This is a genomic window from Prescottella defluvii (assembly GCF_000738775.1).
GTDB lineage: Bacteria > Actinomycetota > Actinomycetes > Mycobacteriales > Mycobacteriaceae > Prescottella > Prescottella defluvii.
Window position 1 is genome coordinate 1 of the sequence record NZ_JPOC01000020.1, and the last position, 54,139, is coordinate 54,139.

Consider the following 54,139-nt stretch of genomic DNA (forward strand, 5'->3'; position numbering starts at 1 on the left):
CCGCGTTGCCCGAACTCGCCGTCACCGTCGTGATGACGGATCTCGACCATCCGTGGGATGTCGTCGCCGCGCCGGACGGTGCCGTCCTCACCGGTGAGCGTGCCGGCCGCTTCGTCGTGGCCCGGTCCGACGGCAGCGTCGGCGAGGTGGCCGCGGATCTGTCGGATCTGTACGCCGAAGGCGAGACCGGTCTGATGGGAATGGCACTCGACCGGGACTTCACCGATACCCGCACGATCTACACGTGCCAGGGGCATCGCGGCGGTGAGGGCAACGATATCCGCGTCGTGTCGTGGACGGTCGATCCGGAGTGGACCACGATGGTCCGCACCGGGGACGTCGTCACCGGGATGCCGGTGGGAGCGAAGGGGCGCCACGGCGGCTGTCGCATCCTCGCGCACCCCGACGGCACGCTGTACGTCGGGACCGGTGACTCGGCGCAGCCGACGGTGCCGCAGGACCGGAACTCGTTGGGCGGAAAGGTATTGCACGTCAATCGTGACGGATCGCCCGCTGCCGGGAATCCGGATCCGAACAGTCCGGTGTTCACGCTCGGTCACCGCAACGTGCAGGGTCTGGCGCTGGAGCCGACCACCGGACGAATCTACGACATCGAACAGGGCACGAGTCGCGACGACGAGGTGAATCTCCTGGTCGCCGGAAACAACTACGGCTACCGCCCCGATCGGCGACCGGGGGTCTACGACGAGAGTGTGCCGATGACCGATCCCGAGCGCGTGCCGGGGGCGGTGGAGGCCGTGTGGAGTTCGGGTGCTCCGACGATCGCGACACCGGGCGGCGCCTTCGTGTCGGGTGCCCGGTGGCGCGAATGGGACGGGGCTCTGGTCGTCACCAGCCAGCAGGGGGAGGAGTTGGTGGTGCTGAAGATGTCTGACGACGGCACCACCGTCACCGACATGTCCTCGGCGTTGAGCGGTTCGCACGGGCGCCTGCGGACGGCGACGGCGATGCCGGACGGCAGCCTGCTGATCACCACCGACAACGGCTCTCGCGACCAGGTTCTCCGCGTCGCGCCGTCCGCAGACTGACGTCCGAGGGCTCCGCCGCCGTCGCACCGGTGACATTCACTCGGGAGGCGCTCATACTGCTGGAATGGCATACCTGAAACCGCCGCTGCTGGTCCGCGAGGTGTTCAACCGTATCGCCCTCGCGACCGGCGTCAGCGGCACCGAGAAGATCACCGTCACCGGCCGCAGCAGTCACGAACCCCGATCCGTACCGGTCGTCCCCGTCGACGTCGACGGGGTGCGCTACCTCGTCTCCACCCGCGGCGAATCGGAGTGGGTGCGTAACCTGCGCGCCAACCCCGCGGTGGATGTGAGCCGTCGCGGTCACACCGCGCACTACACCGCCGCCGAGGTCCCCGTCGGCGACCGGGCACCCATCATCGCGGCGTACCGGACGAAGGCGGGTAGGACGGTGCAGGGGTACTGGGACAAACTGCCCGAGCCCGTCGATCACCCGGTGTTCGCGCTCAGGTCCGGCGGCTGACCGGAGCGCGCCCGATGTGCTCCGCGGTCTCGTCCACGGTGCGGCGCAGGCCGGCGGTGATCGCCGGCGCACCGAGACGCAGCGGAACTCGCAGCGCGGGGCCCGGTTCGATCGCGAACGTCCAGGTCAACTGCGACCCGGACGAGTTCTGCTCGACGAGGGTGTCCTCCGCGAACCGGCGGAGCCCCGGCGCGGTGAACCCGCTGACGTAGAAGGTGTTCCGATACCGGAGGCCCGGGTCTTCCTCCCAGCGGAAGTACTTCTCGGAGGCCTTCAGTGCGGACGGACGCATCGACAGTTCACGCCGGGTGTCCGCTCCGAACGGGCGTGGTGTGAGGTATCGCGAACCGGCGATGAACGTGCACCAGGAGAGCGTGTCGTCGCGGGTCAGTTCGGCCCACGCCGATTCCGCGGACACCGACAGCGCGACCGAGAACCGCCGCACGAACGGCGCCGTCTCCAGAAAAGTGGGGTCGCACGGGGACAGCTCGAACCACTTCGGCATCGTCCGATCCTAGGGACTGCCGCGCCGATCCGCGGTAGTGTCTCGGTGTTCGTGACCGGATGGGAATGCAGACCGAAGGGGGTGGGACCCATGATCGCTCGTGCAGACAGGGTGCTCCCCACCCGGGGTCGCGCGGACTAGTCCGCCCGGTCGACCGTGAGAGCCCCTCGGCGTCCCGAAAGGCTCTTCGTGCGAACTCCCGACAGTTCCGGCCCGCCCATCGCTCTTCCGACGATCGTCACCGCTCTGCGTGCAGCCGGCTGCGTGTTCGCAGAGGCCGAGGCGCACGTGCTGACGGCCGCCGCGCCCACCCCCGACGCGCTGTCGGCGATGATCGCGCGCCGGGTCGCGGGCCTTCCCCTCGAACATGTCCTCGGCTGGGCCGAGTTCTGCGGTGTGCGAATACAAGTCGGCGCCGGTGTCTTCGTGCCGCGCCGCCGCAGCGAATTGCTCGTCCGGCGGGCGGTCGCCCTCGTGCGGCCGGGTGACGTCGTGGTCGATCTGTGCTGCGGGTCCGGAGCCCTGGGTGTCGGCGTGGCCGGTGAGGTCCCCGGTGTCGAACTCCATGCCGCCGACGTCGATCCCGCCGCGGTGCGGTGCGCGCGGCGCAACGTCGAGCCGATCGGTGGGCACGTGTACGAGGGCGACCTGTTCGAGGCCCTGCCCGGCAGCCTGCGGGGACGCGTCGCCGTCGTCGTCGCGAACGTCCCGTACGTGCCCAGCGATGCCATCGCGCTGATGCCGCCCGAGGCACGCGACCACGAACCTCGTACGGCACTCGACGGCGGACCCGACGGGCTCGACGTCCAGCGGGCGGTCGCCGCCGAGGCCCCGCGATGGCTGCGTCCCGGCGGTCACCTGCTGATCGAGACCAGCGGGCGCCAGGCTTCGATGTCGGCCGACATCCTCACGTGCGCAGGGTTACTCGCGCAGACAGTGCACTCCGGCGATCTCGGCGCGACGGTGGTCGTGGGACGCCGGCCCGCTCACTGCTGACCGTCGAGCATCGCCGCCCCGGCGAGAGCGTCCGGCACGCCCAGCCCGTCGACGAGGGCGGCGACGTGCGGGCGCAGCGTGCGGCAGCGCTCGTTGATGCCACGCCGCACGGCCTTGGCCCGTTCGACGGACAGGTGGCGGTGCTCCATGAACCAGGCCTTGTCCTCGTCGATCACGGTGAGTGCGTACAGGTCGCAGAGATCGCCCAGCAGATCCCGGGCGGTCTCGTCCTCGCACGCGTCGATGCCCGCGATGAACGCCTCGAGCACCACCCGATCGATGTGGGCGCGGGCGGCGTGCAGGACGTGGTCCTGCACGAAATTGAAGGCGTCGAACGGGTCGTCCTCGCGCTTGCGGGCGCCCTGCAGGCGGCGGGCGGCGGTGGACAGGAGGTACTCCTCGCGGTCCTCGAACATCGTTAGCTGGGTGCCGCGGTTGAAGAGGCTGCCGTCCTCCTCGTTGTCCTGCCGGGTGTCGAGGATGGTCTGGATGATCTGCTGCGCCGCGGTGCGGGTCCGGACGGCGTCGCCGAACGCGTTGGCGGCGAACGCCATCCACTCGACAGGGCTCATCCCGCGGACCTCGTCGGCGTACTTGGTGAGCAGTTCCTTCGCGACCAGCTGGGTCAGCACGGTGTTGTCGCCCTCGAACGTGGTGAACACGTCGGTGTCGGCCTTCAGGACCGTGAGCCGGTTCTCGGCGAGATAACCGGCGCCGCCGCACGCCTCCCGGCACTCCTGGATCGCGCGGGTCGCGTGCCAGGTGTTGGCGGCCTTCAAACCCGCTGCGCGGGACTCGAGTTCGCGCTGACCCTCGGGATCGACGTCGTCGGAGGTCTGGATGTCGTGCATCGCGGTGACGAGCTCGTTCTGTGCGAAGCCGAGCGCGTACGCGCGGGCGATGTGCGGCAGCAGGCGCTGCTGGTGCGCCAGGTAGTCCATGATCAGCACCTCCGGATCCGGGGTGCTGCCGTCCCCGCTGGGTGCGCTGAACTGCTTGCGCTGCAGTGCGTATCGGGTCGCGATCGTCAGCGCGACGCGGGCGGCCGCGGCTGCGGACCCGCCGACCGTGACGCGTCCGCGCACCAGGGTGCCGAGCATCGTGAAGAAGCGGCGGTTCTTGTTCTCGATCGGCGACGAGTACACGCCGTCGGCATCCACCGATCCGTACCGGTTCAACAGGTTCGTTCGTGGCACCCGCACGTGGTCGAACACGATGCGTCCGTTGTCGACTCCGGGCAGACCGCCCTTGTGGCCGCAATCCGAGGTGGTCACTCCGGGCAGGTCGCTGCCGTCGGCGTCGCGGATCGGCACCAGCAGGCAGTGCACGCCGTGCGAGGTGTCATCGACGATCAGCTGCGCGAACACCGCGGCCGTCCGGGCATGCTCCGCGGCACCGCCGATGTAGTCCTTGCGCGCCGACGGGGTGGGGGAGTGGACGACGAATTCGTCGGTCACCGGGTCGTACGTCGCGGTGGTCTCGAGTTCCTGGACGTCGCTGCCGTGGCCGGTCTCGGTCATCGCGAAGCAGCCGAGGAGGTCGAGGTCGATCATCGGCCGCAGGTACTCCGCGTGATGATGCTCGGTGCCGAGGTTCTCGATCGCGCCGCCGAACAGTCCCCACTGCACGCCCGCCTTCACCATCAGCGACAGATCCGACATCGCGAGCATCTCGATCGCCGTCACCGCCGCGCCGGGATCGGAGCCGGCACCGACCTCGACGCCGAACCCGCGGTCGACGAAGCCGCCCGACGCCAGCACCCGCAACTGCTCGAGCGTCTTCGCGCGGGCACGGTCCAGGTCGGGGGTGTAGTGCGGCCGGAACTCGTCGGAGGAGAGGTCGACGCGGGCCTTCTCGCGCACCTCCGCCCACCGGCCGTCGAGGGTCGTCCGTAGAAACTCCGCCGTGGTCGCCATGACCCGACGGTAGTGCGGTCCGCGGAGTCCTGCCGGGGAACTCGGACGCGCCGGACCTGCGCGAACCGACACGCCGAAGGGGTGTGATTCCGGCCACCTCCTACACCCTGTCGTTGGCAAATTCGCCAGAACTGGGACACTGGAATCCGTGACTGCTGCCTCCACCGGACCCGACCTTCGCGATACCCGTTCCGCTCAGCTCTTCGAGCGGGCGAGCCAGGTCATCCCAGGCGGGGTCAACTCCCCGGTCCGCGCCTTCGGTTCCGTGGGCGGCGCGCCCCGCTTCATCGCCGAGGCGAAGGGCTGCACCCTCACCGACGTCGACGGCAACGACTACGTCGACCTGGTGTGCTCGTGGGGCCCGATGATCCTGGGGCACGCGCACCCCGCGGTCGTCGAGGCCGTGCAGAAGGCCGCCACCACCGGGCTGTCGTTCGGTGCGCCCACCGAGGGCGAGATCGCCCTGGCCGAGGAGATCGTCTCCCGGGTGGCGCCCGTCGAGCAGGTGCGCCTGGTCAACTCCGGCACCGAGGCCACGATGAGCGCGGTCCGCCTGGCCCGCGGCTTCACCGGCCGCTCCAAGATCGTCAAGTTCTCCGGCTGCTACCACGGCCACGTCGACGCGCTCCTCGCCGACGCCGGATCCGGCCTGGCCACGTTCGGCCTGCCGACCTCGCCCGGTGTAACCGGCGCCCAGGCCGAGGACACCATCGTCGTGCCCTACAACGACCTCGAGGCCGTCCGCGCCGCGTTCGCCGCGAACCCCGGCGAGATCGCGTGCGTCATCACCGAGGCCGCCGCCGGCAACATGGGTGCCGTCGCGCCGCTGCCCGGCTTCAACGAGGGCCTGCGCGCCCTCACCACCGAGCACGGCGCACTGCTGATCATGGACGAGGTCATGACCGGGTTCCGCGTCAGCAGCTCCGGCTGGTTCGGCCGCGACGGCGTCGCCGGCGACCTCTACACCTTCGGCAAGGTCATGAGCGGCGGCCTGCCCGCCGCCGCGTTTGGCGGCCGCGCCGACGTCATGGCGAAGCTGGCCCCCGCCGGTCCGGTCTACCAGGCGGGCACGCTGTCCGGTAACCCCGTCGCGGTCGCGGCGGGCCTGGCGAATCTGCGCGCCGCCGACGCCGCCGTGTACGCGGCGCTCGAGCGCAACGCGCAGACCCTCGGCACGCTGCTCGGTGACGCGCTCACCGCCGAGGGCGTCACGCACCGCGTCCAGTACGCGGGCACGCTCGTCAGCGTCTTCTTCACCGAGAACCAGGTCACCAACTACGCCGAGGCCAAGGCGGCCGACACGTGGCGGTTCCCGGACTTCTTCCACGCCCTGCTCTCCCGCGGCATCTACGCGCCGCCGAGCGCGTTCGAGGCGTGGTTCGTGTCGTCCGCGCTCGACGACGACGCCTTCTCGAAGATCGCCGACGCCGCACCGCACGCGGCGAGGGCCGCTGCCGCTGCTCGGCACTGACCCTCTCGAGCTCGAAGCCCCAGACCCACCGCCTCACCAACGAACGCAGGGACCATCACCGTGACCGACGCCCCGACCGGCGCTGACAACTCCACCGCCGCCGACCACTCCGAGACCCGGACCATCGTCCACGTGCTGCGCCACGGTGAGGTGCACAACCCCAGCGGCATCCTCTACGGACGCCTCCCCAACTTCCGGCTGTCGGAGAACGGTGAGTCCCAGGCCCGTGCCGTCGCGTCGGCGCTCGCCGATCACGACATCACGCACGTCGTCGCGTCGCCGCTGCAGCGCGCGCAGGAGACGGCCGGTCCGATCGCGGAGAAGCACGGCCTGCAGATCGCGACCGACGCCAACCTCATCGAGGCGGCCAACGACTTCGAGGGACTGAAGGTGGCCGTCGGTGACGGCGCGCTGCGTCGCCCCCGGCACTGGTGGAAGCTGCGCGACCCGTTCACGCCGTCGTGGGGTGAGCCGTACCTGCAGATCGCGCACCGCATGCTCGCCGCCGTCAACACCGCCCGGGTCGCTGCGGTCGGGCACGAGGCCGTGTGCGTCAGCCACCAGCTGCCGGTGTGGACGCTGCGCCGCTTCCTGCAGGGCGAGCGGCTGTGGCACGACCCGCGCCACCGGCAGTGCGGTCTGGCGTCGCTGACCTCGCTGGTCTACGAGGGCGACACCCTCGTCGACATCGTGTACTCCGAGCCGGCCGGTGCGTCGGACCCGAGGGTGACCGGCGCATGAGGTTCCCGTCCCTGCGGTTGGCGGCCGCGGCATGTTCGCTGGTCGTCGCCGCCGCACTGTCCGGCTGCGCGACCGGTGACGACGCCGTCGCACAGGGCGGCACATTCGTGTTCGTCTCGCCCGGCGGCAAGACCGAGCTGTTCTACGACGTCCCGTCCGAACGCGGCAAGGCCGGCAACGTCTCCGGTCCGGACCTCATGGTCGACGGCAAGACCACCTCGCTGTCCGACTTCGAGGGGCAGGTCGTGGTTCTCAACGTGTGGGGCCAGTGGTGCGGTCCGTGCCGTGGTGAGGCCGACGACCTCGAGAAGGTCTACGAGAACACCAAGGACCAGGGCGTCCAGTTCCTCGGCATCAACGTGCGCGACTACACCAAGAACAAGGCGCAGGACTTCGTCGTCAACAACAACGTGGGCTACCCGTCCATCTACGACCCCGAGATGCGCACGCTGCTGACCCTGGGGAAGAACTACCCGACCAGTGTCGTGCCGACGACCATCGTGCTGGACCGTCAGCACCGGGTCGCCGCTGTCTTCCTGAAGGAACTGCTGGTCGAGGATCTGCAGCCGGTGGTCGAACGGGTTGCGCAGGAACCACAGGACCAGGGATGACGGCCGACGCAGTCCTCCTCGCGAACGTCGGCGAAAGCTTCCAGGCGGCGACCACGTCCGGTCCGCTGCTCCTCGCGCTCGGTGCCTGTCTGCTCGCAGGTCTCGTGTCCTTCGCGTCACCGTGCGTCATCCCGCTCGTCCCCGGCTACCTGTCGTACCTGGCCGGTGTCGTCGGCGCCGACGCCCCCGCGGTATCGGCCGCCGAGGCGAGCGCCCGGACGACGACGCTGCGGGACGGGCGACTACGCGTCGCCGGTGCCGCCGGACTGTTCGTCGCCGGGTTCACGGTGGTGTTCGTGCTGGCCACGGTGTCGGTGTTCGGTGCGATCGAGGCGCTCGCCCTCAACCGTCAGGTGCTCCAGCGGGTCGGCGGTGTCGTCACCATCGCGATGGGCCTGGTGTTCATCGGCCTGGTCCCGGCGCTGCAGAAGGACACCCGGATGGCTCCGCGCCGCATCACGGGACTGTGGGGGGCGCCGCTGCTCGGCGGCGTCTTCGCGCTCGGGTGGACGCCGTGCCTGGGGCCGACGCTCGCCGGAGTCATCTCGGTGGCCTCGGGCACCGAGGGTGCGACCGCGGCCCGTGGTGTCGCGCTGATCGTCGCGTACTGCCTGGGTCTGGGGCTTCCGTTCGTGCTCGTGGCACTCGGCTCGGCCCGAGCGTTGCGTGGTGTGGGCTGGCTGCGCCGGCACACCCGCACTATTCAGGTCATCGGCGGCATCATGTTGGTGGCCGTCGGCATCGCGCTGGTAACCGGCGCGTGGGACGTGTTCGTCGGCTGGGTCCGCGACGCATTTATCTCGGAGGTGATCCTGCCGATATGACGGTTCGAGACGCAGTGAACGGCGGCGATTCGCCGGCCGACGCTCCTGCTCCCCGCCCGCCGCGGCAATCCCTGCCCGGCCGCATCGCCGCAGTGGGCCGCAACGCGTGGCGCGCACTGACGTCGATGCGGACCGCGCTGGTCCTGCTGTTCCTGCTCGCGTTGGCCGCGATCCCGGGCGCCCTGTTGCCGCAGCGCAGCCTCAACGAGGGCAAGGTCAACGAGTACATCGCGTCCCGTTCCACTCTGGGTCCGATCATGGACAAGCTCGAACTGTTCGACGTGTTCGGCAGCTTCTGGTTCACCGCGATCTACGTTCTGCTGTTCGTCTCGCTGGTCGGTTGCATCCTGCCGAGATGCGTCGAGTACGCGAAGGCGCTGCGTTCGCAGCCCGTCGCGGCGCCGCGCAACCTGGCGCGACTGCCGCACCACCACATCGAGACCGTCGACGAGGATCCCGAGGCCGTCGCCGAGCGGGTGCGCAAGCAGCTGCGCGGCTGGCGTGTGGCGAAGCGGGTCGGTGGCCCGCGCGCCAAGCATCCCGACGAGATCACCTTGTCCGCCGAGAAGGGCTTCCTCCGCGAGGCCGGCAACCTGGTGTTCCATCTGGCACTCGTGGCGCTCCTGGTCTCGATCGCGGTCGGCAAGCTGTTCTACTACGAGGGGAACCGGATCGTCATCGCCAGCGGCGAGGAGAGCTTCTGCAGTACCTCTCCGGCCGCGTTCGACTCGTTCCGCTGGGGCCTCGACGGCGACGGCACCGGTATCACGCCGCTGTGCGTGAAGGTCAACGACTTCACCGCCGACTATCTCGAGAACGGTCAGGCCGAGATGTTCACGTCGAACATCTCGTACCAGGCGGGCGACGACCTGACGAACAACGTCTGGCGCGACACCCAGATCAAGGTCAACCACCCGTTGCGAGTCGCCGGTGACCGCGTCTACCTGCAGGGCCACGGCTACGCGCCGACGTTCACCGTCACGTTCCCGAACGGCGAGTCCCGCACCGAGACTCTGCAGTGGCAGCCCGACGACGCGACGACGTTCCTGTCCAGCGGTGCAATGCGATTCGACCCGCCGGGCGGCCTGTACCCGGACTACGAGGAACGCCGGAAGAACCAGATCGCGATCGAGGGCCTGTTCGCGCCGACCGCGGCGTTCCACGGAAACCTGCTCTCGTCGAGCTACCCGGCGATGAACGACCCGGCCGTCGCGATCGACATCTACAAGGGCGACACCGGCCTCGACACCGGTCTCCCGCAGAGCCTGTTCTCGCTGAACAAGGAACTGATCAATCAGGGCCGGCTCGTCAAGCAGGAGCGCGTCAACCTGTTCCCCGGCGAGAGCGTGACCCTGGCCGACGGCACGCAGGTGCGCTTCGACGGTGCCGTCGATTTCGTGAACCTGCAGGTCTCGCACGATCCGGCGCAGCAGTGGGTGCTGGTGTCGTCGATCGTGATGATGGCGGGTCTTCTGGTCTCGCTGGTGATCAAGCGACGGCGTGTCTGGGTCCGGATCTACCCCGCGACCGGCCCGGGAGCGGTCCCCGGCAAGGATGCCGACACCATGTCGGTTACATTGGCTGACGGTGAACGACGTACCGTAGTAGAGCTCGGCGGACTCGCCCGGACAGATCAGGCCGGATGGGGCGACGAGTTCGATCGGCTCACCACCCGGCTACTGGGTGACGACACGTCATCGCGGACAACACGAGCGCACGACGCGCAGGAGATGAATTCATGACGATCAACGAGACACTGGCTCGCTACAGCGACTGGTCGTTCGAGTCGGCGTTTGCGGTCTACGTCCTCGCCACCGTGCTGCTGATTGCGCGGTACGCCTCGATGCGGGCCCGCGTGGTCCAGGAACGCGAGCTCGTGGCGTCCGGCAGTGGCCCCGTCGCGACGGACGAACAGGTGCCCGGACGCGTCGTCGAACAGGCGGGCAAGACCTGGTCGGAGAAGCTCGGCGGCATGGGCTACGCCCTGCTCGTCGTCGGCGTCGTGCTGCACGTCGCATCGATCGTGATCCGCGGCTTCGCCACCGAGCGGTTCCCGCTCGGCAACATGTACGAGTTCGTCTCGATGGCGTGTGCCGCCGCGGTCGTCGCCGGCATCGTGGCGCTGCGCAAGACCGCGGACCTGTGGGTGTTCCTGCTGGTGCCGGTCCTGGTCCTGATGTTCCTCGCGGCGACGGTGCTGTACGCCGACGCGGCGCCGGTCGTGCCCGCCCTGCGGTCGTTCTGGCTGCCGATCCACGTGACGATCATCAGCGTCGGCAGCGGCATCTTCATGGTTTCCGGCATCGCCAGCATCCTGTTCCTGTTCCGGATGAAGTTCCCGCGCGACGAGGAGGGAACCGGCTTCTTCGGCAAGGTCGCCCAGCGCCTCCCCGACGCCGAGACCCTCGACCGTCTCGCGTACAAGACGACGATCGTCGCGTTCCCGCTGTTCGGTGCGGGCATCATCCTCGGAGCGATCTGGGCCGAGGCGGCCTGGGGCCGGTTCTGGGGCTGGGATCCGAAGGAGACGGTCTCGTTCATCGCGTGGGTGATCTACGCGGCCTACCTGCACGCGCGTGCGACTTCGGGCTGGCGGGACACCAAGGCGGCGTGGATCAACATCGTCGGCTTCGTGGCCATGCTGTTCAATCTCTTCATCATCAACATGGTGGTCTCCGGCCTGCACTCGTACGCCGGCCTGAACTGACCCACCGACAACGCGAAACGGTCGCCGTGCAGTGTGCACGGCGACCGTTTTCGGTTCTGCGCTACCGACGCGAACCGGGGACCGGGTGTTCCGGTCAGTTGTCCGGGTCGGTGGGCGAGTCGGTTCCTGGACGATGATCCGACTGCCGACGGTGGTTCTCACGATCCACCCGCCACAGGAACTCGGGATCGTCGTCAGGTCCCACGGCTCTGCCCGTCCTGCCAGCCGGCCGGCCACCGCCTCGGTCGGCGGTGGTGGCGGTCGGACCGAACGCCTTCCAGAACAGGACTGCGAGCGTTATCAGGCCGATGAACGCCAATAGGTAGATCACGGTGCACCTCCTGCTACGAGGGTAACCGTGCCCGGGACGTCCGGGTATCCACCTGTCGGACGACGCGTCTACGGGTGATGGGCCTCGGTCGTCAGCGACGTCAGGAGCGCCAGCACCTCGGCCTCTCGGAACCTCCGGTGTCCGCCGGGGGTGCGCAGAGATCCGAGTCGGCCGGCGTGCGCCCAACGCGTGACGGTCTTGGGGTCGACATGGAACAGTGCGGCGACCTGGCCCGGGGTCAGCAGGGCTTCCTTGGCGCCGTTGTAGGTGGGTGCGCTCATCGATCCTCCAACTGTCGGGGCCTACCCGTCGGGGGTCGGCCGGGGGATTCGGGACCGGTTCGTTTGTCGACCGGCCTCGACATCGTGGCACTAGACCCCCCAGGTACTCGAACGATCTAAAGTTGGTAAAGGGGAGGTAATGGACAAATCGGGCGACTCGGGCCGGGACATTGTGGAGTGGTCACAGGAATCGGCAATCCCGGTACGAAGTGGGCGGACGACCCCTAGGGTGGCCCTGTCTGCCCAGCGCACCGACGCCGACAGAAGCCGAATGCGGGGGCGGAAGGTCGAAGTGCCGGGCGGGTGACCGTCGAACCAGTCCAACGCCCGTGAGTCGTGAACGGGTGTCGGGCGTACGGGTCAGGAGGGGAGTGCATGCTCGCCGAGGCCATCGGTCCCAACATCGGCACGAACATCATCGACAGCGTCTATTGGGCGTTCCAGCAGGGTGCAACCTTCGGCAACGCGCTCATGACGGGTCTGACCAGTGGATTGATCAACATCGTCACCACGATCGGAACGGTCGATCTCGGGTCGACCTTCAGCAACACCGTGCCCGTGGCGCCGCCGCCGCCGTGATGCGTCGGGCCCGTGTGACCAGCGCTCGTCCAGGAGAACTCATCTGGAGCAGAGGAGGAACCCATGATCACCGGATTCATCGGACCCAACGCCGGCGCGACCGTGATCCAGGCCATCTACACGGCGTTCCAGCAGGGCGCGACCATCGGCAATGCGGTGGTGACGGGCAACTGGGGCAACCTGATGGCCACGTTCGGTGTCTGGGAGTGGGGGTCGACCTTCAACAACCTCGGTCCCGGTGTATTGCCCCTGGTCTTCTGAGGGTGTTCCCGAGCGAGGGCGCCGCCCGATGATAGGTAGGCTGGCACCGTGAGTGATGCAGCGCAGAACCGTCCCGAAAAGGCCAGTGAACAGGGCGCAGGCACCGGCCCCGCCGTCACGACGGGTCACCTCGTCCGCGACGTCGCCCTCTACTCGGTGGCGCGCCTGGGCCTGGTCGTGGTCCTCGCGGCGGTCATCCTCCTCGGCGGCAACCTGATCGGTGTCGAGGTCCCGTTCATCGTGGCCGCGCTGTTCGCCGTGCTGATCGCGCTGCCGCTGTCGCTGGTGCTGTTCTCGAAGATGCGCAAGCGGGTCAACGAGGACATCGCGTCGGTCGACGCCCGGCGCCGGGCCGACAAGGCCGACCTGCACGCGAAGCTGCGGGGCGAGGACCGCAACCGGTGACGACCGTCCTCGACCGGCGAGGCTCCCGGGCCTGGGTCGACAACGCCGTCCGCCTCATCGAGGCCGATGCGCAGCGCAGCGCCGACACGCACCTGCTGCGCTACCCGCTGCCGCCGTCGTGGAACGTGCAGTTGTATCTGAAGGACGAGTCCACCCACATCACCGGCAGTCTCAAGCACCGGTTGGCGCGCTCGCTGTTCCTGTACTCGATCTGCAACGGCTGGGTCACCGAGAACACCACGGTGATCGAGGCGTCGTCCGGATCGACCGCGGTCAGCGAGGCGTACTTCGCGAAGCTGCTGGGCCTGGACTTCGTCGCGGTGATGCCCGCGACCACCAGTCCCGCCAAGATCGCCCTGATCGAGGCGCAGGGCGGCCGCTGCCACTTTGTCAGCGACCCGTCGCGCATCTACGACGAGTCGGCCCGCCTGGCCGCCGAGACCGGCGGCCACTACATGGACCAGTTCACGCACGCCGAGCGTGCCACCGACTGGCGCGGCAACAACAACATCGCCGAGTCGATCTTCACGCAGTTGCAGCAGGAGGATCATCCGATCCCCGAATGGATCGTGGTGGGCGCCGGCACCGGTGGCACCGGCGCGACCATCGGCCGGTTCCTGCGATACCGCAAGCTCGATACCGGACTGTGCGTCGTCGACCCGGAACACTCGGTGTTCTTCGACGCGTGGCGCAGCGGGAACTGCGCGCCCGCCCCGACGTCCGAGCGGGGTTCCCGGATCGAGGGCATCGGCCGTCCCCGCGTCGAACCGTCGTTCATCGGTCAGGTCGTCGACCGCATGGTCAAGGTGCCGGACGCGGGTTCGATCGCCGCGATGCGGCACGCGAGCACGGTCCTCGGCCGCAAGGTCGGCGGCTCGACCGGCACCAACCTGTGGGGGGCGTTCGGCCTGGTCGCCGAGATGCTCGCGCAGGGGCGTAGCGGCAGCGTGGTCACGCTGCTGTGCGACGGCGGCGAACGCTACACCGGCACGTACTTCGACGACGCCTGGGTGGCGTCCGAGGGCATCGACCTGTCCGGCCCGACGGCGGTGCTCGACGAGTTCGCGCGCACCGGACGCTGGACCGGCTAGCGCACTCCTCGCGCGCTACGGCTCGATCGGGACGTGCCGGGTCATGGCGACCCGAGGCCAGCGATCGAGGCCGTGTGCCGCTTCGTCTTTGCGGACGGCGCGGAGTCCGGGACCGAGGTCGTCGTCGGCGAGAATCCCGAATCTCAGCCGGGTGTAGTACGGCTCGTTCCACGGCACGCCGACGAACGTCGTGAGCGTCAGTTCGGGCAGTCCGCGGTCGCGAGCCCACTCGGCGATGTGGTCGATCAGGCTCGCGCCGATCCGCTGCCCGCGGTGGTCGGGGTGCACCGACACCTGCTCGATGTGTGCGTTGCCGTCGACGACGTCGACGAGGCAGTACGCCACCGGCGGCGCCGAACCCGTCGCCCACACCCAGGCGCGGACGTCGGCCCGGTAGCTCTCCAGCAGCGCGATCGGCGGTGGGGGATCGTCTGCGATCGCGTCCATTCCGAGGGTGCGGAAGATGCTGCCGGCCGCGACCTCGATGTCCTGGAGGTGCGGCAGATCGGCGGGTTCGGCGAGCCTGATCATCCGGTCAGCTCTTGGACAGGACCTGCGACGCGATCGCGGTGCCGGCGGCGACGACGCCGACCGACGGCCAGGAACCGATCTTCTTGGCGAGCGGGTGCGAGCCGCCGAAGGCGCCGACATAGGTGCCCAGCAGTACCGCGGCGCGGCCCGCGCCGGAACTCTTGGCCCAGTTGTAGGTGCACACGCCGCCGACCGTTGCCAGCACGGCGCCGCCCAGTTGACGATTGCCGGTCTGGCGTGCGACGGCGTATCCGCCGACCAGTCCGGCGGCGGCGAGAGCGGAGGTGGCGGTCTTGTTGAGCATCGTGGAGTTCTCCCGTTCCGAGTGTGTGTCAGTCGATTCGAGGCTACCGACAAGTTTGCGCGGGCAGCCGGGAGAACCCTCTCGGGTGTCGTTTCTCGTTAACCGGGAAAGCGTCTGCGCCGCGTCCGCGAGCCCCGGATAGTGGCCGAATGTCACACGCGTTCAGTTGGATCGAACGTGTGTGACATCGGGCCGGAGGCCCGATCCGCAGACCCAGGAGGAACCGTGTCGACACAACCTGCATCCACCCACCCGGTGTTCAGTCCGGGGCCGCTGCTGTCGGGGAGGCGCGCGATCGTCACCGGCGGCTCCCACGGGATCGGTGCCGCGATCGCGCGGTCCTTCGCGGCCCACGGCGCGCACGTCCTGGTCGTCGACATCGAAGGCGATGCGGCTCGCGCGCTGGAGTTCGACGCCGCGGCGGGCGGCGCGATCGACGTGCTCGAGCACGACGTCCTCGACTCGACGATCCCCGGCGCGATCGTCGAGTTCGCGCCGGACGTCCTGGTGAACAACGCCGGCCACTTCCTGCGTCCACCCCGGCCGTTCGAGGACACCCAGCCGGCGTTCTGGGCCGAGGTGGCCGCGATCAACCTCGACCACGTCCTGCGGCTGACGCATGCGCTGCTGCCGGGCATGGCGGAGCGCGGCCGGGGCGGTTCGATCATCAACCTCACGACGGTCGAGGCGCATCGGGCGATCCCCGGGCACTCGGTGTACGCGGCCTACAAGGCGGCCGTCACGCAGTTCGGTCGCAGCCTGGCCGTCGAGGCCGGACGGAGCGGTGTCCGGGTGAATGCGATCGCGCCGGACCTGATCGAGTCCGTGCAGGTGCCTTACACCGAGTGGCTGTCGGAGGAGGAGTGGGCGAAGTGGCCGACGTGGGCGCCGCTGGGCGGGCCCGGTCAGCCGGAGGATGTCGCCGGGGCCGCGTTGTTCCTGGCGTCCGATCTGGGCCGGTACACGACGGGTACCACCGTGCACGTCGACGGCGGCACGTACGCGGCCGGTGGCTGGTTCCCCAAGCCCGAGGGCGGCTGGACCAACCGTCCCCGCAACCCGTAACCCTCGTCGCAGCGGGCGGAACCGGACACGGTACACAACCTACGGTCGCGTAGGTTGTGTACCGTGGGTTTTCGGATGGGGGACATCCGAACGAGAGGCTCGACATGACCAGGCCCGCGGTGACGCTGGAGAACTACGAGGACGTCTACCGCTTCTACCTGGACCATCGGCAGAATCGGCTCGTCGCGTGCGGTGCCTACGCCGCGCTCAGTGCCCGCTTCCGGCCGCGAATCCGCTACGCGGACGGTGCCCGCCGGCAGCTGCAGGACCTGCTCGGCAGCGGCACCCGACTGATCGTCGCCGCCAATCACGTGAGCGATCGCGACCAGTACACGCTCGCCGCGACCGCATGGCAGTCGCCGCTGCGCCGCGTGATCGGACGGACCCGGGTGCTCGCGAAGGACGAGCTGTTCGCGGATCCGAAGCTGCGCCGGAAGATCGACATGATGGGGTCGATCCCGGTGTTCCGCGGCAAGGACCACGGGATGCGGGCGGTCGCGGATGCGGGCCGCCGGATGATGGACATCTCCGCGCAGCGACTCCACCGCGGGGACGTGCTGGCGATCTTTCCCGAGGGGACCTGCAACGACGCCGACCCCCGCCGCGTCCAGAAGATCAACAGCGGTATCGGGCACATCGCGGTGAAGGCCCGCAAGCTCGGCTCGGCCCCCGCGCTGCTGTGCCTCGGCATCCGTTACCGTCCCGGCGCTGCGGCCGACGTCTACATCTCGTCGCCGGTGCGGGACCTCCCGACGACACCGATGGACATCACGCGTCTGGTGGCCGCCGACATGCAGGCCGCGGTGGACGGGGTGTTCGACGCCGCGACCCCTCAGCGGACGCCGTCGCGGTAGCTCTCGAAACAGCCGTCCGTGAAACGCTCCCGGTCGAGTTCGCCGACCTGGATGACGCCGCCGTCGTACCAGACCTGACTGCGCGCGGACAGGTCCGCGCCCTGCCGGCACCACAGCTGCAACTGCTCGTCCGTCGGGTCGACCGACTGCTGCTGCAGATACATGACCGCCTGGCTGGCGCCGTACTCGCGTCCGGCCGTCACCGAGGGGGCGCCGGAGAACGTGAATCCGCCGGCCGCGAGGCCGACCGCGGCGAGGAGGGTGCCCGCTCCGAGGGTCGCCCACCAGTCGGTTCGGCACCCGGTCATGCGCAGATGCTAGTGCGGCAATGCTCGGAATGTCCTCGTTCTCCGGGTTTTTGCGTGGCAGGCTGGCGTGATGGACACGAACATGGCCTCGTTCCTCGCGGCCCTCGACGAGCTGATCCGCCGGGCCCCGCTCCGGATCGACCGTCCCCGTGGCAGTGCACACCCGCGGTTCCCCGAGGTGGTCTATCCCCTCGACTACGGGTTCCTCGAGGACACCGGCGGCGGTGACGCCGAGGGCGTCGACGTGTTTCGCGGTTCCGCCGCGGGCGCCGGACTGGTGGGAGTCGCGCTCACCGCGGATCTGACGAAGCGGGACGTCGAGGTCAAGCTGTTGCTGGACTGTTCGGCCGCCGAGATCGACACCGTCGAGCACTTCCTGCACGAGCGTCTGCGCCTGAATTCGGCCGTGATCCGCCGCACCTGACGGTCGGGTCGCCCGTTACGCCCGGCGTTCCCGTTCGTGCCAGCATGTGGGCATGACATTTCTGATACGCCTGGTGATCAACGCGGTCGCCATCTGGCTGGCCGCGCAGTGGGTGAGCGGCATCACGATCGCCGACTCGGGCGAGGGCACCGGCAGCGACGTGCTGATCATTCTCGGCATCGCATTGTTGTTCACCGTCGTGAACACGTTCGTGAAGCCGATCGTGAAACTGCTGTCGCTGCCGCTGCTGATCCTCACACTGGGCCTGTTCACCGTCGTGATCAACGCGCTGATGCTGATGCTCACGTCCTGGATCAGTTCGCAGACCGAGTGGGGCCTGAGTGTCGACGGTTTCTGGACCGCGGTGTGGGGCGCGCTGATCATCTCGCTGGTGAACGTCGTGCTCAGTGCGCTGGTCCCGGACCGGAAGTGACCTGACCGGGACGGCTGAGCCCGGCCGGGTCAGCCGAGCCCGAGCGCGAGTCCGGTCGCCGTGGCCCACACCAGCATCGACAGGCCGGTGACCGCGAGCGCCGGAATCAGTGCCGGTCCGTGGCCACCGCCGCGGACCGGCGCGTTCGCCTTGACGGCCAGGGGAAGTGCGAGCAGGCCGACGAGCGCCCACGGCGTTCGGGCGACGAGCGCGAGCGTCACCACGAACGGCACGACCAGCAGCACCAGGTGCAGCGTGCGGGTGCGGGCGTCCCCCAGTTTCACTGCGAGGGTGATCTTCCCGGACTCGGTGTCGGTGGGGATGTCGCGCAGATTGTTCGCCACCAGCACCGCACTCGAGTACGACCCCACCGCGATCGCGGCCAGCAGTCCCGCCCAGTCGACGCGCCCGGCCTGCACGAACTCGGTGCCGAGCACCGCCACGAGACCGAAGAACACGAACACGGCGATCTCACCGAAACCGCTGTAGCCGTAAGGCTTCTTGCCGCCGGTGTAGTACCAGGCGCCCAGGATGCAGACCGCGCCGATCAGGATCAGCCACCACGCCGAGACCAGCGCGAGGGCGATGCCGGCGACGGCGGCTACCGCGAAACAACCCAGCGCGGCGCCCTTGACCGCGGCGGGTGAGGCCAGCCCGGACCCGACGAGGCGCAGCGGCCCCACCCGCTCGTCGTCGGTCCCGCGGATGCCGTCCGAGTAGTCGTTGGCGAAGTTGACGCCGACGATCAGCGCCAGCGAGACCAGCAGCGCCAGCAGCGCCTTCCACCACACCGCGCCGTCGAGGGACGCCGCGGCGCCCGTACCGGCGAACACGGGAGCGATCGCGTTGGGCAGGGTGCGCGGTCGGGCGCCCTCGATCCACTGGGACACAGAAGCCATGTGTCGATCCTTTCACCCTCGTCGGATCGTGTGGCCGCACGGTCCGGTACTCCCATAGGCTTGTCGCCGGTGCAAACCGTGACGAGCGATCCCCAGTCCCCGGCACCCACGGAGCCGCCCGTCGAGGTGGCGCTGTTGGGTGGCGTCGCCACACGCCGCGACGGTGTCCTGGTTCCGTTGCCCGGGCCGCGTGCCCGCGCGCTGCTGGCGGCGCTCGCGCGACGCCCCGGACACAGCCGCAGTGCCGCAGCGCTCGTCGAGGATGTCTGGGGCGAGACGCCGCCGAAGTCCCCGGCCAACGCCCTGCACACACAGATCTCCCGGCTGCGTTCGGCGTTGCCGGACGGGGCGATCGAGGCCGGCCCCGCCGGCTACCGGTTGGCTCTCGCGCCGGAGCAGGTCGACCTGGCGCGGGCTCGTCTGCTCGCGCGGGAGGCCGGGCGAGCTCACGCGGACGGGGACCATCGGGGCGCGCTCGACGCGGTGCGGCGGGCCCGGGCCCTGTGGCGCGGCGAACCGGGCGCGGACCTTCCCGGCGGCGACCTCGCCGACGACCTGGCCACCGAGGCCGCGGCACATCGCGGCGCGCTCGAAGCCGTCGAACTGGCGGCGCTGCTGGCGTCCGGCGAGTACACGGCCGCGCTGCCGATCGCCCGCGCCGCGGCCGGCACGGCCCCGCTCGACGAGGGTGCGCACGCGCTGCTCATGGAGTGCCTGCACGGCTCGGGCCGGTCGGCGGAGGCGCTCGAGGTGTTCGCGAGGTTGCGTGGCCGGTTGGCCGATCGTCTGGGCGTCGATCCGTCGGCCCGGCTCGTCGACCTCAACGCCGCCATTCTGCGGGGTGATCGGGACGATCGTCCGGCGGCGCGGGCGGGGTCGCCCGGCGCCCCGGAGACCGCGGACCCGTCGGAGACCGCAACACGGATGCTGCCCAACGTGATCGGGCTCCGCGCCGCGCCCAATCCGCTGCTCGGCCGGACTGCCGATCTGGCGGCGCTGGAACTGTTGCTGACGTCGTCGCGGGTGGTGACGGTCCTGGGACCCGGCGGCACCGGCAAGACACGGGTGGCGCACGCGGTGGGAGCCGAGGTCTCGGGCCGGATGCCGGTCGCGCTGGTCGAACTCGCGCCGCTACGCAGCGGTGAGGACCTGATCGCCGCGATCAGCGGCACCCTCGGCCTCAGCGAGGCCGACCTCACGCCGGGAGCGCTCACCCGCACCCGGATCCACGACGCGCGCCAGCGGCTGCGTGACGCGCTGTCGTCCCGGCCGTCGCTGCTGATCCTCGACAACTGTGAGCACCTCGTCGACGACGTCGCCGACGTGGTGTCCGACCTGATCGCCGCGAGCCCGCACCTCGCGGTCCTCGCCACCAGCCGGTCGCCGCTGTCGATCACCGCAGAGGCGGTGTATCCGTTGCCACCCTTGGCGATCGACGACGACGGTTCGCCCGCCACCGAACTGTTCCGGGCACGCGCGCTGGCGGTGCGCCCCTCGGTACGTCTGGACGACGGTGAGGTCGAGCGCCTGTGCCGGACCCTGGACGGCCTGCCGCTCGCGATCGAACTCGCGGCCGCGCGGGTGCGCACGCTCACCGTCGAGGAGATCAACACCCGACTGGTGGACCGGTTCACGCTGCTGCGCTCGGGGGACCGTACGTCGCCGGAACGACATCGCACGCTCCGCGCGGTGATCGACTGGAGCTGGAACCTGCTCGAGGAACCGGAGCGGGCGGCGCTGCGCCGGATGTGCCGGTTCCCGGCCGGTTTCACGTCGGACGCCGCGATCGCCGTGGCGCGGTGGGGTGCGGTCGACGATGTCGCGGACGCTCTCGAAGGCCTGGTGAACCAGTCGATGCTGTCGGTCGTCGAACCGCCCGACGGCGCCGACTCCGTGGGGCTGCGCTACCACATGCTCGAGACCGTGCGGGAGTTCGGCGAGGAGCAGTCCGATGCCGACGAGGCTGCCGAGGTGCGGCGCCGAACGGTCGACTGGGCGGACGCATTCGCGCGAGCCACCTTCCACGACTTCATGTCGGGGCGGCAGATCGCGGCGGCGCACCGGATGGAGGCCGAGCACGACAACCTGCTCGCGGTGCTCCGATACGCCCTGTCGGAGAGACTGGTCCGGACCGTCTTCACGGTGTTCCCGGTGCTCGGGGGTATGTGGTCCCTGCGGGGCGCGCACTCCGAGGTGTTCGCGTGGGCGCCGAGGGTACTCGAGCTCGACGATTCCGGGCTCGCCCCCGAGGACGTACCCGGCGACCTCCTGACGGCGGCCTACGTGCTGGCCGGCGCTCACGTGGCGATGGGCGGCGATCTGCGTGGCCTCGCGGTCGCCCGCACACGCCTGCGGCGACTGCTCGCCACCCGAACCGACATCAGCGAGTCGTCGCGGGTGAACGCCACACTGCTGCTGGTGCCGGGCTCGGGGCGCGGCCTGGCGCGGGCGCTCGCCAGAGCGGTGCGCTCGGCCGATCCCGCGGCGCGCAGCGCCGGACTGGTTGCGCGCTCCAACCTGCGGGAGAACAACGGCGACCTGTTCGGCTCGGAGTCCGACGCCCGGCGGGCCCTCGACCTGGCCGAGGAGCTGAACGACTCGTGGGGTCTGGCGATGGTGTGCCAGCACCTGGGCAGCCTGTACTCCCAGTCCGCCCGCTACACCGAGGCGGTCGAGTTCTACCGGCGTTCCGCCGACGGACTGTGGGAGATGCACCTGTACGACGAGAGCCTGCAGGTGCGCGGGTTCATGGTGGCCGCGTTGATCGGTGCCGGCCGGATCGCCGACGCCCGCGTCGAACTGGCCGCGCTCGTGCCGATGCACGCGAGTGCTTCGAGCGCCGCCGCGAGCAGCGATCACGACGCCTACAACCAGGCGTCGTTGTCGGCGAGCACGGCCGAGGCGGATCTGGCCGTCGGAGCCGTGGATCGGGGCCTGGCCGAGTATCGGCGTGCGGCCGGGCACGCCGGTGGTCTCGCGGGCGAGTTTCCCGCCGACCCCATGGAGGTCATGGTGGCGTCGGCGGCCGTGGATGCGCACGTGCTCGCGGGGCGCCCGGAACCGGTCGTGGATCTGGCGCTTCGGCTCGAAGCCGTCGCAATCGAGCGCCTCGGGGCCAACGGGTATCCGGACCTTCCCCAGACCGGGGCGGTCGCGTGCGCTGTCGGAGGATTCCGCATCGTCACCGGACGTGACGTCGAGCGGGCGGTGCGATTGCTGGCACTGGCGACGAAAGCCAATGCCCGCCAGGACTATCCGTCGATGCGTCTGGATCGCCACCTCGCCGTGGCGCGGAGGACCCTCGGTGAGGACGCCGTCGCGGCGGCGCTGGCGTCCGTGGATCGGACGTCGCGCGCCGCCGCGCGCCGCGAGATACTCGAGATCCTCGCCGCTCTGGAATCGTGAACGTCACGTCCTGCGCATGTAGGTCCGTACCGTGAGCGGGGCCATGATCGCGACGATCGATGCGGCACCGAGCAGTGCCCACACCGCGTGGATTCCGAAGTGGCCGTCGTTGGCGAGCTCGCGGACCGCGGTCACCAGGTGCGAGACGGGGTTGACGTTCACGAACGCCTGCATCCACCCCGGCATCGTGTCGGCGGGCACGAACGCGTTCGACATGAACGTGAGCGGGAACAGGATCATCATCGAGACGCCCTGGACGGCAGAAGCCTTGCGCATCAGCACACCCATCAGTGCGAAGATCCAGCTGATCGCGAACGCGCACACCATGATCAGCAGTGCGGCACAGACGACGCCGACGACCCCGCCGCTGGGCCGGTAGCCCATCGCGATACCGACGACGATCGTGATGGTCGTCGCGATGGCGTACCGGACGACGTCCGCGAGCAGGGCCCCGGACAGCGGTGCGACGCGCGCGATCGGCAGCGACTTGAACCGGTCGAAGACACCCTTGTCCATGTCCTCCCGCAACTGGGTGCCCGTCACGATCGACGCCGTGATGACGGTCTGCACCAGGATGCCCGGAATGATGATCGGCAGGTACGACTTCACGTCCCCCGAGATCGCGCCACCGAAGATGTACGTGAACATGAACGTGAAGATCACCGGCTGGATCACCACGTCGAACAACTGCTCGGGATTGTGTTTGATCTTCAGGATGCCGCGGTAGGCCATCGTGACGGTGTGGGCAATCGCGTCCCGGAGCCCGATACGTTCGGTGACTTCGAACGTCCGGGTGTCGTGTTCGCGCGCGGGGGAGGTGATGGTGGTGGTCATGCGGCGTCCCCTTCGGACTCGGCGGTGTCGTGCCCGGTGATGGTGAGGAAGACCTCGTCGAGACTCGGCTTCGACACGGTGATCTCGTCCACCGCGATCGACCGATCGCGCAGGCGCACCAGCAGGTCCGCGGTGATCGTCGGGTCGGTCAGCGGTGCGGTGATGCGTCCGGACTCCGGCGTGACGGCGGCCTCGATGCCGAGCATCGTGGAGATCACGGACCGGGCCTCGTCGGTGCGGCCCCGATCGGCGAGCGTCAGCTGCAGCGCGGACACCCCGACCGACGCCTTGAGTTCGTCGGCGGTGCCGTCGGCGATCACGCGCCCACGGTCGATCACCGCGATCCGGTCCGCCAGTTGGTCGGCCTCGTCGAGGTACTGCGTGGTGAGCAGTACCGTCGATCCGTCGGCGACGAGCCGGCGGATCGTCTCCCACATCTGTGCTCGGGTGCGCGGGTCGAGTCCCGTGGTGGGCTCGTCGAGGAACAACAGTGGAGGACGGGCGATCAGGCTGGCGGCGAGGTCGAGGCGTCGGCGCATTCCGCCGGAGAAGTTCTTCAGCGGCTTGGACGCCGCTTCGGTGAGTCCGAACTCCTCGAGGAGCTCGACGGCCTTGCGCTTCGCCTCGGTCCGGCCGAGGCCGAGCAGTCGCGAGAAGATCACGAGATTCTCTGTGGCGGTGAGGTCTTCGTCCACCGACGCGTACTGGCCGGTGACACCGACGAGGGATCGGACGGCCGTCGCTTCACGGACGACGTCCCGGCCGAAGACGCGGGCCTCGCCGCCGTCGGGACGCAGCAGGGTTGCGAGCATCCGGACGGTCGTCGTCTTGCCGGCGCCGTTGGGCCCGAGCACGCCGTACACCGAGCCGGTCGGCACGGTGAGGCTGACGCCGTCCACCGCACGCTGCTGTCCGAAGGTCTTGACGAGCCCGACGGCCTCGATGGCCGGGGGTGAGGTATCGAGGTTCATCGCACAACCTTGACGGAACCTTCTTGCACCGTCCTTGCGTCACGCTTGCGTGCCCCGGACACGCCCCGGGCCCGCGACGCACTGCGTCGCGGGCCCGGTCTTCGTGCGGGTCGAACTACTTGAGCAGGCCGCCGATCAGGTCGCCGATGTTCGGGAGGAAGGTGCCGAGACTACCGGTGATCGTCCCGAGGCTGCCGAAGGTGTCACCGACGCCGACGAGGATCGGTTCGCCGAGTTCGGGAACCGGATTGGTCAGCGACACACACGCGCCGACGACGGCGTACATGCCACCGGCGAGTGCAGGCGTCGTGTACTCCTTGGTGACACCGGCGCCCACACTGTCGAGACCGCTGGTCCAGGCGACGAATCCGGGCTCGAGCAGCTTGAGCGGGTCGTCTGCCGCCTCGGGCACCTTGGCGGAGTCGATCGCGACGGCACCGCACGTGCTCGTCGGATGGTCGACGTTGGGATTGGTGATGGAGACGGCGATCGCGTCTCCGTCGGCCGCCGCGGTCACGGTCGGTCCCGTGAAGGTGGCGGGTGCGGCGGACGCGAGTGCGGGAGCAGCGAGCAGGGCCGCCGCGGCGACGGCGGTTCCCGCAGCCAGACGGCCGACGAGCGAGGTGGAACGTGAGCGCATGGTGCGGACCTTTCGGCGGTGGCCGCCTCATCACGAGACGGCCGCGGCGAGTCGATCAGGAAAGGATGCGCAGCGGCCCGGGCATCCCCGACTGGTGTCCGGACCGCTGCGCACGTTCTGTGGTGCGGGTCGTCTCTCAGGCGGGCTGAGACGAGCCTGCCGAGATGGCCCCGATCAGTCCGTCGATGTTGCCGCCCAGGACGAAGTCGAGGACGTTCTCGAGTGCGCCGTTCCGGAGGCTGCCGAAGATTGCGTCCTCGGGCAGGCTGACGACCTGCGGCTTGCCGAGTACCGGCGTACCTGTGGCCGAAGTGCATTCGCCGACAACGGCAAACACGCCGTCGTTGAAGTCCGGGGTCGTGAAGGACTTGGTGTCGGACGCGCCGACACGGGCGCTGTCGGAGACCTTCCAGTAGGTGAATCCGGGCTCGAAGAGCTTCGAGGGATCCGCCTCGAGTTCACTCGCGCGCGACGCGGCGAAAGCGTGGGCGCCACAGGTGACGTCGGCGTCGCTGTTGGTGTTCGCCACCGTCACCGCGATGGTGCTGCCGGCGGCAGCAGCGGTGACCGTGGGCGCCGTGACCGCGGGAGCGGCCGATGCGAGTGCAGGGGCGGCGATGGCGGCGGCCCCGGCGATCGCGACTCCGGCGAGGCTGCGGGTGAACAGATTTCGAGTACGCACGTGCATGGACAACTCCTGTTGATGATGAGTGTTCTAAACACGTGATCGCGGTGCCCGGCTCCCCGAAACCCAGACCCGAAACCAAGATCACTGGGGAGAAGCATCGGGCTTGGGTCAAGTTCTCGCAAGGCGAACGTTTTCGGAACGTAACGATTTTCGAGTCGTTGGTCACCGGGTTGCATCATTCGTACTGGCCGGTAATGGCGCTTGATCAGCGAGTATTCATTCAGGCCGAGGCGGTTTGGGGCTTGTGTAACAATTCCATTGCGGTAATCGGCATTCGATGAGTATTCAATTGCTTGTTCAACTATCCGAATATCGGGGCGGTCGGTTCGCATCGGCCGGGCGGGGATTTCCCCGGCCCGGCCGACGGTCCGACCCGGGTCCTATTCTGCGGCGAGTGAGCCGCCGGAGAGGAGGGCGCGAGCGATGCCCGCGACGTTCGCGGGCGGTGTGCTCGAACTGCCGGTCTGCTGGCTCGGAATCGATACCATCTGCGGTTCGCTCGTGGACCACTGCGGATGCGTCGGCGAATCACACTCGCCGACAACGGCGTAGAGGCCGGCGGGGGCGTCGAAGGTGTAGGTGCTGGACGAGTCGGGACCGACGCGCTCACCGGATGCGGTGCGCCAGGTCAGGAAGCCGGGCTCGGTGAACTTGGCGGGATCCTCCTCGAGCACGAGGAGCTTCGCGGTCTGGACCACGAATGCTCCGCAACTGCTGGTCGGATCGCTGTTGGGGTTGTCGAGTGTCAGATCGAAGGTGCCGTCGGTGACGGTGAATGTCACTGTGGGGCTTGTGAGTTCCGCGGTTTCCGCACCGGCGAGCGCGGGTGCGGCGAAGGCAGGAATGCAGAGGAGCACGGCCCCGACGGTCGCGCGGCGCAGCAGCTGAGATGAACGTGTGTGCATGATCAACCCTTGTCGATGGAGTGTCGGTGGACAGGCGATCGCGGTGCTCGGTTCCCCGAAACCAAGATCACATGCGAAGCATGGACCATTTATGTTTCCGGGCAGTGGTTTTCGCGGGAATCGGCCATCGGGGCGGTGTCGGTGAACGGTCCACCTCCGCCGTGATACCCCTGCTGGGCAGCGTGAACCGGCGCGTCGGACCCGCCCTCGCGGGCAGGTGACAATCTGGTCTCGACCGGCTATCGGATCAACTGTTCGTTCGACCCCAGGCTGTCTGCAGCGCCCTGCGGTCCACCTTGCCCGGCCCCCGCAGCGGAAGTGCCCGGACGAGGCGCACCTCTCGCGGCGCCGCCGACGCATCGAGCGCAGCGCAGACATGGGCCCGCAGGTCGTCGACGGTGGGGGCCGTCCCGGCCGCCGGCACGATCGCCGCCACCACCTTCTGTCCGAGTCGCTCGTCGGGGACGCCGAGCACCGCGCACTCGCGCACGTCCGGGTGCTCCATCAGGACCGCTTCGACAACCTGCGGGACGACCGTGAGGCCCCCGGTGGAGATGCCCTCGTCCAGCCGCCCCCGGATCGTCAGGATGCCGTCGACGACCGTTCCCGCGTCGTCGGTGCGGAACCAGCCGGGTTCCGCGAAGGCCGGGTGATCCGGAATCCCGCGGTACCCCGAGGCAAGCGTCTCGCCGCCGAGCAGGACCCGGGAGCCGTCCGCGATCCGGACCCGCACCCCGTCCAGCGGGGCGCCGTCGTAGACGCATCCACCGCAGGTCTCGCTCATCCCGTAGGTCCGCACGATCGTCAACCCGGCGTCGACCGCCCGGCGCAGCAGCGGCGCCGGTGTCGCGGCACCACCGAGGAGGATGCCGTCGAGTTCGGCGAGCGCGGACGTCGCCGCGTCGTCGTCGAGGGCCTTGACCAGTTGCGTCGGTACCAGCGACGTGTAGCGACGGGAACCGGTCATCGCCCCCACGGCCGCCGGCAGCGTCGACGGATCGAAGCCCCGGGTGACGTCGACGACGACGGGGGCGGCGCCGGCCAGCACGCTGCGCAGCAGCACCTGCATCCCGGCGATGTGATGTGCGGGCAGCGCCAGCAGCCACGACCCGGGCCCGCCGAGCCGGCGGTGTGTCGCGTCGCCGCTGGCACGGAGTGCGCGGGCCGTCAGCAGCGCGCCCTTGGGAACCCCGGTGGTGCCCGACGTCGCCATCACGAGCGCGATGTCATCGGCGTCCGGCACGTCGTCGATGGCCTCATCCGGGCGCAGGGCGCCGCGGAGGCGGTTCGTCTCCTTCTCGTCCTGCTCGGGTACCGGCAGGAGCGGCGGGCCGCCGCCGTCGAGGAGCCGTTCGAGACGGGGGAGAAGGGCCGTCACCGCGGTACCGGCGGGAATCGGAAGGGTGCGCAGAACCGTCACGCTTCGATGGTTTCACGGGGAGCGTCCGGATCGGACGCGGGTCAGGTCACCGGCGGACCGGCGAGCGGCCATCCTCCGGACGCCAGGTGCGACTGCACCCGGTCCACGTCGGATTCGAGGGGCATCTCGTTGGTGATCTTGGTGATGAGCACCTGGATGTCGGTCTTCGAGATCGGCAGGTCACCGTCGTCGACGAGGGCCGCGGTCACGATCCCGACCTCGTCCTCCGACAGTCGGCGGGTGAGGAGAGCGAACAGTGGGACGTAGTCCTGTTCGGGAACGCCGTTGGGGTAACCGGCGCGCAGCCAGTCGATGATCGAGGAGAGAAACGGAGGCAGGCTCAATGGTGCTCCTGAACTCGGTCCGTCAGTGGTGTTGGTGAGCTCTCGGCGCTTCCCGCTCGCCGGCGTGGTGCGCGTCGTGGTCGTCGGCCACGACGGGCCAGCCACCCGCGGCCAGGCGCTCGGTGACCCGGGCGATGTCCTCTTCGGTCGGCTTCTCGCTGATGACGCCGGCGATGATGCTCTTGAGCGCGTCGTAGTCGACGTGCCGGTCGGGATGCTCGTGGGCGGTCTCGATCGACAACTCGACGATCTGCCCGATCTCGTCGTCCGTCAGGCGGCGGCCCAGGACGGCGAGCAACGCGAAATGGTCCTTGGCGGGAATCCCCTCCGGATATCCCGCGCGGAGCCAGTCCAGGACTACGCGGAGCGTGCTCTTGGGTGCCGTGCGGTGCGCGTCGTCAGTCGCCCCGCGGCGTGAGCCGTCAGTCGTCGAGCGGTGCGAGTCATCAGTCACGGTGCGATCACTTTCACGAAGGAGTGGGTACGCGGTGCGGTGCGTTCCTCACTCAGAAGACGTGGATGCCGAAGCTGCTGGCCAGGAAGTCCTGCATCAACATCAGTATCCCAGCAATGATCGCGATCAGCACGGTTGCGAAGCACGCGGCGGCGCCGAGCTTGCCGAGGGGCGACGCCGACATCTGCCCGTCGGGGCCCGTTTGTGCGCCCAGCGACAGCGACTTGAGACCCAGCGCGAAGATCGCGGGCAGGCCTGCACCGAGCAGCAGTCCGACGAGGACGACCTGCCACAGCGAGTTGGCGGTCTGCGCGAGAAGATCCATCGGTCGTCTGCCTTCAGCTCTTGCGGATGGTGGATTCGGAGTCGGTGGTCTGGTCGGCCGCGGCGGCCGAAGCAGCGTCGGCGGTGCCGTTCGCGGGCGCCAGGCCCCCCTCCCACTCGGCGTTGACGTTGCTGGGGTCGATCGGTTCGCGACGCGACCGGACGTACATGCCCGCCGACAGCGCGATCAGCAGCGCGAACACCACGAGGACGCCCGGCAGGCCACCGATCATGTGCGCCAGGGCCCAGCAGATCGCGCCGACGATACCGGCGGACGGCAGGGTGATCAGCCAGGCCACCGCCATGCGGCCGGCGACGCCCCACCGGACCTCGGCGCCCTTGCGGCCGAGTCCGGTGCCGAGGATCGATCCGGTCGCGACGTGGGTGGTCGACAGCGGCAGGCCGAGGTGGCTCGAGGTGAGGATGATCGCTGCCGACGACGACTCCGCGGCCATGCCCTGCGGCGCGGAGATCTCGACGAGTCCCTTGCCGAGGGTCCGGATGATGCGCCAGCCACCGAGGTAGGTGCCGAGGGCGATCGCCACGGCGCAGGTGAACTTGACCCAGAACGGCATCTCGCTGTCCGCGGTGATGGTGCCGTGGGCGACCAGTGCCAGGAAGATCACGCCCATCGTCTTCTGGGCGTCGTTGGTGCCGTGCGCGAGCGAGACCAGGGATGCCGTGCCGACCTGGCCGATGCGGAAGCCCTTGCCCTTGGTGTCCTCGTGGACGTCCCGGGTGATGCGGTAGATCAGCTTGGTGCCGACGGCGGCGACGAGCGCGGCGACCACGGGGGCGAGCAGCGCCGGGAGGATGACCTTGCCGAGCACACCGCCCCACTCGACGCCGCTCATACCGATCGAGGCGATCGCCGCACCGATCAGGCCGCCGAACAGGGCGTGCGACGAACTGGACGGCATGCCGAACAGCCAGGTCGCGAGGTTCCAGAGGATGCCGCCGACGAGGCCGGCGAACACGATCAGCAGCAGGTCCTCGCCGCTGACGGTCCCGAGATTGACCACGCCCTTGGCGACGGTCGCGGCGACCTCCACGGACAGGAAGGCGCCAACCAGGTTGAGGGTTGCAGAGAGTGCCACTGCGACCTTCGGTCGGAGTGCGCCGGTGGCGATGGACGTGGCCATCGCGTTCCCGGTGTCGTGGAAGCCGTTCGTGAAATCGAATGCGAGGGCAGTGACGACCACTACCAAGAGAACGACGAGCTCTGCGGTCACAAGCGAATTGTGCGTATCGAAAGCGCAAAAGTACAGCGAGCGGCCGATGAACAATCGGTGAACAAGGTTTACCCTGTCCCATCACCTCGCAAGACGGTTCCCCGGGTGTGGCGACACTCACTATTCGTCGGCGTGGCGGGTGTGTGCGGCCTGGTGCTCGCGGCCGTCGGCGCCGCGGCGGCCCGCGGTGGGTCCCCGGCGGCGCCGTCAGCGCTGGTCGCGGCGGATCGGATGGTCCGCCGGAATCTGCACCAGCACGATCGGAACGTCGTCGGGATCGGCGATCCACATCTCGTGCAGGCCCCACGGCTCCTGCCGGGCCTCGCGCACGATCGGCACCTCCGCCCGGACCAGATCTTGCTGGGCGACGGCCAGGTCCCGCACCTGCATCCACAGGGCACCCGAGAACCGGGTGTCGAGCTCGGTGCCGCCGTGGGAGGTCACCTCGAGCAGGCCCTGGCCGACGAAGAACACTGTGCCGCCGGGGTATTCGCGGGCGATCGCCAGACCCAGCACGTCGCGGTAGAACGCCAGCGTCACCTCGTAGTCGCGGGGCCGCAGAATCGTCCGGCTGCTGAGAATTTCCACGCTCATGTCCTCCTGCTGCTGTTGCCGGGAGATTCTCCCCGATCCACTCGCCGAGGCGTCACCTGCCGCGGCCTCACTCGTCGCCGCCCGGACGGGCCTCGTGCCCCGGGCGACCGTGCGTCCGCCGCTCCTCTTTCATATCGGACTCGTACAGGTGCCGGCGCCCGCCCAACAGTGCATCGCGCACCGCCTTCTCGTGGTCGCGGAACTCCGTCCAGTAGCCGTCGTCGAACTCCTCGACGATCTGGAACGTCCACCGGCCGTCGAGCACGTTGCGCCCCACCATCGCCGTCCGCAGCCGCTCGGCGCAGTCGGGGTGACCCGACGCGCGCAGCTTCTCGACGGCCTCACCCAACTGCAGGTCCGCGCGGCCCAGCAGTTGGTGGAACGCATACAGGTGGCCGCGGGCCTGCTCGACCGTCTCGAGCGCCTCGGACAGCTTGCCGACCGCCTCGACGGTGGCGTCCGTGACTCCGCTCGGGCGGCGATGTTCCGGTGCGGGCTGCTCGCGGTCGACGGCCATGGGTCCAGTCTGCCCGCCGCCGCCCCGCGCCCCGCGATTCTGAAGGATCTCCGTCGGTACCCGAGAGGAATCCTTCACGATCGAGATCCGTGCGCGACGAACCAGTCGCGGGCCCGCGCGGCCACCATGTCCAGCGTGCCGGGCTCCTCGAACAGGTGCGTCGCGCCCGGCACGATCTCCACCTCGTGTTCGCACTCGAGCAGCGTCGCGGCCTTCCGGTTCAGCTCGATCACCGCGGTGTCGAGCGAGCCGACCAGCAGCAGCGTCGGCGCCCGCACCATCGACAGGCGCGAGCCCGCCAGGTCGGGGCGGCCGCCGCGGGAGACGATCGCGGCGATGTCGGCGTGCGGTTCGGCGGCGGCGTGCAGGGCCGCGGCCGCACCGGTGCTCGCACCGAAGTACGCGACCGACTCCGTCCGCTCGTGCACTTTCGCGGTGACCTCGAGCAGTCGGTACGAGAGCAGCGGGATGTCGAACACGAGCCGACGGTCGCCCTCCTCGTGCGGGGCGAGCAGGTCGAACAGCAGAGTGCCCAGGCCCGCGTCCTGCAGCAGCCCGGCGACGAACCGGTTGCGCGGACTGAACCGCCCGCTACCGCTGCCGTGCGCGAACACCACCACCGGCAGGGCACGGACCGGATCGGTCGAGGCGCCCGACAGGCGCACACCGTCGACGTCGAACGTGACCTCGGTGCTCATTCCTCCATTGCACACCCGATCAGGCTCCGCGCCCAGTCCGTACCGCTCCGAAAATGGTCGTGCCGCGCCCCCGATCGGGGACGCGGCACGACGAGAACCGGAGCGGCAGGGGCTCAGTAATACCAGGGGTAGGGCGACCAGTCCGGGTCCCGCTTCTGCAGGAACGAGTCGCGGCCCTCGACGGCCTCGTCGGTCATGTACGCAAGTCGCGTGGCCTCGCCGGCGAACAACTGCTGGCCCACCAGGCCGTCGTCCTGCAGGTTGAACGCGTACTTGAGCATGCGCTGCGCCTGCGGCGACTTGCCGTTGATCTTGGTGCCCCACTCGATCGCGACGTTCTCGAGTTCGTCGTGGTCGACGACCTTGTTGACCGCGCCCATCTGGTGCATGTCCTCGGCGGTGTAGGTGTCGCCGAGGAAGAAGATCTCGCGGGCGAACTTCTGGCCCACCATCTTCGCGAGGTACGCGCTGCCGTAGCCGCCGTCGAAGCTGCCCACGTCGGCGTCGGTCTGCTTGAACCGGGCGTGCTCACGCGACGCCAGCGTCAGGTCGCAGACGACGTGCAGGCTGTGCCCGCCGCCCGCGGCCCAACCGTTGACGAGGGCGATGACGACCTTCGGCATGAAGCGGATCAGGCGCTGCACCTCGAGGATGTGCAGGCGTCCCGCGCGGGCCGGGTCGACGGTCTCGGCGGTCTCGCCGGACGCGTACTGGTAGCCGCTGCGGCCGCGGATGCGCTGGTCGCCGCCCGAGCAGAACGCCCAGCCGCCGTCCTTCTCGCTGGGGCCGTTGCCGGTGAGCAGCACGCAGCCCACATCCGACGTCATCCGCGCGTGGTCGAGGGTGCGGTACAACTCATCGACGGTGTGCGGGCGGAACGCGTTCCGCACCTCGGGGCGATCGAACGCGATGCGGACGATGCCCTCGGTGACATGACGGTGGTACGTGATGTCGGTGAGGTCCTCGAAACCGGGGACTGGACGCCAGAGCTGCGGATTGAAGGTCACGGACCCGAGGATAGGCCCTGGCTGGGCCCCGGTCGTCGGAGTGTCGGGCCGCACCTCGCACCGGAACCGCCCCGTTCCGGCGATACCGTGCAGCCATGAGCGAATCAGTGCAGTCCGGCGTCCGATCCGGCGAGGACGTCCACGAACACCACGGTGGCTTCCCGATGTTCACGCCGGTGCAGGCGGGCCCGAACTTCGCGGAGTTCGTCGAGTCCTTCCGGAGACTGCAGGACCTCGCGGTCTCCACACACGTTCCCGACGACGTCGCGCGACAGGCCATCGAGCAGGCCGGGGCACTGGCCGACCTGCTCGAGCCGTATCAGGTCCCGGAGGGCGAGTCCCCGGCCGGATTCAACTCGCAACTGCCCGGGCGCGGCAGCCTGTTGCTGCTGCCGTGGCAGTTCGACAAGGTCGCCACCGACGGTGTCCGGGCGCGGGGTGTGTTCCGGCTCTACCACCGTGGCGGCAACAGTGCCGCGCATGGCGGCACCATCGCGCTGCTGTTCGACGACATGCTCGGCATGATCGTGCATGCGTCGGGCCACCCCATCGCCCGCACCGGGTACCTGCACGTCAACTACCGCAAGGTCACCCCCATCGAGACCGAGCTTGTCGTCGAGGGGCGTGTCGACCGTATCGAGGGACGCAAGCTGTTCTGCACCGCAGAACTGCGCGACCTGGACGGCAACGTCCTCGCCGACTGCGAGGCCCTGATGGTCCAGTTGCTGCCGGGCCAGCCGTGATCCTCCCGCCCCTCGACGACGTCCTGGCCGGGGCCCGTGTGGTGAGCCTGCCGATGCGGGTTCGCTTCCGGGGCATCACCACTCGCGAGGCACTGCTGCTCGAGGGCCCGGCCGGGTGGGGCGAGTTCGCACCGTTCCCCGAGTACGACGACGCCGAGGCCGCGCACTGGTTGCGGGCAGGCATCGAAGCCGCGTGGGTCGGTCCGCCGACACCGGTCCGGGCGCGGGTGCCGATCAACGCGACCGTGCCGGCGATCGGCCCCGACCAGGTGCCGGAGATCCTGGCCCGGTTCCCCGGCGCCCGCACCGCGAAGGTGAAGGTCGCCGAGAAGGGGCAGAGTCTCGCCGACGACGTCGCCCGGGTGAACGCGGTGCGGGAGTTCGTCCCGAACGTGCGCGTCGACGCCAACGGCGGCTGGAGCGTCGACGAGGCCGTCCGTGCGCTCGCCGCGTTGACCGCCGACGGACCGCTCGAGTACGCCGAACAACCGTGCGCGAGCGTGCCCGAACTCGTCGAGGTCCGCCGCAGAATGCCGGGTGTGCCGATCGCGGCCGACGAGAGCATCCGCCGCGCCGAGGACCCGCTGAAGGTGGTGCGGGTCGGCGGCGCGGACGTCGCGGTGGTCAAGGTGCCGCCGCTCGGCGGCATGCGCCGACTGCTCGCGCTGGCCGACGAACTCGCAGGTCACGGAGTGCCGGTGGTGGTGTCGAGTGCGTTGGACACGGCCGTCGGGATGAACGCGGGTCTGGCCGCGGCGGCCGCGCTGCCCGGGCTGGCGCACGCGTGCGGCCTCGGGACCGGGGGACTGTTCGACGCCGATGTCACGGGCGAACCGCGTGTGATGGTCGACGGCACCCTCGATGCGAGTCCGGTCCTCCCGGACCCCGATCGGCTCACCGATCTGGCCGCACCGCACGCGCGTGCCCACTGGTGGCGCGACCGGCTGCGCCGCTGCCACGAACTGCTGGTCACCGGCACGGATACCGGCCTCGTATAGTGTCGTGCCCGCCAGGATTGGACCAGTCGATACGGAGGCTTTGAAAGTGGTTGCAGCTCTGAACGAAACCTTGCTGAACGAGGCTCGGATGCCCGCGGTGCTAGCGGATGTCCAGGCGCTCGTCGACGCGGAGGTCTCGGACAAGAAGGGTGCGTCCGGACTGGCGCTCAAGGGCGGGTACTCGGCGGTCAAGAAGGTCGGTCCGTCGATCGTCCCCGACGCCATCGAGGGTCTGCTCCCGGCGTTCGTCGCGCGGCTCGAGCCGTTCTGGCAGGAATTCGCGGCTAGCGGTGAGGGCAGCTTCTCGGCCTTCCTGACCGCACGCAGCGACGCCGCCGCCGACGCCCTCCTGGGGGTCACCGACGAGCGCATCGAGGGCAGCGACAAGGGCGCGATCAAGAAGGTCTACTCGACCCTGCGTCCGTCGGCGAAGAAGCACGTGATCGAGGCGCTTCCGCGTCTGGGTGATGTGGTGCAGAAGCACGCGGCCTAGTCGGCCGAGACAGTGGGCCCGTCCGGTGCGTACCGGGCGGGCCCACTGTCGCCTCGGGGGTTTCAGTACGCCGCGTGGCCGTGGCGCCAGTATCCGGTGAACGCGATGTCGGTCTTGGGCACGTGCCGGTCCGCGACCAGGTGCCGGCGCGCGCCGGTCGCGAGTTCGCTCTCGCCGGCGACGAACGCGTAGAGCGGCCCGTCGGGCAGGTCGGCTGCGCGCAGCGTTGCGAGGGCGAGTTCACCCGGCCGCGCCTCGGCCTCCTCGCGCACCAGCCAGTGCACTTCGAGGTCATCGCGCACGGGCACGTCCTGCTTGTCCTCTGCATGCGGGATCTCGATGTACGCCCGGATCCGCGCGCCCGGTTCGGCCGAGCGCAGGATCCCGACGATCGCGGGCAGTGCGGACTCGTCGCCCACCAACAGGTGCCAGCGGGCGTCGGGGGTGGGGTTGTAGATGAGGCCCTCGTCGAGCAGGCCCAGCGGGTCGCCCGCCGAGCAGGTGTTGGCCCACGCCGACGCCGGTCCGAGGTCGCCGTGTGAGGCGAAGTCGATGTCGAGTTCGGGGCCGTCGCCGAAAGCTCCACCGGTGGGGCGGAATTCGCGGACCGTGTAGTTCCGCAGGATCGGTCGCGAGTCCTTGGGGATCAGCTTGAACTGGGCGTACCAGAGGCTGCCCGCCGAACTCGGGAGCTTGAATTCGGTCTGCCCGGTGTCCGGGATGAAAATCCGGAACCACTGGTCGAAGCCCATCGGGGTGAACCCCGCCAGGTCCGGGCCGCCGATGGTGACGCGGATGAACGACGGGCTGACCTGCTTGGCGCCCAGCACGTGCGCCGAGACGACGGCGCGATGGTCGGGCTTGACGAACTTGGAGCGTTTGGCCATGGCATTCCGTCCGCGAGATCGGGTGGTGGTTAGCCAACCCTAATGCGGAACCGTCGTGTCGTGGTCGGAGCGGTCAGTCCGGCCGGCCCGGACGGGTGATGCGCCGCACCGGCGGTGTCATGCCCCACTCGTCGCGGCCGAGCCGGCTCAGCGGAGCGATCCTCGCGAACTCGGGCAGTCCGTCGGCCGCGAGGGCCTCGGGGCGCACCGCGACCGCGAGGACGTCGCCCATCACCACGAACGACTCACCCACCTCGACGACCTGCCGCAACGAGCATTCGATCGCGATCGGTGACGCTGCGACCCGCCGCGGCCGAACCCGCTCACTCGCCTCGCTGACGATCCCGAGAGCCGCGAACTCGTCGGTGCCCGGCTCGTAGGGTGCCGAACTGGCGTTGACCGCGTCGACCAGCGCCTCGGTGGCCAGATTGATCACGAACTCGCCGGTCTTCTCGACATTGCGGAGGCTGTCCTTGCGGGTGACCGACGTGAACTGGACCACCGGCGGATTCGAACTCGACACCGTGAAGAAGCTGTACGGCGCCAGGTTCGGCACCCCGTCGGCCGACAGTGTCGACACCCACGCGATCGGCCGCGGCACGATCGATGCGGTCAGTACCCGATAGAACTCGCCCGCACCGACGGTGCGCGGATCGAAGACTGTGCGTGCCATGCGGACCATCGTCGCAGTGACCGCGCACCGATGCCGACTGGGACGGCCAGCGCCGCGTCTGCCAATCTGGAAGGCGTGAATCCGTCCACAGCACAAGCCACCGCCGTCGTCGACGAACTGGTCCGCGGCGGGGTACGTGAGGTCGTGCTCTGCCCGGGTTCGCGCAACGCCCCGCTCGCGTTCGCGTTGCAGGCCGCCGACGCCGCCGGGCGACTGCGCCTGCACATGCGGATCGACGAGCGCACCGCGGGCTTCCTCGCGGTGGGTCTCGCGGTCGCGGGCGGTCGGCCCGTGCCGATCGTCATGACGTCCGGCACGGCCGTCGCGAACCTCGCCCCCGCCGTCCTCGAGGCCAACTACGCGCGCGTCCCGCTGGTCGTGCTCAGCGCGAACCGGCCGTACGAGATGCTCGGCACCGGCGCCAATCAGACGGTCGAGCAGCTCGGCCTGTTCGGCAGCCAGGTCCGCGCCACCATCAGCCTCGGTCTCGCCGAGGACGGCGAGGACCAGAACAGTCAGTGGCGCAGCGCGGTGTGCCGCGTCCTCGCCGCCGCCCGCGGCACCCGCTCCGGCAACGCCGGGCCCGTGCACTTCGACATCCCGCTGCGCGAGCCGCTCGTGCCCGACGTCCACGCGCAGGGACCGGTGCCGGAAGGCCGGCCCGACGGCGCCGCCTGGACCACCACGATGCACGCGACCCTCGACGTCCCGATGGACCTCGACATCACCCCCGACACGGTCGTGATCTCCGGGCACGGGTCCGCCTACCGGCCCGAACTGGCGCACCTGCCGACGGTTGCCGAACCCACCGCGCCGATGCACGGCATCCCGCTGCACCCGCTGGCGCTGCCGCAGCTCAAACCCCGTCAGGCGATCATCACCGGCCGCCCCACGCTGCACCGCCCGGTGTCGAAGCTGCTCGCCGACCCGGCCGTCGCCGTGTACGCGCTCACCACCGGTCCGCGCTGGCCCGACGTCTCCGGCAACGTCCTCGCCACCGGCACCCGCGCCGTGGTGTCCGGCGAGCCCGACCCGGCGTGGATCGCGCGCTGCCGAACCCTGTCGGAGCACGGCGACAAGGCCGTGCACTCGCAGCTCGCGGCGCACCCGGACGTCACCGGCCTGCACGTCGCGGCCGCGGTGACGGCAGCATTGTCCGACGGCGACCAGTTGCTGCTCGGGGCGTCGAACCCGGTGCGTGACGCGGCCCTCGTGAGCTATCCGCGACCGGGGGTGAAGGTGCTCTCCAACAGGGGCGTCGCCGGCATCGACGGCACCGTCTCCACCGCCGTCGGCGCGGCCCTCGCGTACGAGAGCGAGGGCCGGACCGTTGCGCTGCTCGGCGACCTGACGTTCCTGCACGACGCGTCCGGCCTGCTGATCGGCACCGGCGAACCCCGTCCCGCCGACCTGACCATCGTGGTCGCCAACGACGACGGCGGCGGCATCTTCGAACTGCTCGAGCAGGGCGACCCGCAGTACGCGGGCGTGTTCGAGCGGGTCTTCGGCACCCCGCACGGCATGGACCTGGCCGCGCTGTGCGCCGCCTACCGGGTCCCGCACCGCCGGGTGAACCTGGCGGACCTGACCGCGGCCCTGACGTCGCCGGGGGAGGGCGTCCGCGTGCTCGAGGTGACCACCCAGCGGTCCGGTCTGCGCGAACTGCACGCCGCGGTACGGGCGCAGCTGTGAGGCCGTCGTGAGTCCCCGCATCGCTCACCGCGTGCAGGTCGCCGTCGTCGCCGTGGCCACCGGGATCTCGGTGCTCGCGGTCCTGCTGGTGCTCGCCGCGTGGCGCAACGACCGGACCATCGAATCCGACATGGGCACCGCCACCGCCGAGGTGCTGTCCGCCGGATCGCTGCGGTCCGCGGTCAGCTTCGTGACCCCCGACGGTGTCACCCACAACCCCAGACTGGGCGTCCTCTACCCGACCAAACTCACCGCGGGGCAGCGCATCGACGTCGAGTACGCGCGCAGCGACCCCGACCTGGTGCGGGTCGCGGGACGCGACGCCCGCGTCGCGATCGTGCCCGCCGGGTCGGTGATCGTCGTGACGTGGATCGTGGCACTGCCCGCCCTGCTGGTGCTCCGCCGGAAGGTCGACACCGAGGGTTCCTGAGAAGTTCACTCAGGAAGGGTTTCTAAGCTCGTCCGAATGCGGAGAACTTCGGAACGCGCCGGGATGATGCTGATCGCCGCCGCGGTGCTGGTGGTGGCGCTCTACCTGCTGCGCGACGTCGGTGCGGCGATCTACCGGGCGATCGTCCCGCACACCTCCGAACTGCCGGGCGTCGAGCTGATCGCCGACGGCGGACTGCTCGTCCTCGTCGCGCTGTACGCGGTTCTCGCCGTGCAGATGTGGCGCACCCGATCCCCGCACCTCGGTGACCTGCTGATGGGCGGCTTCGGTGTCGTCGTCGCGTACGCGCTCAGCGAGGCGGTCAAGATGGTCGTCCGCGAGGACCGCCCCTGCCGGGTCGAACTCGCGCTGCCCGACTGTCCCGCCGTCGGCGACTGGTCGTTCCCGAGCAACCACACCGTCATCGCCGTCGGCATCGCGACAGCCATCGTCCTCGCGTCCGACCGGGTGCTGTCGTCGCTGCAGCGGGGTCTCGTGATCGCCCTGGCCGGCCTCATCGGCGCGGCCCGCGTCCTGCAGGGCGTGCACTACCCGCACGACGTCCTCGCCGGCGTGATCCTCGGTTCCACCGTCACCGTCGCCGTCGTCGTGATGCTCGTGCCGTGGGCGCGAGGCAAGGCGCGCACGCTGACCCGGCGTGCCCCGGCCGCGGAGGACCGCCCCCAGCCGGACCCGACCGGCGAGAACCCGGTGGCGGACGTCGACGCATGAGCCGGTTGGTAGCGTCTTCCGACGTGGCAGAAACACACGGATCGCGGGCCTCGCTCGAAAAGGATCCGCACGAGGTCGCATCCATGTTCGACGGCGTCGCGAAGCGCTACGACCTGACGAACACGATCCTGTCGTTCGGGCAGGACCGCAGCTGGCGGAAGGCGACGCGGGCGGCGCTCGATCTGAAGCCGGGGGAGCGGGTCCTCGACCTCGCCGCCGGCACCGGCGTCTCCACCGTCGAACTCGGCCGGTCCGGCGCGTGGGTGGTCGCCACCGACTTCTCGAAGGGCATGCTGCACGCCGGCCGCGGACGGCGAGTCCCGATGGTCGCGGGCGACGCGATGCACCTGCCGTACGCCGACAGCGTGTTCGACGCCGCCACCATCTCGTTCGGGCTGCGCAACGTGTCCGACTTCGACGCCGGCCTGCGCGAGATCGCGCGCGTCACCAAGCCCGGCGGCCGCCTCGTCGTCAGCGAGTTCTCCACCCCGGTGTTCGGACCGTTCCGCACCGTCTACATGGAATACCTGATGAAGGCGCTGCCGCAGGTCGCCCGCGCCGTCAGCAGCAACCCCGACGCCTACGTCTACCTCGCCGAGTCCATCCGGGCATGGCCGACGCAGGAACAGCTCGCCGAGCGCATCGAGGCCGCGGGCTGGCGGAACGTGCAGTGGCGCAACCTCACCGGCGGCGTCGTGGCGCTGCACCGCGCCACCCGGTGAGCCCGCTCACGCGCCACCCGGTGAGCCCGCTCAGCTGAAGGGCTTGCGCGGATCCAGGCGCAGCGACGCGGCACCCGCCGCGCGCCATGCCCGGGCCGTGAAATCGGCGTCCTCGTCGGTGACGAGGTTGCCCATCACCCGCACCGCGACGGTCATCATTGCGCGCGAACGCATCCCGACCGGCCCCGCCGCAGGCAGGAACCGGGCAATCGTCAGCAGTCCTGCGAGGCGGCGCGCGATCGAGAACGCGTGGCCGTACCGGTCCCGCAGGATCGTCGGCCACACATCGGTCAGGTCGTCGCTGCCCAGCACCTGCGCCACCAGGCGCCCACCCTCGAGGCCGTAGTCGATGCCCTCACCGTTGAGAGGATTCACACACGCCGCGGCGTCACCGACCAGCGCCCAGTTGCGACCGGACACCCCCGACACCGCGCCACCCATCGGCAACAGCGCCGACGCCACCGAATGCGCCCGGCCGTCGAGGTGCCACTCCGCGCGGCGCTGGTCGGCGTACAGCTCGAGCAGCGGCCGCAGCGCACCCGGCGCGGGACGTTTGGCCGTCGCGAGCGTGCCCACACCGATGTTGACCTCGCCGGTCCCGAGCGGGAACACCCAGCCGTAACCCGGATGCAGTGCGCCGGCGTCGTCGCGCAGTTCGAGATGTGACGTGATCCACGGGTCGTCGCTGCGCGGGGAGCTCACGTACGCGCGCGCCGCCACCCCGTACGTGGTGTCGCGGTGCCACTCGCGGCCCAGTTGCTTGCCGAGCGTCGAGCGGACGCCGTCGGCGACGATCAGTTTCTCGCACGTGACGGTGTGCGTCCCGGTCGCCGTCTTCACCGTCACCGAGCGAACCCGGTCGCCGCGACGCTCGACACCCACCGCCTTGGCGCCCTGGACCATTCGGGCACCGGCGTCGACCGCGGTGAGCCGCAGCCGGTCGTCGAACTCGGTGCGCCGCACCGCGCTGCCGACCGCGGGGAGGGCGCCGCCGGGCCACGGCAGCTCCAACTCCTGTCCCCAGCCCGTCAGGCGCAGACCCCGGTTGGTGGTGTGCCCGCGGACCCAGTCGCCCAGACCCAGGTGATCGAGTTCGGCGACCGCGCGCGGGGTCAGGCCGTCGCCGCACGTCTTGTCGCGGGGGAACGTCGCCGCGTCGACCAGCAGCACGTCACGCCCGCCGCGCGCCGCCCACGTGGCGGCGGCAGAGCCCGCGGGACCGGCACCGACGACCAGGACTTCGGTGCTCGTGGGGAGTTTCGGGGCATCGTTGGACCCAGCGGTCGGGAAATGTTCGGCCACCACCCCAGTATCTTCTCAGGCTGGGGGAGCGCAACGCGGTGAGGGCAGGTGGTGGTGACGGCCGGTGATACCGCTAGGTTCACTACCGTGGTTACCGAGGCGTCACCGACTACAGGAATGAGTACTGACATCGTGAGCACTGAGGGGTCGGAGCGGGCAACAGGTTCGGGCACCGTCGTGGCCGGGGTCGACCTCGGCGACCAGCAGTTGGCCGACGTGGTGCGCGACGGTCTCCACCGTGTCGAGGAACTCCTGGTCAGCGAACTGTCCGACGGTGAGGACTTCCTCACCGAGGCGGCGCTGCACCTCGCGAAGGCCGGCGGCAAGCGGTTCCGTCCGCTGTTCACCGTGCTGACCGCCCAGCTCGGGCCGAACGGGTCCGACCCGGCCGTGGTCACCGCCGCGACCGTCGTCGAACTCGTCCACCTCGCGACGCTGTACCACGACGACGTCATGGACGAGGCGACCATGCGCCGCGGCGCACCCAGCGCCAACGCCCGCTGGGGCAACAGCATCGCGATCCTCGCCGGCGACTACCTGTTCGCGCACGCGTCGCGGCTGGTGTCCACGCTCGGCCCCGACGCCGTCCGGATCATCGCGGAGACGTTCGCGGAACTGGTCACCGGCCAGATGCGCGAGACCATCGGCGCCAAGCAGCAGCAGGATCCGGTCGAGCACTACCTCAAGGTCGTGTGGGAGAAGACCGGCTCGCTGATCGCCGCGAGCGGACGCTTCGGCGGCACCTTCTCCGGCGCCGGCGCCGACCAGATCGAGCGCCTCGAGCGCCTCGGCGACGCCGTCGGGATCGCCTTCCAGATCTCCGACGACATCATCGACATCTCCTCGGTGTCGGATCAGTCCGGCAAGACGCCGGGCACCGACCTGCGTGAGGGCGTCCACACGCTGCCCGTGCTGTACGCGCTGCGTGAGGAGGGCGCCGACGGCGACCGGCTGCGCGAACTGCTCGACGGACCGGTCACCGACGACGCCGAGGTCGCCGAAGCGCTGACACTGCTCGAGCGGTCTCCCGGCATGACCGCGGCCAAGACGAAGCTCGCCGAGTACGCCGAGCGGGCCCGGACCGAGCTGGCCCAGCTGCCGCAGGGCCCCGCGAACGACGCGCTGCTGCGACTCGTCGAGTACACCGTCGAACGCGTCGGATGACGCCTCGCTGACGTAGTCTTCGACCAGCCCGGGAACCGTCTCCCCGGGCTGGATCGTTGTTCAGGTCAGGAAGCCACGCTGGCGTCGCGGCGGTGAACAGGGAAGAGGCGAGTCGTGCACGGTTACGCGAACGGTGCCAAGACGTTCGGCCTGCTGGTCGGAATGTCCGCATTGATCATCTTCATCGGCTCGTTGTTCCAGAACCGCACGATCCTGATCTTCTCGATTCTCCTGGCCGTGGGCACCAATGCGTGGGCCTACTTCAACAGCGACAAGCTGGCGCTGCGGGCGATGCATGCCCAGCCCATCACCGAGGTCCAGGCACCGGTCATCTACAAGATCGTCCGGGAGCTGGCGACGGCGGCACACCAGCCGATGCCGCGTCTCTACATCAGCCCCACCGCGGCGCCCAACGCGTTCGCGACCGGACGCAACCCGCGCCACGCCGCGGTGTGCTGCACCAGCGGGATCCTCGACATCCTCGACGAGCGCGAACTGCGAGCAGTCCTCGGGCACGAACTGTCCCACGTCTACAACCGCGACATCCTGATCTCGTCGGTCGCCGGCGCGATGGCCGCGGTCATCTCGGGACTGGCGAACATGGCGATCTTCGCGAACATGTTCGGGGGACGCGGCAACGGTCAGGGCGCCAACCCGATCGCGTTGCTGCTGGTCTCGCTCCTGGGTCCCATCGCAGCCACCGTCGTCAAGCTTGCCGTGTCCCGGTCGCGGGAGTACCAGGCCGACCAGTCCGGGGCCGAGTTGACGGGGGACCCGCTGGCGCTGGCGTCGGCGCTGCGGAAGCTCGAGCGCGGCACGCAGGCCGCGCCGCTGCCGCCTGAGCCGAAGATCGCCGCGCAGTCGCACATGATGATCGCCAACCCGTTCCGGGCCGGCGACAAGATGAGCCGGATGTTCTCGACGCATCCGCCGATGGCGGATCGGATCGCGCGTCTGGAGAAGATGGCCGGCGGTGGCTCGCCCGACGGCGGCCTTCCCCCCACCCATCGCGAGTACTGAGACCCACCGCGACCCACCGCGGCCGACTGTGGCTGGCCGTGGCCGACCGCGGCCGACGGAAACGGGCCGCCACCTCCGCGTCGGCGGAAGTGACGGCCCGTGCGACGGTCCGGCGCACGGCCGGGCGGCGTCAGCGGTAGTTCACGAACTGCAGGGCGATACCGAAATCCTCGCCCTTGAGCAGCGAGATGACGGCCTGCAGGTCGTCACGCTTCTTGCTGGTCACCCGGAGTTCCTCACCCTGGATCTGCGCCTTCACGCCCTTCGGGCCCTCGTCGCGGATCTTCTTCGAGATCTTCTTGGCGTTCTCGGTGCTGATGCCCTGGACCAGGGATCCGCTGAGCTTGTAGATCTTGCCGGACTGCGCCGGCTCGCCCGCATCGAACGCCTTGAGCGAGATGTCCCGGCGGATCAGCTTCTCCTTGAAGACGTCGAGCGCGGCGTTCAGGCGCTCCTCCGTCTCGGCGGTCAGCGTGATGGTCTCCTCGCCGGACCACTCGATGCTCGCCCCGGTGTTGCGGAAGTCGAACCGGGTGCCCAGCTCCTTCGCAGCCTGATGCAGAGCGTTGTCCACCTCTTGACGATCAACCTTGCTCACCACATCGAAGGACGAATCAGCCACTGCACACTCCTGAATTCTTGGCGGTAGAGCCCACCCGGACAGCGGTGGGCTGCCCTGACGCTATCGGGTCGCTACCCCCTGTATCCACCCGGTTTGCGTATCTGGGGGGACTTCGATGTATTCTTCGATATGCGTCAGAGCGAGCAAGATGCTCTGGGCGAAGTCTGGCAGATTGCCCGAGCGGCCAATGGGAGCGGACTGTAAATCCGTCGGCTTATGCCTACGTAGGTTCGAATCCTACATCTGCCACACAAGTTCAGCCCCGACCCGAAAAGGGTCGGGGCTGAACTGCTTTCGGGGTACCTCGACCCCGCCCGCCCCGCGTCGGGGATCCGGGCTGTGATCCATCCCACTCAACGGGACCGTGCGGTCTGGTCGCGCCGAGACCGCCCTAGCGTCCGGTGCGATGGTGGCGCTCGTCACAGGACGGGTGCCCGTGAGGCACGAAGGAGCCCGATCCTCGATGACAGGTCTGATCAACGCCGACGAGACGTCCGTGACGGTGCAGCATCCCGGGAAGCTGTTCATCGGCGGCCACTGGGTCGAGCCGGCGACCGGCGCGCGGTTCGACGTCGTCAACCCCGCCACCGAGGACGTGTTCCTCACCGTCGCCGAGGCCGACGCGCAGGACATGGCCCGGGCCGTCGACGCCGCCCGGGACGCGTTCGACCGCGGACCGTGGTCGCGCATGACCCACGCCGAGCGCGCCCCCTACCTGACGGCGATCGGTGCCGGGATCCGCGCACGCAGCGCCGAACTGGGTCGCATCTGGACCAGCGAGATGGGCATCCTCGCCGCGGTGTCGACGTATGCCTCGGCGGGCTCCGGCGACGTCTTCGACTACTACGCGAGCCTCGCCGACAGCTACGCGTTCGTCGAGGAGCGCCGGCCCAGCTCGGGCAACGGGGTGGGCCTGCTGGTCCGCGAACCGGTCGGCGTCGTCGCCGCGATCATCCCGTGGAACAGCCCGCTCGGGTTGATCGCCAACAAGGTCGCGCCGGCGCTCATCGCGGGCTGCACCGTCGTCGTCAAGGCCTCCCCGGAGGCGCCGGGTGCCGCCTACCTGTTCGCGGAGATCGTCGAGGCCGCCGGACTCCCCGCGGGCGTCGTCAACGTCGTCACCGCCGAACGGGAGGTCTCCGAGCTGCTGGTGCGCAACCCCGGCATCGACAAGGTCACCTTCACCGGCTCCACCGCGGCCGGTCGCCGGATCGCGGCACTGTGCGGCGAGCGGATCGCCCGTTGCACGCTCGAGCTGGGCGGCAAGTCGGCCGGCGTGATCCTCGACGACTACGACCTCGCCACCGCGGCACAGTCCATCGCGACGTCGGCGCGCATCATGACCGGCCAGGTGTGCGCGTCGCTGACCCGCATCGTCGTCAGCCGCCACCGTCACGACGAGTTCGCCGACGCCCTCGGTGCCGCGATGTCGGCGATCCGGGTGGGGGACCCGTTCGACCCCGCGACCGAGATGGGGCCGCTCGCGATGTCCCGTCAGCGCGACAAGGTGGAGGGCCTGATCGCGAAGGGCTGCGAGGAGGGGGCCCGCCTGGTCACCGGCGGCCGCCGGCCCGGCCACCTCGACCGCGGCTTCTTCATCGAACCGACGGTGTTCGGCAACGTCGACAACGACTCGACCATCGCCCGAGAGGAGATCTTCGGCCCGGTCGTGAGCGTCATCGCCGCCGACGACGAGAACCACGCGGTCGACATCGCGAACGACACGATCTACGGCCTCAACGCCTCGGTGTTCACCGACGACGTCGAACGGGCGTGGGCGGTGTCGCGGCAGCTGCGGTCCGGCACCGTCGGCCACAACGGGTTCCAGTCCGACTTCGGGATCGCCTTCGGTGGCTTCAAGCAGTCCGGTCTCGGCCGTGAGGGCGGCCTGGACGGCCTGCAGCCGTACCTCGAGGCCAAGACCGTGCTGCTCGACGCGATGCCCCCGAGCGTGACCGCAGCGTCTGGCCACTGATTTACCCGGTCTGACCTGCCAATTTGGCGCTGGAGCGAAGGTCTGTGTAATCTTCTGGAGGCTTCAGCGCGCAGAGATGCGCAGGACAGCCACGCCCCCTTAGCTCAGTCGGCAGAGCGTTTCCATGGTAAGGAAAAGGTCGACGGTTCGATTCCGTCAGGGGGCTCGCTGGATTGTGGTGCCGCCGGATTCGCGCGACACTCGACTCCGAGGCGGTGTAGCTCAGTTGGTAGAGCAAACGACTCATAATCGTTGTGTCGCCGGTTCAAGTCCGGCCATCGCTACACAAGACGAATGATCCACCCTGATCTCTCTCTGATCAGATTCACGCGAAAGAAGGCAGCCCCGTGGCCTCCTCGACTGACGTTCGGCCCAAGATCACCTTGGCATGTGAGGTGTGCAAGCACCGCAACTACATCACCAAGAAGAATCGCCGCAACGATCCCGATCGCCTCGAGCTGAAGAAGTTCTGCCCGAACTGCGGAACTCACCAGGCGCATCGCGAGTCCAAGTAAGTTTCTTCTCGGAGTCGGCGCTCGCGCGTTAGGTTCACTGCCAGACTGCCCTAACGATATTTGCGTCCACAGGGCAGATGGGTGATTCGCTGTGACAGAGACAGTCGTGAGAGAGGCCGAAGTGACCTTCGACCCCGCCGCGCATGCGGCTGCGATGGTCGGACATCACTACCGCGTGAGCGACTTCTACGAGATCGGCCGGGAAAAGGTCCGCGAGTACGCACGTGCGGTACTCGACGACCACCCCGCCCATCACGATGAGGAAGCGGCGCGGGGCCTCGGATACGACGGTCTCCTCGCCCCCCTCACCTTCGTGTCGATCGTAGGCATGATCGCGCAGCGCAAGCTGTTCGAAGAGGTCGTGACCGGTTACGACCTCAGCCAGATCATGCAGACCGACCAGCGGCTCGTGTTCCACAGGCCGCTGAAGGCCGGCGACCGATTGATCTGCGACGTCCACCTGGAATCGTTCCGCCAGGTCGCGGGCAGTGACATCATCGTCACCAAGAACGTCATCTCGGATGTGAACGGGGAGCTGGTCCAGACCACCTGGACCACGCTCGTCGCTCGCTCCGGCGGTGAGGTCGACGAGAACATCGCGCACGCGGTCAAGGATGTGATGATGCATGTCGCTCCGTAGGTTCGAGGACGTCACTGTCGGTGACGAACTGCCCGAGCGCATCGTCACGCTGACCCGTGGCAATCTCGTCAACTACGCCGGCGTGTCGGGCGATCCCAACCCGATCCACTGGAGCGACCATGTGGCCCGACTGGCCGGCTTGCCGGACGTCGTGGCCCACGGGATGCTCACGATGGGTCTGGGTGGCGGATTCGTCTCGTCATGGCTCGGCGATCCGGGTGCTGTGACCGAATACAACGTTCGGTTCACGAGTCCGGTTTACGTGGCGGCCGACAAGGCTGCCGCCGTGGAGTTCACCGGCAAGATCAAGTCGGTGGATCCCGAAAGCAAGACCGCAGTAGTCGCGATCGTGGCTCGTTCGGAGGGTCGTAAGATCTTCGGTCGGGCCACCGCAACGGTCCGTTTGGCCTGAGTGCCGGGCGGATTGGGTTTGTTCCGGTGCATTGAAGTACACTAGAGTTTCTGGGGTTACTCAGGCGCTGCGCGCTGCCCTACGGTGAGGTTGCAGCCTGTTTCTACAGGCTGGGCTGGTCCGGATGGGGTGGCGCGCATGTCATGTGAATCCAGATGGGTCGACCAGTTCGATCGGTCGACCAAAGGGGCGTAGCTCAATTGGCAGAGCAGCGGTCTCCAAAACCGCAGGTTGCAGGTTCAAGTCCTGTCGCCCCTGCACCCGGACTGGTCAGCGACTGAGAGGAACGACGGTGAGCGAGGAGCGCGACAAGCGCGACGGCGGCGCTACCGGGTCTACGGACCCAAGCCCTGTCGAAGATTCTGCAGCCGACGCGAGCTCTCGCGCTGAGGCCCCTTCCGATCACGCCCCTGAGGGTGAGGTCGCTGCTGATGAGAGCCCCGCGAGTGCGGCCCCAGCAGGTAAGCCCACCGGCAAGCGCTCCGCGCGCCGGGCGGGAACACCGGAATCTGCCGAGCCGGCCAAGCCGGTCCAGATGGCGAAGACCGCCAAGGCGGCAACTTCCGTGAAGTCCCCGGAAGCAAAGTCCCGGAAGGCCGACAAGCCGCAGACGGAGAACATCTTCAAGCGGATTCGACGCTTCCTACGCGAAGTGTTTGCCGAGCTCCGTAAGGTCATCTGGCCCAATCGCAAGCAGATGATCACCTACACCAGCGTGGTGCTCGTGTTCGTCACCTTCATGGTGACGTTCATCAGCCTTCTCGACCTTGGTTTCATCAAGGGCGTCTCCTGGCTGTTCGGCTAACCCGGGGGCGCCCGTCGGCGCTCCCGAACGATGTGATTGACGAGAGGAAGAGTGCCTCCAGTGAGCACCCCCGAGAACGACTCTGACGAGGCCATGGCCGAGGAGCGTGTTTCGGCCGAGGCGGTTACCGACGAAGACGGCGTGTCAGCCGAGCTCGAGGTCGAAGACGACGCCGACGCTGCCGGCGACCAGGCCGAGGACGGTGCCATCGCGGAGCAGGCTCCAGAGGTCGCTGAGGAAGAGATCGACCCTGTCGCCGAGCTGAAGGCCGCGCTCCGTCGCGCACCCGGTGACTGGTACGTCATCCACTCCTACGCCGGGTACGAGAACAAGGTGAAGGCCAACCTCGAGACCCGCGTCCAGAACCTCGACGTCGGCGACTACATCTTCCAGGTGGAGGTTCCCACCGAAGAGGTCACCGAGATCAAGAACGGCCAGCGCAAGCAGGTCAACCGGAAGATCCTGCCCGGCTACATCCTCGTTCGCATGGAACTGAACGACGAGTCGTGGGGCGCGGTCCGCAACACCCCCGGTGTGACCGGTTTCGTCGGCGCCACGTCGCGCCCGTCGCCGCTGACCCTCAACGAGGTCGTCAAGTTCCTGATGCCCCAGCAGGGGCAGAAGAAGCCTGCCGCGGCTGCTGCCGCTGCCGGTGAGTCGGCCGCCGCGACCGCTGCCAAGCCGACCATCGAGGTCGACTTCGAGGTCGGCGAGTCGGTCACCGTCATGGACGGCCCGTTCGCGACGCTGCCCGCCAGCATCAGCGAGGTCAACGCCGAGCAGCAGAAGCTCAAGGTCCTCGTCTCGATCTTCGGTCGCGAGACCCCGGTGGAGTTGTCCTTCAACCAGGTCTCGAAGATCTAACTCGGTTCCGACTGTCACGCTCGCGCGTGGCAAGGTGGGACCCACACGCTTGCACGCACTACGCAAGAAACACACCCAGTAGGAAACAAGGAACGAAGATGCCCCCCAAGAAGAAGAAGCTCGCCGGGCTCATCAAGCTTCAGATCCAGGCTGGTCAGGCCAACCCTGCACCGCCCGTGGGTCCTGCGCTCGGTCAGCACGGCGTGAACATCATGGAGTTCTGCAAGGCTTACAACGCGGCGACTGAGTCCCAGCGCGGCAACGTGATCCCTGTCGAGATCTCCGTCTACGAAGACCGGACCTTCGACTTCAAGCTGAAGACCCCGCCGGCCGCCAAGCTGCTGCTCAAGGCTGCTGGTGTCCAGAAGGGCTCCGGCGAGCCGCACAAGACCAAGGTTGCGACCGTGACCATGGATCAGGTGCGCGAGATCGCGAAGACCAAGCAGGAAGACCTCAACGCGAACGACATCGACGCGGCCGCGAAGATCATCGCCGGCACCGCGCGTTCGATGGGTATCACCGTCGAGGGCTGAGTGCAGCGCAGCCCCGCACTGACACTGCAGGGTTGATCCTCCACTGTGGGAGGGCCGGCCAGGCCCGCACCACAACTGAACCATTCACCCGGGCCGACCGCCCAGGGTGAGAAGTAAGGACAGAAGAAATGGCAAAGCGCAGCAAGGCGTACCTCGCCGCCGCTGAGAAGATCGACGCGGACAGCCTCTACAGCCCCCTGCAGGCTGCGAAGCTGGCCAAGGAGACCTCGTCGAGCAAGATGGACGCGACCGTCGAGGTTGCCGTCCGTCTGGGCGTCGACCCCCGCAAGGCGGACCAGATGGTGCGTGGCACGGTCAACCTGCCGCACGGCACCGGTAAGACCGCCCGCGTCGTCGTCTTCGCCGTCGGCGAGAAGGCAGCCGAGGCTGAGGCCGCCGGCGCCGATGTCGTCGGTGCCGAGGACCTGATCGAGCGCATCCAGGGCGGTTGGACCGACTTCGACGCCGCGATCGCCACCCCTGACCAGATGGCCAAGGTCGGCCGCATCGCCCGTGTCCTCGGACCGCGTGGCCTGATGCCGAACCCGAAGACCGGCACCGTTACGCCGGACGTCGCGAAGGCTGTCACCGAGATCAAGGGCGGCAAGATCAACTTCCGCGTCGACAAGCAGGCCAACCTGCACTTCGTGATCGGCAAGGCGTCGTTCGACGAGGCCAAGCTGGTCGAGAACTACGGTGCGGCGCTGGACGAGATCCTGCGTGCGAAGCCGTCGTCGGCGAAGGGCCGCTACGTCAAGAAGATCACGGTTTCGACCACCACCGGTCCGGGCATCCCGGTGGATCCGAACCGTACCCGCAACCTCCTCGAGGACGGCGAGTAAGTCGCGACTTTCCGCGATCTGATCGACATCGAAGGCCGGCACAGAGATTTCTCTGTGCCGGCCTTCGGCGTTCGAGGACGCTCGGGAGAACGGCCGTGCAGCTGTCCGGGAGGGCGAGGCGTCGGCCGCCGGATGTGAGGGTCGGCACTGCGCGGGGGACTGTGGGCGTCTCGTTTTGCGTCTGCGCCCCGACTCGAGCTAGGCTCCTCGTTGGAGTTCGGCGCTTCATGCGAATTCCGCCCCGAAACAATGTTCTACCAAAGACCGTTGGTCACCGAGTCCAGACACGGAATCGGTTGAAGGTCCGGGATTGCCCGGCGGCCCACGCAGGAGGACGAGGTGGGGGATGTTTGTCTGCGACCGGCCCCGGCCGGATGGATGGATCTCCTCGTGTACGCCCCGTGTGCCCTGCACCGGGGCGTTTTGCATGTCACGGCCCGAAGTGGAACAACGACTGTCACGAGAGGAGGCGAAGTATGGCAAAGCCTGAGAAGGTTTCTGCAGTTGCAGAGATCACCGAGCAGTTCAAGGACTCGTCCGCCGCCGTGATCACGGAATACCGTGGTCTGTCGGTCACGAGTCTGACGCAGCTGCGACGCGCTCTCGGAGAAGGTGCCACCTACTCCGTCGCCAAGAACACCCTGGTCAAGCGTGCCGCCGCTGAGGCGGGCGTCGAGGGCCTTGACGACCTGTTCGTCGGACCGACCGCCATTGCATTCATCAAGGGCGAGCCGGTCGACGCTGCGAAGGCCATCAAGGCCTTCGCAAAGGACAACAAGGCACTCGTCATCAAGGGCGGGTACATGGACGGCGCTGCGCTGTCCGTGGATCAGGTCAACCAGATCGCGGACCTCGAGTCCCGCGAGATCCTGTTGGCCAAGCTCGCCGGCGCGATGAAGGGCAACTTGGCAAAGGCCGCTGGCCTGTTCAATGCTCCCGCTTCGCAGGTGGCCCGTCTGGCCGCCGCGCTGCAGGAGAAGAAGGCTGCGGAGGGTGGGGCCGTCGAGGCTCCCGCCGACGCCGCTGCCGAATAGCTGATCCGCACCTGCGCATCACAACCATCACCACCTGTCCGGTCGCGGATCAGCGACACAGGACTTAAGAGGAAGGACCGCCACCATGGCGAAGCTCACCACCGAAGAGTTGCTGGACGCGTTCAAGGAGCTCACCCTGCTCGAGCTCTCTGAGTTCGTGAAGGCGTTCGAGGAGACCTTCGAGGTCACCGCTGCTGCTCCGGTCGCCGTCGCTGCTGCGGGCGCTCCGGCTGCCGCTGCCGAGGCTGCTGAGGAGCAGGACGAGTTCGACGTCATCATCGAGTCGGCCGGCGACAAGAAGATCCAGGTCATCAAGGTCGTCCGTGAGGTCGTCTCGGGCCTGGGCCTGAAGGAAGCCAAGGACCTCGTCGAGGGTGCTCCGAAGGCCATCCTGGAGAAGGTTGCCAAGGACGCCGCTGAGGCTGCCAAGGAGAAGCTCGAGGCTGCCGGCGCGAAGATCACCGTCAAGTAAGACGGCTGTCCGCGCTGCTTCCTGACGAAGCATCCAGAAGAGAGGGTCGCCCCGTTCGGGGCGGCCCTCTTTTCTTGCATCGGTGGAAGCCGGAGAATTCTCCGGCGAATCGCGGCCATTTACTTACCCGAGAGTAAGGTTTGGCGTAACGTATAACACTTCGATGCGATAGAGTGACGCAACCCACAGTGGGCCCACCGTGGGGGGACATGCTTGACGCAGGAGGTAATAGTGGGAGTCGAGGTAGCGGTCGAGGGACTCACGAAGTCGTTCGGCTCACAGAAGATCTGGCAGGACGTGAGCCTCACGCTGCCGGCCGGTGAGGTGAGCGCACTACTCGGCCCTTCGGGTACGGGCAAGTCCGTCTTCCTGAAGTCGTTGATCGGTCTGCTGCGGCCCGAAGAGGGCTCGATCGTCATCGACGGCACCGACATCCTCCAGTGCTCGTCGCGTGAGCTCTACGAGATCCGCAAGCTGTTCGGTGTCCTGTTCCAGGACGGTGCGCTGTTCGGGTCGATGAACCTCTACGACAACGTCGCCTTCCCGCTGCGGGAGCACACCAAGAAGTCCGAGTCCGAGATCCGCAAGATCGTCATGGAGAAGCTCGAACTCAACGGTCTCGTCGGTGCGGAAGGGAAGCTGCCGGGCGAGATCTCCGGCGGTATGCGCAAGCGTGCCGGCCTCGCCCGCGCGCTCGTGCTGGATCCGCAGATCATCCTCGTCGACGAGCCGGACTCGGGTCTGGACCCCGTCCGCACGACGTACCTCAGTCAGCTGCTGATCGACATCAACGCGCAGATCGATGCGACGATCTTGATCGTGACGCACAACATCAACCTCGCGCGCACGGTGCCGGACAACCTGGGCATGCTCTTCCGCAAGCAGCTCGTGATGTTCGGCCCCCGTGAGGTCCTGCTCACCAGCGACGAGCCGGTGGTCCATCAGTTCCTCAACGGCAGCAAGATCGGTCCGATCGGCATGTCGGAGGAGAAGGACGACGCCCAGATGGCGCAGGAGCAGGCGCTCGTCGACGCCGGCCACCACCACGGCGGGACGGACGACGTCTACGGCGTCGTGCCGCAGATGCAGGCCACGCCGGGTCTGCCCTTCCGTCAGGCCGTCGCACGCCGTCAGGCGCGGGTCCGGGAGATTCTCCATACCCTGCCGATCGAGGCGCAGCAGAGCATCCTTGCCAGCATGGAGGACGACGACGCCACCCAGGTGATTCCCGCATACGACGACGGAGGTCTGGGACAGACCGCATACGGGCGCGGGTAGGGGAGCGGATGGGGGGCACCCGACCTTCGATGATGAAGCCGGTCACGGGGGCGCTTACACAGGCCGGCAACATCGTCCAGCTGTTCGTCGACGTGGTTCGCAACACGTTCAAGCGACCGTTCCAGTTCAAGGAATTCATCGAACAGGCCTGGTTCATCGCCAGTGTGACGATCCTGCCTACCGCGCTGGTCGCCATCCCGTTCGGTGCC

At 68.8% G+C, this 54,139-nt stretch carries 65 protein-coding genes and 4 tRNA genes (1 of these 69 cut by a window edge); 43 read left to right on the forward strand and 26 right to left on the reverse strand.

Going from position 1 to position 54,139, the window contains the following annotated elements; translation table 11 throughout:
- Both IJ15_RS0106875 and IJ15_RS0106880 read left to right on the forward strand, forming a co-directional pair.
- Positions 1-1,049, forward strand: a 1,049-nt coding sequence (locus tag IJ15_RS0106875; RefSeq protein ID WP_031937604.1) for a PQQ-dependent sugar dehydrogenase, incomplete at its 5' end; no start/stop codon positions are given.
- A gap of 64 nt (positions 1,050-1,113) precedes the next feature.
- A complete protein-coding gene (locus IJ15_RS0106880; protein WP_031937605.1) occupies positions 1,114-1,512 on the forward strand; it encodes a nitroreductase family deazaflavin-dependent oxidoreductase in 399 nt (132 codons plus the stop codon).
- On the opposite strand, the gene IJ15_RS0106885 is transcribed toward IJ15_RS0106880, so the two are convergent.
- Entirely contained in the window at positions 1,496-2,017 is a 522-nt protein-coding gene (locus tag IJ15_RS0106885) for an SRPBCC family protein (RefSeq protein ID WP_051918594.1), read from the reverse strand. The two genes, IJ15_RS0106880 and IJ15_RS0106885, sit on opposite strands and share 17 nt — an antisense overlap.
- Positions 2,018-2,206: 189 nt before the next feature.
- On the opposite strand from IJ15_RS0106885, the gene IJ15_RS0106890 reads away from it, so the two are divergent.
- Positions 2,207-3,013: a putative protein N(5)-glutamine methyltransferase gene (locus IJ15_RS0106890; RefSeq protein WP_031937607.1), complete on the forward strand. Its 807-nt coding sequence runs from the start codon at positions 2,207-2,209 to the stop codon at positions 3,011-3,013.
- Here the strand turns inward: IJ15_RS0106890 and IJ15_RS0106895 are convergent.
- Entirely contained in the window at positions 3,004-4,929 is a 1,926-nt protein-coding gene (locus tag IJ15_RS0106895) for an acyl-CoA dehydrogenase family protein (protein ID WP_031937608.1), read from the reverse strand. The two genes, IJ15_RS0106890 and IJ15_RS0106895, sit on opposite strands and share 10 nt — an antisense overlap.
- 148 nt (positions 4,930-5,077) lie before the next feature.
- Here IJ15_RS0106895 and hemL point away from each other — a divergent pair, with 148 nt between their 5' ends.
- Genes hemL through ccsB form a run of 6 tightly spaced genes read left to right on the forward strand, consistent with a single transcriptional unit; the run spans position 5,078 to position 11,283 of the window.
- Entirely contained in the window at positions 5,078-6,400 is a 1,323-nt protein-coding gene (gene hemL / locus IJ15_RS0106900; protein WP_031937609.1) for a glutamate-1-semialdehyde 2,1-aminomutase, read from the forward strand.
- A 60-nt stretch (positions 6,401-6,460) separates the two neighbouring features.
- Complete coding sequence (locus IJ15_RS0106905; RefSeq protein ID WP_031937610.1) at positions 6,461-7,141, forward strand: histidine phosphatase family protein; 681 nt, start codon at positions 6,461-6,463, stop codon at positions 7,139-7,141.
- On the forward strand, positions 7,138-7,752 hold the full coding sequence (locus IJ15_RS0106910) for a TlpA disulfide reductase family protein (protein ID WP_031937611.1): 615 nt from the start codon (positions 7,138-7,140) through the stop codon (positions 7,750-7,752). The genes IJ15_RS0106905 and IJ15_RS0106910 overlap by 4 nt, the downstream gene beginning before the upstream one ends.
- Positions 7,749-8,576, forward strand: coding sequence for a cytochrome c biogenesis CcdA family protein (locus tag IJ15_RS0106915; RefSeq protein WP_031937612.1), 828 nt, complete (start codon positions 7,749-7,751; stop codon positions 8,574-8,576). Before IJ15_RS0106910 ends, IJ15_RS0106915 begins: the two co-directional genes overlap by 4 nt.
- Entirely contained in the window at positions 8,573-10,318 is a 1,746-nt protein-coding gene (gene resB, locus IJ15_RS0106920) for a cytochrome c biogenesis protein ResB (protein WP_051918597.1), read from the forward strand. The genes IJ15_RS0106915 and resB overlap by 4 nt, the downstream gene beginning before the upstream one ends.
- Positions 10,315-11,283, forward strand: coding sequence for a c-type cytochrome biogenesis protein CcsB (gene ccsB / locus IJ15_RS0106925; protein WP_031937614.1), 969 nt, complete (start codon positions 10,315-10,317; stop codon positions 11,281-11,283). The genes resB and ccsB overlap by 4 nt, the downstream gene beginning before the upstream one ends.
- A gap of 94 nt (positions 11,284-11,377) precedes the next feature.
- Here the strand turns inward: ccsB and IJ15_RS0106930 are convergent, their stop codons facing one another.
- Complete coding sequence (locus IJ15_RS0106930; protein ID WP_031937615.1) at positions 11,378-11,614, reverse strand: hypothetical protein; 237 nt, start codon at positions 11,612-11,614, stop codon at positions 11,378-11,380.
- A 68-nt stretch (positions 11,615-11,682) separates the two neighbouring features.
- The gene (locus IJ15_RS0106935) at positions 11,683-11,895 is read right to left on the reverse strand and encodes a BldC family transcriptional regulator (protein WP_031937616.1); all 213 of its coding nucleotides are present in this window, start codon (positions 11,893-11,895) and stop codon (positions 11,683-11,685) included.
- Positions 11,896-12,270: 375 nt separating this feature from the next.
- On the opposite strand from IJ15_RS0106935, the gene IJ15_RS0106940 reads away from it, so the two are divergent.
- The 4 genes from IJ15_RS0106940 to cds1 all read left to right on the forward strand — a co-directional run bounded on the left by IJ15_RS0106940 (position 12,271) and on the right by cds1 (position 14,231).
- Positions 12,271-12,474, forward strand: coding sequence for a PTS sucrose transporter subunit IIBC (locus IJ15_RS0106940; RefSeq protein WP_031937617.1), 204 nt, complete (start codon positions 12,271-12,273; stop codon positions 12,472-12,474).
- 63 nt (positions 12,475-12,537) lie between these two features.
- Positions 12,538-12,735, forward strand: coding sequence for a hypothetical protein (locus IJ15_RS0106945; RefSeq protein ID WP_031937618.1), 198 nt, complete (start codon positions 12,538-12,540; stop codon positions 12,733-12,735).
- 48 nt (positions 12,736-12,783) lie between these two features.
- Positions 12,784-13,140: a DUF4229 domain-containing protein gene (locus IJ15_RS0106950; RefSeq protein WP_031937619.1), complete on the forward strand. Its 357-nt coding sequence runs from the start codon at positions 12,784-12,786 to the stop codon at positions 13,138-13,140.
- Positions 13,137-14,231 carry an L-cysteine desulfhydrase Cds1 gene (gene cds1 / locus IJ15_RS0106955; protein WP_031937620.1) on the forward strand — a complete coding sequence of 365 codons (1,095 nt, stop codon included), beginning with the start codon at positions 13,137-13,139 and terminating at the stop codon, positions 14,229-14,231. The genes IJ15_RS0106950 and cds1 overlap by 4 nt, the downstream gene beginning before the upstream one ends.
- A 15-nt stretch (positions 14,232-14,246) precedes the next feature.
- On the opposite strand, the gene IJ15_RS0106960 is transcribed toward cds1, so the two are convergent.
- Positions 14,247-14,762, reverse strand: coding sequence for a GNAT family N-acetyltransferase (locus tag IJ15_RS0106960; protein WP_031937621.1), 516 nt, complete (start codon positions 14,760-14,762; stop codon positions 14,247-14,249).
- 4 nt (positions 14,763-14,766) lie between these two features.
- Positions 14,767-15,066, reverse strand: a complete 300-nt coding sequence (locus IJ15_RS0106965) for a hypothetical protein (RefSeq protein WP_031937622.1) — start codon at positions 15,064-15,066, stop codon at positions 14,767-14,769.
- 225 nt (positions 15,067-15,291) lie between these two features.
- On the opposite strand from IJ15_RS0106965, the gene IJ15_RS0106970 reads away from it, so the two are divergent.
- Both IJ15_RS0106970 and IJ15_RS0106975 read left to right on the forward strand, forming a co-directional pair.
- Positions 15,292-16,131 carry an SDR family NAD(P)-dependent oxidoreductase gene (locus IJ15_RS0106970; protein WP_031937623.1) on the forward strand — a complete coding sequence of 280 codons (840 nt, stop codon included), beginning with the start codon at positions 15,292-15,294 and terminating at the stop codon, positions 16,129-16,131.
- A gap of 104 nt (positions 16,132-16,235) precedes the next feature.
- On the forward strand, positions 16,236-16,985 hold the full coding sequence (locus IJ15_RS0106975) for a lysophospholipid acyltransferase family protein (protein WP_031937624.1): 750 nt from the start codon (positions 16,236-16,238) through the stop codon (positions 16,983-16,985).
- Here the strand turns inward: IJ15_RS0106975 and IJ15_RS0106980 are convergent.
- A complete protein-coding gene (locus tag IJ15_RS0106980; protein WP_031937625.1) occupies positions 16,964-17,293 on the reverse strand; it encodes a hypothetical protein in 330 nt (109 codons plus the stop codon). The genes IJ15_RS0106975 and IJ15_RS0106980 overlap by 22 nt on opposite strands.
- A 70-nt stretch (positions 17,294-17,363) precedes the next feature.
- On the opposite strand from IJ15_RS0106980, the gene IJ15_RS0106985 reads away from it, so the two are divergent.
- Positions 17,364-17,717, forward strand: a complete 354-nt coding sequence (locus IJ15_RS0106985; protein WP_031937626.1) for an inorganic pyrophosphatase — start codon at positions 17,364-17,366, stop codon at positions 17,715-17,717.
- A 52-nt stretch (positions 17,718-17,769) separates the two neighbouring features.
- Positions 17,770-18,150, forward strand: a complete 381-nt coding sequence (locus IJ15_RS0106990; RefSeq protein ID WP_031937627.1) for a phage holin family protein — start codon at positions 17,770-17,772, stop codon at positions 18,148-18,150.
- A 29-nt stretch (positions 18,151-18,179) separates the two neighbouring features.
- Here the strand turns inward: IJ15_RS0106990 and IJ15_RS0106995 are convergent, their stop codons facing one another.
- Positions 18,180-19,049, reverse strand: coding sequence for a 1,4-dihydroxy-2-naphthoate polyprenyltransferase (locus IJ15_RS0106995; RefSeq protein WP_031937628.1), 870 nt, complete (start codon positions 19,047-19,049; stop codon positions 18,180-18,182).
- 69 nt (positions 19,050-19,118) lie between these two features.
- Between IJ15_RS0106995 and IJ15_RS0107000 the strand changes: the two genes are divergently transcribed.
- Positions 19,119-22,454 (forward strand): ATP-binding protein, encoded by a 3,336-nt coding sequence (locus IJ15_RS0107000; protein ID WP_031937629.1) that lies wholly within the window; start codon positions 19,119-19,121, stop codon positions 22,452-22,454.
- Between the two features lie 3 nt (positions 22,455-22,457).
- On the opposite strand, the gene IJ15_RS0107005 is transcribed toward IJ15_RS0107000, so the two are convergent.
- From IJ15_RS0107005 to IJ15_RS0107070, 14 genes are all read right to left on the reverse strand, one after another.
- Positions 22,458-23,288: an ABC transporter permease gene (locus IJ15_RS0107005; protein ID WP_031937630.1), complete on the reverse strand. Its 831-nt coding sequence runs from the start codon at positions 23,286-23,288 to the stop codon at positions 22,458-22,460.
- Entirely contained in the window at positions 23,285-24,259 is a 975-nt protein-coding gene (locus IJ15_RS0107010; protein ID WP_031937631.1) for a daunorubicin resistance protein DrrA family ABC transporter ATP-binding protein, read from the reverse strand. Before IJ15_RS0107010 ends, IJ15_RS0107005 begins: the two co-directional genes overlap by 4 nt.
- Before the next feature lie 115 nt (positions 24,260-24,374).
- Positions 24,375-24,899 carry a hypothetical protein gene (locus tag IJ15_RS0107015; RefSeq protein WP_031937632.1) on the reverse strand — a complete coding sequence of 175 codons (525 nt, stop codon included), beginning with the start codon at positions 24,897-24,899 and terminating at the stop codon, positions 24,375-24,377.
- 136 nt (positions 24,900-25,035) lie between these two features.
- Positions 25,036-25,587: a hypothetical protein gene (locus tag IJ15_RS0107020; RefSeq protein ID WP_031937633.1), complete on the reverse strand. Its 552-nt coding sequence runs from the start codon at positions 25,585-25,587 to the stop codon at positions 25,036-25,038.
- Between the two features lie 380 nt (positions 25,588-25,967).
- Complete coding sequence (locus IJ15_RS0107025) at positions 25,968-26,492, reverse strand: hypothetical protein (protein WP_051918601.1); 525 nt, start codon at positions 26,490-26,492, stop codon at positions 25,968-25,970.
- Between the two features lie 247 nt (positions 26,493-26,739).
- Positions 26,740-27,912 (reverse strand): o-succinylbenzoate--CoA ligase, encoded by a 1,173-nt coding sequence (menE, locus tag IJ15_RS0107030; RefSeq protein ID WP_031937635.1) that lies wholly within the window; start codon positions 27,910-27,912, stop codon positions 26,740-26,742.
- A gap of 41 nt (positions 27,913-27,953) precedes the next feature.
- Positions 27,954-28,256: a DUF3349 domain-containing protein gene (locus IJ15_RS0107035; RefSeq protein ID WP_031937636.1), complete on the reverse strand. Its 303-nt coding sequence runs from the start codon at positions 28,254-28,256 to the stop codon at positions 27,954-27,956.
- Between the two features lie 22 nt (positions 28,257-28,278).
- A complete protein-coding gene (locus IJ15_RS0107040; RefSeq protein WP_031937637.1) occupies positions 28,279-28,611 on the reverse strand; it encodes a DUF3349 domain-containing protein in 333 nt (110 codons plus the stop codon).
- A 151-nt stretch (positions 28,612-28,762) separates the two neighbouring features.
- The gene (locus tag IJ15_RS0107045) at positions 28,763-29,035 is read right to left on the reverse strand and encodes a hypothetical protein (RefSeq protein ID WP_031937638.1); all 273 of its coding nucleotides are present in this window, start codon (positions 29,033-29,035) and stop codon (positions 28,763-28,765) included.
- 13 nt (positions 29,036-29,048) lie between these two features.
- The gene (locus IJ15_RS0107050) at positions 29,049-30,266 is read right to left on the reverse strand and encodes an inorganic phosphate transporter (protein ID WP_031937639.1); all 1,218 of its coding nucleotides are present in this window, start codon (positions 30,264-30,266) and stop codon (positions 29,049-29,051) included.
- Positions 30,267-30,473: 207 nt separating this feature from the next.
- On the reverse strand, positions 30,474-30,854 hold the full coding sequence (locus IJ15_RS0107055) for a VOC family protein (RefSeq protein WP_031937640.1): 381 nt from the start codon (positions 30,852-30,854) through the stop codon (positions 30,474-30,476).
- A 73-nt stretch (positions 30,855-30,927) separates the two neighbouring features.
- Positions 30,928-31,377: a hypothetical protein gene (locus IJ15_RS0107060; RefSeq protein WP_031937641.1), complete on the reverse strand. Its 450-nt coding sequence runs from the start codon at positions 31,375-31,377 to the stop codon at positions 30,928-30,930.
- 74 nt (positions 31,378-31,451) lie between these two features.
- The gene (locus IJ15_RS0107065) at positions 31,452-32,075 is read right to left on the reverse strand and encodes a dienelactone hydrolase family protein (RefSeq protein ID WP_031937642.1); all 624 of its coding nucleotides are present in this window, start codon (positions 32,073-32,075) and stop codon (positions 31,452-31,454) included.
- A gap of 113 nt (positions 32,076-32,188) precedes the next feature.
- Positions 32,189-33,082, reverse strand: coding sequence for a 1,4-dihydroxy-2-naphthoyl-CoA synthase (locus IJ15_RS0107070; RefSeq protein ID WP_031937643.1), 894 nt, complete (start codon positions 33,080-33,082; stop codon positions 32,189-32,191).
- Between the two features lie 95 nt (positions 33,083-33,177).
- Here IJ15_RS0107070 and IJ15_RS0107075 point away from each other — a divergent pair, with 95 nt between their 5' ends.
- The 3 genes from IJ15_RS0107075 to IJ15_RS0107085 are packed head-to-tail and all read left to right on the forward strand — an operon-like array spanning position 33,178 to position 35,316.
- Positions 33,178-33,825 carry a PaaI family thioesterase gene (locus IJ15_RS0107075; protein WP_031937644.1) on the forward strand — a complete coding sequence of 216 codons (648 nt, stop codon included), beginning with the start codon at positions 33,178-33,180 and terminating at the stop codon, positions 33,823-33,825.
- Complete coding sequence (locus IJ15_RS0107080) at positions 33,825-34,823, forward strand: o-succinylbenzoate synthase (RefSeq protein ID WP_031937645.1); 999 nt, start codon at positions 33,825-33,827, stop codon at positions 34,821-34,823. The genes IJ15_RS0107075 and IJ15_RS0107080 overlap by 1 nt, the downstream gene beginning before the upstream one ends.
- Positions 34,824-34,869: 46 nt before the next feature.
- Positions 34,870-35,316 carry a DUF6918 family protein gene (locus IJ15_RS0107085; protein WP_031937646.1) on the forward strand — a complete coding sequence of 149 codons (447 nt, stop codon included), beginning with the start codon at positions 34,870-34,872 and terminating at the stop codon, positions 35,314-35,316.
- Positions 35,317-35,378: 62 nt separating this feature from the next.
- On the opposite strand, the gene IJ15_RS0107090 is transcribed toward IJ15_RS0107085, so the two are convergent.
- Both IJ15_RS0107090 and IJ15_RS0107095 read right to left on the reverse strand, forming a co-directional pair.
- Positions 35,379-36,203 (reverse strand): siderophore-interacting protein, encoded by an 825-nt coding sequence (locus IJ15_RS0107090; protein WP_031937647.1) that lies wholly within the window; start codon positions 36,201-36,203, stop codon positions 35,379-35,381.
- Between the two features lie 73 nt (positions 36,204-36,276).
- Complete coding sequence (locus tag IJ15_RS0107095) at positions 36,277-36,876, reverse strand: flavin reductase family protein (RefSeq protein WP_031937648.1); 600 nt, start codon at positions 36,874-36,876, stop codon at positions 36,277-36,279.
- 75 nt (positions 36,877-36,951) lie between these two features.
- Between IJ15_RS0107095 and menD the strand changes: the two genes are divergently transcribed.
- From menD to IJ15_RS0107115, 4 genes are read left to right on the forward strand one after another with little or no spacing between them, the layout of a single operon-like run.
- Positions 36,952-38,568 carry a 2-succinyl-5-enolpyruvyl-6-hydroxy-3-cyclohexene-1-carboxylic-acid synthase gene (gene menD, locus IJ15_RS0107100; protein WP_031937649.1) on the forward strand — a complete coding sequence of 539 codons (1,617 nt, stop codon included), beginning with the start codon at positions 36,952-36,954 and terminating at the stop codon, positions 38,566-38,568.
- A gap of 7 nt (positions 38,569-38,575) precedes the next feature.
- A complete protein-coding gene (locus tag IJ15_RS0107105) occupies positions 38,576-38,998 on the forward strand; it encodes a DUF3592 domain-containing protein (RefSeq protein WP_031937650.1) in 423 nt (140 codons plus the stop codon).
- A gap of 36 nt (positions 38,999-39,034) precedes the next feature.
- Positions 39,035-39,730 (forward strand): phosphatase PAP2 family protein, encoded by a 696-nt coding sequence (locus IJ15_RS0107110; protein WP_231569446.1) that lies wholly within the window; start codon positions 39,035-39,037, stop codon positions 39,728-39,730.
- A 23-nt stretch (positions 39,731-39,753) separates the two neighbouring features.
- Positions 39,754-40,452, forward strand: a complete 699-nt coding sequence (locus tag IJ15_RS0107115) for a demethylmenaquinone methyltransferase (protein ID WP_156112045.1) — start codon at positions 39,754-39,756, stop codon at positions 40,450-40,452.
- A 30-nt stretch (positions 40,453-40,482) separates the two neighbouring features.
- On the opposite strand, the gene IJ15_RS0107120 is transcribed toward IJ15_RS0107115, so the two are convergent.
- Complete coding sequence (locus tag IJ15_RS0107120; protein ID WP_031937653.1) at positions 40,483-41,757, reverse strand: geranylgeranyl reductase family protein; 1,275 nt, start codon at positions 41,755-41,757, stop codon at positions 40,483-40,485.
- Positions 41,758-41,871: 114 nt separating this feature from the next.
- On the opposite strand from IJ15_RS0107120, the gene IJ15_RS0107125 reads away from it, so the two are divergent.
- Entirely contained in the window at positions 41,872-42,918 is a 1,047-nt protein-coding gene (locus tag IJ15_RS0107125; protein WP_031937654.1) for a polyprenyl synthetase family protein, read from the forward strand.
- A 114-nt stretch (positions 42,919-43,032) separates the two neighbouring features.
- Positions 43,033-43,938, forward strand: coding sequence for a zinc metalloprotease HtpX (gene htpX / locus IJ15_RS0107130; protein WP_031937655.1), 906 nt, complete (start codon positions 43,033-43,035; stop codon positions 43,936-43,938).
- Between the two features lie 130 nt (positions 43,939-44,068).
- Here htpX and IJ15_RS0107135 read toward each other — a convergent pair whose 3' ends face one another.
- Positions 44,069-44,560: a YajQ family cyclic di-GMP-binding protein gene (locus tag IJ15_RS0107135; protein ID WP_031937656.1), complete on the reverse strand. Its 492-nt coding sequence runs from the start codon at positions 44,558-44,560 to the stop codon at positions 44,069-44,071.
- Positions 44,561-44,726: 166 nt separating this feature from the next.
- Between IJ15_RS0107135 and IJ15_RS0107140 the strand changes: the two genes are divergently transcribed.
- The 16 genes from IJ15_RS0107140 to IJ15_RS0107215 all read left to right on the forward strand — a co-directional run.
- A tRNA-Tyr gene (locus tag IJ15_RS0107140) sits at positions 44,727-44,809 on the forward strand.
- 214 nt (positions 44,810-45,023) lie between these two features.
- Positions 45,024-46,535: an aldehyde dehydrogenase gene (locus IJ15_RS0107145; RefSeq protein ID WP_031937657.1), complete on the forward strand. Its 1,512-nt coding sequence runs from the start codon at positions 45,024-45,026 to the stop codon at positions 46,533-46,535.
- A 93-nt stretch (positions 46,536-46,628) separates the two neighbouring features.
- Positions 46,629-46,701, forward strand: a tRNA-Thr gene (locus IJ15_RS0107150).
- Positions 46,702-46,746: 45 nt separating this feature from the next.
- Positions 46,747-46,819 (forward strand) — tRNA-Met (locus IJ15_RS0107155).
- A 63-nt stretch (positions 46,820-46,882) separates the two neighbouring features.
- Positions 46,883-47,050, forward strand: coding sequence for a 50S ribosomal protein L33 (gene rpmG, locus IJ15_RS0107160; protein ID WP_031937658.1), 168 nt, complete (start codon positions 46,883-46,885; stop codon positions 47,048-47,050).
- 154 nt (positions 47,051-47,204) lie between these two features.
- Positions 47,205-47,690, forward strand: coding sequence for a (3R)-hydroxyacyl-ACP dehydratase subunit HadA (gene hadA, locus IJ15_RS0107165; protein ID WP_231569453.1), 486 nt, complete (start codon positions 47,205-47,207; stop codon positions 47,688-47,690).
- Positions 47,677-48,102, forward strand: a complete 426-nt coding sequence (hadB, locus tag IJ15_RS0107170) for a (3R)-hydroxyacyl-ACP dehydratase subunit HadB (RefSeq protein ID WP_031937660.1) — start codon at positions 47,677-47,679, stop codon at positions 48,100-48,102. The genes hadA and hadB overlap by 14 nt, the downstream gene beginning before the upstream one ends.
- A 185-nt stretch (positions 48,103-48,287) precedes the next feature.
- A tRNA-Trp gene (locus IJ15_RS0107175) sits at positions 48,288-48,360 on the forward strand.
- A 34-nt stretch (positions 48,361-48,394) separates the two neighbouring features.
- The gene (gene secE, locus IJ15_RS0107180; protein WP_031937661.1) at positions 48,395-48,907 is read left to right on the forward strand and encodes a preprotein translocase subunit SecE; all 513 of its coding nucleotides are present in this window, start codon (positions 48,395-48,397) and stop codon (positions 48,905-48,907) included.
- A 60-nt stretch (positions 48,908-48,967) separates the two neighbouring features.
- Positions 48,968-49,771 (forward strand): transcription termination/antitermination protein NusG, encoded by an 804-nt coding sequence (gene nusG / locus IJ15_RS0107185; protein ID WP_031937662.1) that lies wholly within the window; start codon positions 48,968-48,970, stop codon positions 49,769-49,771.
- Between the two features lie 98 nt (positions 49,772-49,869).
- Positions 49,870-50,304 (forward strand): 50S ribosomal protein L11, encoded by a 435-nt coding sequence (rplK, locus tag IJ15_RS0107190; protein WP_031937663.1) that lies wholly within the window; start codon positions 49,870-49,872, stop codon positions 50,302-50,304.
- Positions 50,305-50,432: 128 nt separating this feature from the next.
- Complete coding sequence (gene rplA / locus IJ15_RS0107195) at positions 50,433-51,146, forward strand: 50S ribosomal protein L1 (protein ID WP_031937664.1); 714 nt, start codon at positions 50,433-50,435, stop codon at positions 51,144-51,146.
- Positions 51,147-51,622: 476 nt separating this feature from the next.
- On the forward strand, positions 51,623-52,180 hold the full coding sequence (gene rplJ / locus IJ15_RS0107200; protein ID WP_031937665.1) for a 50S ribosomal protein L10: 558 nt from the start codon (positions 51,623-51,625) through the stop codon (positions 52,178-52,180).
- 85 nt (positions 52,181-52,265) lie between these two features.
- Positions 52,266-52,652 carry a 50S ribosomal protein L7/L12 gene (rplL, locus tag IJ15_RS0107205; protein WP_031937666.1) on the forward strand — a complete coding sequence of 129 codons (387 nt, stop codon included), beginning with the start codon at positions 52,266-52,268 and terminating at the stop codon, positions 52,650-52,652.
- Positions 52,653-52,880: 228 nt separating this feature from the next.
- Positions 52,881-53,930 (forward strand): ABC transporter ATP-binding protein, encoded by a 1,050-nt coding sequence (locus IJ15_RS0107210; protein WP_031937667.1) that lies wholly within the window; start codon positions 52,881-52,883, stop codon positions 53,928-53,930.
- Between the two features lie 8 nt (positions 53,931-53,938).
- Positions 53,939-54,139 carry the 5' end (the start) of an MlaE family ABC transporter permease gene (locus tag IJ15_RS0107215; RefSeq protein WP_031937668.1) on the forward strand. 594 nt of this gene lie beyond the right edge of the window, so the window shows 201 of its 795 coding nt (coding positions 1-201); the start codon lies at positions 53,939-53,941; the stop codon falls past the right edge of the window.

What these genes read in the sequence shown, in the direction of transcription:
- IJ15_RS0106990 (WP_031937627.1), top strand. Translation starts at nt 17,770, where the DNA reads ATGACATTTCTGATACGCCTGGTGATCAACGCGGTCGCCATCTGGCTG.
- IJ15_RS0107110 (WP_231569446.1), top strand. Translation starts at nt 39,035, where the DNA reads ATGCGGAGAACTTCGGAACGCGCCGGGATGATGCTGATCGCCGCCGCG.
- rplL (WP_031937666.1), top strand. Translation starts at nt 52,266, where the DNA reads ATGGCGAAGCTCACCACCGAAGAGTTGCTGGACGCGTTCAAGGAGCTC.
- IJ15_RS0106940 (WP_031937617.1), top strand. Translation starts at nt 12,271, where the DNA reads ATGCTCGCCGAGGCCATCGGTCCCAACATCGGCACGAACATCATCGAC.
- IJ15_RS0107020 (WP_031937633.1), bottom strand. Translation starts at nt 25,587, where the DNA reads ATGCACGTGCGTACTCGAAATCTGTTCACCCGCAGCCTCGCCGGAGTC.
- IJ15_RS0107095 (WP_031937648.1), bottom strand. Translation starts at nt 36,876, where the DNA reads ATGGCACGCACAGTCTTCGATCCGCGCACCGTCGGTGCGGGCGAGTTC.
- IJ15_RS0107060 (WP_031937641.1), bottom strand. Translation starts at nt 31,377, where the DNA reads ATGGCCGTCGACCGCGAGCAGCCCGCACCGGAACATCGCCGCCCGAGC.
- IJ15_RS0107065 (WP_031937642.1), bottom strand. Translation starts at nt 32,075, where the DNA reads ATGAGCACCGAGGTCACGTTCGACGTCGACGGTGTGCGCCTGTCGGGC.
- IJ15_RS0107025 (WP_051918601.1), bottom strand. Translation starts at nt 26,492, where the DNA reads ATGCACACACGTTCATCTCAGCTGCTGCGCCGCGCGACCGTCGGGGCC.
- IJ15_RS0107015 (WP_031937632.1), bottom strand. Translation starts at nt 24,899, where the DNA reads ATGCGCTCACGTTCCACCTCGCTCGTCGGCCGTCTGGCTGCGGGAACC.
- hadA (WP_231569453.1), top strand. Translation starts at nt 47,205, where the DNA reads ATGGTCGGACATCACTACCGCGTGAGCGACTTCTACGAGATCGGCCGG.
- IJ15_RS0107090 (WP_031937647.1), bottom strand. Translation starts at nt 36,203, where the DNA reads ATGGCCAAACGCTCCAAGTTCGTCAAGCCCGACCATCGCGCCGTCGTC.
- IJ15_RS0106885 (WP_051918594.1), bottom strand. Translation starts at nt 2,017, where the DNA reads ATGCCGAAGTGGTTCGAGCTGTCCCCGTGCGACCCCACTTTTCTGGAG.
- IJ15_RS0106895 (WP_031937608.1), bottom strand. Translation starts at nt 4,929, where the DNA reads ATGGCGACCACGGCGGAGTTTCTACGGACGACCCTCGACGGCCGGTGG.
- hadB (WP_031937660.1), top strand. Translation starts at nt 47,677, where the DNA reads ATGTCGCTCCGTAGGTTCGAGGACGTCACTGTCGGTGACGAACTGCCC.
- IJ15_RS0107075 (WP_031937644.1), top strand. Translation starts at nt 33,178, where the DNA reads ATGAGCGAATCAGTGCAGTCCGGCGTCCGATCCGGCGAGGACGTCCAC.
- IJ15_RS0106980 (WP_031937625.1), bottom strand. Translation starts at nt 17,293, where the DNA reads ATGACCGGGTGCCGAACCGACTGGTGGGCGACCCTCGGAGCGGGCACC.
- IJ15_RS0107045 (WP_031937638.1), bottom strand. Translation starts at nt 29,035, where the DNA reads ATGGATCTTCTCGCGCAGACCGCCAACTCGCTGTGGCAGGTCGTCCTC.
- IJ15_RS0106945 (WP_031937618.1), top strand. Translation starts at nt 12,538, where the DNA reads ATGATCACCGGATTCATCGGACCCAACGCCGGCGCGACCGTGATCCAG.
- IJ15_RS0107005 (WP_031937630.1), bottom strand. Translation starts at nt 23,288, where the DNA reads ATGACCACCACCATCACCTCCCCCGCGCGCGAACACGACACCCGGACG.
- ccsB (WP_031937614.1), top strand. Translation starts at nt 10,315, where the DNA reads ATGACGATCAACGAGACACTGGCTCGCTACAGCGACTGGTCGTTCGAG.
- resB (WP_051918597.1), top strand. Translation starts at nt 8,573, where the DNA reads ATGACGGTTCGAGACGCAGTGAACGGCGGCGATTCGCCGGCCGACGCT.
- IJ15_RS0106985 (WP_031937626.1), top strand. Translation starts at nt 17,364, where the DNA reads ATGGACACGAACATGGCCTCGTTCCTCGCGGCCCTCGACGAGCTGATC.
- IJ15_RS0107125 (WP_031937654.1), top strand. Translation starts at nt 41,872, where the DNA reads ATGAGTACTGACATCGTGAGCACTGAGGGGTCGGAGCGGGCAACAGGT.
- IJ15_RS0106935 (WP_031937616.1), bottom strand. Translation starts at nt 11,895, where the DNA reads ATGAGCGCACCCACCTACAACGGCGCCAAGGAAGCCCTGCTGACCCCG.
- IJ15_RS0107010 (WP_031937631.1), bottom strand. Translation starts at nt 24,259, where the DNA reads ATGAACCTCGATACCTCACCCCCGGCCATCGAGGCCGTCGGGCTCGTC.
- IJ15_RS0106975 (WP_031937624.1), top strand. Translation starts at nt 16,236, where the DNA reads ATGACCAGGCCCGCGGTGACGCTGGAGAACTACGAGGACGTCTACCGC.
- IJ15_RS0106910 (WP_031937611.1), top strand. Translation starts at nt 7,138, where the DNA reads ATGAGGTTCCCGTCCCTGCGGTTGGCGGCCGCGGCATGTTCGCTGGTC.
- IJ15_RS0106965 (WP_031937622.1), bottom strand. Translation starts at nt 15,066, where the DNA reads ATGCTCAACAAGACCGCCACCTCCGCTCTCGCCGCCGCCGGACTGGTC.
- rplJ (WP_031937665.1), top strand. Translation starts at nt 51,623, where the DNA reads ATGGCAAAGCCTGAGAAGGTTTCTGCAGTTGCAGAGATCACCGAGCAG.
- IJ15_RS0106960 (WP_031937621.1), bottom strand. Translation starts at nt 14,762, where the DNA reads ATGATCAGGCTCGCCGAACCCGCCGATCTGCCGCACCTCCAGGACATC.
- rplA (WP_031937664.1), top strand. Translation starts at nt 50,433, where the DNA reads ATGGCAAAGCGCAGCAAGGCGTACCTCGCCGCCGCTGAGAAGATCGAC.
- IJ15_RS0106915 (WP_031937612.1), top strand. Translation starts at nt 7,749, where the DNA reads ATGACGGCCGACGCAGTCCTCCTCGCGAACGTCGGCGAAAGCTTCCAG.
- IJ15_RS0107145 (WP_031937657.1), top strand. Translation starts at nt 45,024, where the DNA reads ATGACAGGTCTGATCAACGCCGACGAGACGTCCGTGACGGTGCAGCAT.
- IJ15_RS0106880 (WP_031937605.1), top strand. Translation starts at nt 1,114, where the DNA reads ATGGCATACCTGAAACCGCCGCTGCTGGTCCGCGAGGTGTTCAACCGT.
- rplK (WP_031937663.1), top strand. Translation starts at nt 49,870, where the DNA reads ATGCCCCCCAAGAAGAAGAAGCTCGCCGGGCTCATCAAGCTTCAGATC.
- IJ15_RS0106995 (WP_031937628.1), bottom strand. Translation starts at nt 19,049, where the DNA reads ATGGCTTCTGTGTCCCAGTGGATCGAGGGCGCCCGACCGCGCACCCTG.